The following is a 56,590-nucleotide window of genomic DNA, read 5'->3' as shown; positions in this document are numbered from 1 at the left end:
TGACAGCAAGAAGTACAAGGATCGCCTGGTTGGCGCCCAGAAGCAGACCGGCGAAAAAGATGCACTGATTGCCATGCGTGGCACGCTTGAGTCGATGCCTGTGGTGGCCTGTGCCTTCGAGTTCTCCTTTATGGGTGGCTCGATGGGTGCGGTTGTCGGTGAGCGTTTCGTGCGTGCGGCCAACGTGGCGCTGGAGCAGCGTTGTCCGTTCGTGTGTTTCTCCGCGTCGGGTGGTGCGCGCATGCAGGAAGCGCTGATTTCCCTGATGCAGATGGCCAAGACGTCTGCGGTGCTGGCGCGTTTGCGTGAAGAAGGTATTCCGTTTATCTCGGTATTGACCGACCCGGTTTATGGTGGCGTTTCCGCCAGCCTGGCCATGCTCGGTGATGTGATCGTCGCCGAGCCCAAGGCGCTGATCGGTTTTGCCGGTCCGCGGGTTATCGAGCAGACAGTGCGTGAAAAACTTCCGGAAGGATTCCAGCGTAGCGAGTTTCTGATCGAGCACGGCGCCATCGATATGATCATTCATCGCGAGGAGTTGCGTCCGCGCCTGGCCCGACTGCTTGCCCAGTTCATGGGGCTGCCATCGCCGGTTGTTGATGCGTTGCCGGTCACTGCATGACCGAGCGCTCTCTGGCCGATTGGCTGGCGTACCTGGAGCAGTTGCATCCAAGCGCCATTGACATGGGACTGGATCGTTCCAGGGCTGTGGCGCAGCGCATGGGTTTATCCAGGCCTGCGCCGCAGGTGATCACGGTCACGGGCACCAACGGCAAGGGCTCTACCTGTGCTTTTCTCGCTGCGTTGCTGCAAGAGCATGGGCTAAAGGTTGGGGTCTACAGTTCGCCCCACTTGATGCGCTATAACGAGCGTGTACAGGTTGCCGGTGTCGAGGCCAGCGATGCTGAGCTTTGCCAGGCCTTCACGGCGGTTGAGGCTGCGCGTGGTGAGATTTCCCTGACCTATTTCGAGATGGGCACTCTGGCGGCTTTCTGGCTGTTTCAGCATGCAGCCCTGGATGCCGTAGTGCTGGAAGTCGGGCTGGGCGGGCGATTGGATGCAGTCAATCTGATCGACGCCGATTTGGCTCTGGTGACCAGTATTGGCATTGATCACGCTGAATGGTTGGGCGATACCCGTGAGTCTGTGGCCTTCGAGAAGGCTGGTATCTTTCGTGCTGGCAAGCCGGCGCTGTGTGGTGATGTCGATCCACCGCAGTCTTTGCTGAGCCAGGCAGCGCGGTTGGCTGCGCCGTTATTTTTGCGCGGTCGCGATTACGACCTGAGTATCGAAGGGCAGTGCTGGTCCTGGTTTGGTGTGAATGCCAGGGGTGAAGCCTTGCGGCTGGAGTCCCTGCCGTTACTCGATTTGCCGATGGAAAACGCAGCCCTGGCGTTGCAAGCGTTTGCTCTGCTCGATCTGCCCTGGCAGGCCGAACAGATTGCTAGTGCCTTGGCGAGTACTCGGGTAACTGGTCGTCTGGATCGCCGAACCCTGAATTGGCAGGGCAAACCGCTCACTTTGCTGCTGGATGTTGGGCATAATCCCCACGCGGCTGAGTATTTGGCGCAACGCTTGTCTGGTCGGGCGCTTACGGGCAAGCGACTAGCGGTGTTTGGTCTGCTGGTCGACAAGGATTTGGCCGGGGTGGTTACGCCGCTGCTCGGTCAGGTTCAGGCTTGGGCCGTGGCGCCACTGCCGACTGTGCGCACGCGCCCTGCTAGCGAGTTACACGCGTATTTGTACGATTGTGGCGCGCAGGTTACGGCTCATGCCGATGTGCAGGCCGCTTTACAAGCGCAATGTGCGCGAGCGTCGGCAGGGGACGAAATACTGCTGTTTGGGTCTTTTTATTGCGTGGCCGAGGCTTTGGATTGGCTGGCCCGCCAAGCCTCGGGGGATCTGCGGGATGGCTTTGCTGGATAACGTATTGAAGCAGCGGATTGTCGGCGCCTTGGTGTTGGTGGCGTTGGCGGTGATTTTTCTGCCCATGCTGCTGTCGCGTGAAGACGAATTGCAGCGTGTTGTGGTCGATGCGCCAGCGATGCCGCAGGCGCCGGTTATGCCGCAGATTGAAATGCAGCCCGTAGTTGTGCCGGAACCTGAGGTACTGCCCGAAGAGTTGGAGCCCATTGCCGAGGCGCCAGCCCCGGCGGAAGTGGCGCCTGCTCCGGTTCCTGTGCCGGCGCCAGTGGTTGCGCCTTCGGTGCCAGTCAGTGCTGCGGTGCAGGCTCCTGCCAGTCGTCTGGATGCCAACAGCCTGCCGATCAGTTGGTCGGTGCAGCTGGCCAGTCTATCCAGTCGCACCGGTGCGCAAGCGTTGCAGGACACTCTGCGCAGACAAGGTTATGACGCCTATGTCCGCCACGTGGATGGGATGAACCGAGTGTTTGTAGGTCCGGTTATCGAGCGAGCTGAAGCCAATCGCTTGCGTGAGCAATTGAGCCGTCAGCACAAACTAAGCGGTTTCGTCGTGCGCTTTCAGCCAGAACGCAGTTAGCCGATTGTAAGCGTCGAACTGCTTCGTTCGTGTTGCGCAGCGCTGGCACTGGGTTTTTACCTACTCCAGTGCAGGTGTTGCTGCGTGGGGCAACTTTCCTGGCGCCTGATAATCCTTTTCTTACCCCATGCGAGGGGCTCTGCTAAAATGCAGCGCCTTTCCAGTCGGTAATCTGCATCGTGGCATTCACTTGGGTCGATTGGGCGATTATCGCCATCATCGCCGTATCGAGCTTGATCAGCTTGAGCCGTGGTTTCGTCAAGGAAGCCTTGTCCTTGCTGACCTGGATTATTGCCGGTGTGGTTGCCTGGATGTTTGGCGGGGCATTATCCGAACACCTCGCCGGGTGGATTGAAACGCCTTCTGCGCGGGTGATTGCAGCCTGTGCCTTACTCTTCATTGTTACCTTGCTGGTCGGTGCGCTGGTCAACTACCTGATCGGCGAGCTGGTCCGCGTTACCGGGCTTTCCGGCACTGACCGTTTTCTCGGTATGGTTTTCGGCGCCGCCCGTGGTGGCTTGCTGGTTGTCATACTGGTCGGGTTGCTCAGCCTGGCGCCGGTGCAGCAGGATCCGTGGTGGCAGCAATCAACGCTGTTGCCGCACTTTTTAATGGTCGCGGACTGGTCGAAGAACCTCATTCTCGGGGTGTCCAGCCAGTGGCTTGCCAGCGGCATCAGCACACCTGCTGAGCTGCCGTTCAAAGAAGCACTGATGCAGCATAAGTTGCCTTAGCGCATTCAGAATTAGCCTGTTTCACTTCAGTAGGGGTTGCGTCACATGTGTGGCATTGTCGGTATCGTCGGTAAATCGAACGTCAATCAGGCGCTGTATGACGGCCTAACCGTCCTGCAGCACCGCGGCCAGGATGCTGCCGGTATTGTTACCAGTCACGATGGACGGTTGTTCCTGCGCAAGGACAACGGCTTGGTTCGTGATGTATTTCATCAGCGCCATATGCAGCGCTTGGTCGGCCACATGGGCATTGGCCATGTGCGCTATCCGACTGCCGGCAGCTCCAGCTCGGCCGAGGCGCAACCGTTCTACGTCAACTCGCCCTACGGCATCACCCTGGCGCACAACGGTAACCTGACCAACGTCGAGCAGTTGGCCAAGGAAATCTACGAATCCGATCTGCGCCATGTGAACACCAACTCCGACTCGGAAGTACTGCTCAACGTATTCGCCCACGAGCTGGCCCAGCGCGGCAAGCTGCAGCCCACTGAAGAAGATGTCTTCGCCGCGGTCAGCCAGGTTCATCAGCGCTGCATCGGCGGTTATGCGGTGGTGGCGATGATCACCGGTTACGGTATCGTCGGTTTCCGCGACCCGAATGGTATTCGCCCGATCGTCTTCGGTCAGCGCCACACCGATGAGGGTGTGGAGTACATGATTGCCTCGGAAAGCGTGGCGCTGGACGTGCTTGGTTTCACCCTGATTCGCGATCTTGCGCCGGGTGAAGCGGTGTACATCACCGAGGACGGCAAGCTGTCGACCCGCCAGTGCGCGAGCAATCCGCATCTCTCACCGTGCATCTTCGAACATGTCTATCTGGCACGTCCGGATTCGATCATTGATGGCGTCTCGGTGTACAAGGCGCGCTTGCGCATGGGCGAGAAGCTGGCCGACAAGATCCTCCGCGAACGGCCGGAGCACGATATTGACGTGGTGATTCCGATTCCCGATACCAGTCGTACCTCGGCGCTGGAGTTGGCCAATCACCTGGGTGTGAAGTTCCGTGAAGGCTTCGTCAAGAACCGCTACATCGGTCGTACCTTCATCATGCCGGGTCAGGCTGCACGGAAGAAGTCGGTACGCCAGAAGCTCAACGCCATCGAGCTGGAGTTCCGCGGCAAGAACGTGATGCTGGTGGACGATTCCATCGTCCGTGGCACCACCTGCAAGCAGATTATCCAGATGGCTCGCGAAGCTGGGGCGAAGAACGTCTACTTCTGCTCGGCTGCGCCTGCCGTGCGTTATCCCAACGTGTATGGCATCGATATGCCGAGCGCTCACGAGCTGATCGCCCACAACCGCAGCACCGAGGAAGTGGCCGAGTTGATTGGCGCCGATTGGCTGGTTTATCAGGATTTGCCAGACCTGATCGAGGCCGTTGGTGGCGGCAAGATCAAGATCGAGCACTTCGACTGTGCGGTATTCGATGGCAAGTACATTACTGGCGATGTCGATGAGTGCTACCTGAACAAGATCGAGCAGGCGCGTAATGACGTCTCCAAGGTCAAGTCACAAGCAGTCAGCGCGATTATCGACCTGTATAACGACTGACGGCAGGCCGGGCGAACCTGTCCGGTATTTGGCTGGTGCGCTCGGCGCACCGTAAGCGGTAAGGCCGACACAGTCGGTCGTGATGAGGTTTGCAGCATGACCGAAGAATGGCAAGCAGGTCGCCTGGATAGCGATCTGGACGGTGTAGGTTTTGACACCCTGGCAGTGCGTGCCGGCCAGCACCGCTCGCCTGAAGGCGAGCACAGCGAGGCGATTTATCCGACCTCCAGTTATGTGTTTCGCACTGCTGCTGATGCTGCCGCGCGCTTTGCCGGGGAAGTCCCCGGGAATGTCTACTCGCGCTACACCAACCCCACGGTGCGCGCCTTCGAGGAGCGCATCGCTGCGCTGGAAGGTGCCGAGCAAGCCGTCGCGACTTCGTCCGGCATGTCGGCGATCCTGGCCATGGTCATGAGCCTGTGCAGTAGCGGCGACCATGTGCTGGTATCGCGCAGTGTGTTCGGTTCGACCATCAGTCTGTTCGAGAAGTACCTTAAGCGCTTTGGTGTGCAAGTCGATTATGTGCCGCTGGCCGACCTGCAAGCCTGGAGTGCTGCTTTCAAACCCAACACCAAACTGCTGTTCGTCGAGTCGCCATCCAACCCCCTGGCCGAGTTGGTCGATATCGCCGCACTTGCTGACCTTACCCACAGCAAGGGTGCTCTGCTGGCAGTAGATAACTGCTTTTGTACGCCAGCGCTGCAGCAGCCGCTCAAGCTTGGGGCGGATATCGTCATGCACTCAGCCACCAAGTATATCGACGGTCAAGGTCGTAGCATGGGCGGCGTAGTCGCCGGCAAGGCCGAGTTGATGAAGGAAGTGGTGGGTTTTCTGCGTACCGCAGGGCCGACCCTCAGCCCGTTCAACGCCTGGATCTTCCTCAAGGGCCTGGAAACGCTGCGGGTGCGCATGCAGGCGCATTGTGCCAGTGCCCAGCAGTTGGCCGAGTGGCTGGAGCAGCAGCCGGGTATTGAGCACGTCTACTATTCCGGGCTGCCCAGTCATCCGCAGCATGCCTTGGCCAAGCGCCAGCAGACTGGTTTCGGCGCGGTGGTCAGTTTCGAGGTCAGTGGTGGCAAGGAAGCGGCCTGGCGCTTTATCGATGCGACTCGGGTGATCTCGATCACCACTAATCTGGGCGATACCAAAACCACCATTGCCCACCCGGCGACCACTTCCCATGGTCGGCTGTCGCCGGCCGAGCGGGCCAACGCCGGTATTCGCGACAACCTGATTCGGGTGGCCGTGGGGCTGGAGGATATCGTTGATCTCAAGGCCGATCTGGCGCGCGGTTTGGCAGCGCTCTGAGGCAGTTGGTGCAGGCCTCATAGAAAAAGCCCTGCTCGCATGCAGGGCTTTTTTTTATGCGAGTTTTACTCGCGCAGGTCGATGGCCGGGGCGCTGTCGCGATCGAACAGTTTGCTGGGGTCGCGTGGCAGGATGCCGGGGCGGTAATCGCTGCGGATGTCGCCGAGTACGCGGATGTCGCTGTACTTCTTGCCTGAGAGCGCGGCCATACCCGCGGCATCACGGATCACGGTTGGGCGCAGGAAGACCATCAGGTTGCGTTTGATCCGGGTGTCCTTGGTCGAGCGGAACAAGCGGCCGAGTAGGGGGATGTCGCCGAGCAACGGCACTTTCGAGTCGGTCTGGGTCACGTCATCCTGGATCAATCCGCCCAGCACTATGACCTGGCCGTCTTCGGCGAGGATGGTGCTTTTGATCGAGCGCTTATTGGTGATCAGGTCCACTGCATTGACCCCCTGGGTGGTGGGGGCGATGGAGGAAATTTCCTGTTCGATTTCCAGGCGCAGGCTGGCGCCTTCGTTGATATGCGGCGTGACCTTGAGGGTCACGCCGATGTCTTGGCGTTCGATGGTGGTGAAGGGGTTGTCCGCCCCCGAGGCGCTGGTGGTGAAGGAGCCGGTCTGGAAGGGCACGTTCTGGCCGACTAGAATCTCGGCTTTCTGGTGGTCCAGGGTCAGCAGGCTGGGGGTCGACAACAGGTTACTCTTGGTGTTGGCCGACAGCGCGGTGATCAGCACGCCAAAGCTGCTGGAGCCGAGACCAATGATGGCGCCGTCGGGCAGGGTTGCCGGCAGCGTATCCTCCTGGATTGCATTCAGCACCGCGCCGACCGACAGTCCGGTGTTGCCGAAATTCACCCCGCCCAGGCCACCTGTGCTGCCGCGGGCATCCACCGCCCACTGCACGCCAAGGGCATCGCTGATGTCACCGGAAACTTCGACGATGGCCGCTTCCACCATTACTTGGGCGCGGGGCACATCGAGCTGGCGGACGATGTCTTCGAGGGTCGCCACCATGTCCGGATCGGCCAGCAATACCAGGGCATTGAGGCTTTCATCGGCACGGATCAGGACGTTCTGCGGTTTGCCGGCGGACTCACCGTCGCCCTGGTTTTTCAGACCCTCGGAGATCTCGCCGAGGGTTTCTGCCAGGGCCTTGGCGTCATTATGGCGCAGGCGAATCACCCGGGTATTGGCCGAGCGGCTGGTCGGGCTGTCCAGCGATTGCGCCAGCGCCACCAGTTTGGCGCGTGCGGCTGGCGGGCCGAGGATGATCAGGCGATTGGTGCGCGAGTCAGCGATCACCTGGATGCCGGCTGAACCTTTCGCCTGGCCTCGTTCCAGAGAGCTGTTGAGTAGTTCGGCGGCATCCATGACCCAGGCATGCTGCAGGTCGAGCACGCTGTAATCGCGATCGCCTGCCTGGTCGAGTTGCCGCAGCAAGTCTTCAATGCGGGCGATATTGGCACTGCGGTCGCTGATGATGATGGCGTTGGCCGATGTGACCGCTGCCAGGTGGCCATATTGCGGTACCAGTGGGCGGATCAATGGGATGAGTTCGATTGCCGAGCTGTGCTGCACTTGAATCAGGCGGGTTTCCAGGCGATCCGGCGCTGCCGGGCCTTGACCCGCATCGGCCTTGGCCTCGGCATTGGGCACGATACGCGCCTGCTTGCCCTGGGTGATGACGCTGAAGCCATGGGTGGTCATCACCGAGAGGAACAGTTGATAGATTTCGCTCAGGTTCAGTGGTGTGCTCGATACCACGCTGACCTGGCCTTTGACCCGTGGGTCGACGACGAAGGTTTCTCCGGTGATCTGCGCGATCTGCTCGATGAACTCGCGAATGTCGGCGCCTTTCAGGTTGATGGTCCAGCTTTCTTCCTGTTGGCTGGCACTGGGGGCGACCGGTTCGATGGCAGCATGCAGAGGCAGTGGGCCGAGGGCCAGGCCGGCGGCAAGCAGGGCGAAGGTGAGGCGCGAGAAAATCGGGGTCATCGGTTCAGTTGCTTTCCGTGGTCTGATCGCTGGGTTCGGTATCGCTCGGTACGCTGCCGGACGCCTGCATCTGCTGGCGCAGGGCGTCCATCCGTTCGCGCAGTTGCGTGAGGTCATGGTTCTCCAGCTCATCGAGCTGGCTCAGGCTGTCGGTTGCCGATTGCGCTGACGTTTGGATCGCTTGATCGGATTGGCTGCGGGGGAACGCCAGGGTCTCCCGGCGGCCACTGCGCAGCAGCTCGACGTGGTTGGCATGCACCGCATCGAGGTGCACGTCAGGAGTGATCTCGCTGCCGATAGAGAACCGCTGCGGCGGCTGCCCTGCGCTGCCGATGATCGCGCTGGAACGCGCAGGGTCGGCATGCACGAAACTGCCCAAAAGGGTCAGGCGCAGGCTGGTGGGCGGTGCGGGAGCGGTGCTGGCTGGGCTGCTGGTACCGAACAGGTTGGCGAGGGCTTGGCTGGGAGGCTTAACTGTCTCTTGTGCGTTTTGTACCGAAGGGGGCAGTGCGGGGGTGTGCAGCAGGCGTAACCAGTCGGCCGTCTGCCAGGCCAGGCTGATGCTTATGGCCAAGACCACCACGCTAGCGCTCAGGGAGGTGGCGTGCTGCTGTAGCCAGCGTCGAGTTGCCGAAAAAGGCAAGGGCGTCACTCCAGGGGGCCAGGGTTGGGCGGCATGCTTCGCGCGGCTATCATAGTCAGTCGACGAGGATTTTCCAGTCACCCGTCAGGGTGGTGTGCCGCTACGCATGATGTGCTAAAGATGGCCCCGCGCTTCAGTTCGGCGGCGCACAATCATATGCATAACCCCTACGAGCGTGGGCCAGCATTAGGCCTTGATGCTTACTGCAGGCCACAGATTCAAGGCATTTACAGGATGAACGCTCTACTCGTTGAAGAACCGTTGCGCCGTTTGCCCTTCGGTTTCGCCAAGCGTCACGGGGTGGTGCTGCTGGCCGTGGAGCCAACCCCCTGCCTGGCTTACAGGCCGACGGTTGAGTTGGTGGCGCTGGCCGAGGCGCAGCGTTTCCTTGGCCAGCGATTGCCGTTGCGGGCCTTGACTGGCGAAGCGTTCGAGCAGGCTCTGGCCAAGGCATATCAGCACGAATCAGGGGCCATGCAGCTAGCTGAAGGTCTTGGTGGTAGCCTCGATCTGGCTGCTCTGGCCGAGCAGGTGCCGCAAATCGAAGACTTGCTGGAGCAGGAAGACGACGCACCGATTATCCGTCTGATCAACGCCATTCTTGGTGAAGCAATCAAGGAAGATGCCTCGGATATCCACCTGGAGACCTTTGAGAAACGCCTGGTCGTGCGTTTTCGGGTGGATGGAATCCTGCGCGAGGTGCTCGAGCCCAAGCGCGAGTTGGCGGCGCTGCTGGTGTCGCGGGTCAAGGTCATGGCGCGCCTGGATATAGCCGAGAAGCGTATTCCGCAAGATGGGCGTATTTCCCTCAAGGTCGGTGGCCGTGAGGTGGATATCCGCGTCTCGACGCTGCCTTCGGCTAATGGCGAGCGGGTGGTGTTGCGCCTGCTCGACAAGCAGGCCGGTCGCCTCGATTTGCAGCGCCTGGGCATGAGTGCCCGGGATTGCCAGGCGATGGAGGCGGCGGTGCGCAAGCCCCACGGCATCCTGTTGGTCACTGGCCCAACCGGTTCGGGCAAGACCACTACGCTGTACGCCAGCCTGGTCAGCCTGAATGACCGCACGCGCAATATCCTCACAGTCGAAGACCCGATCGAGTACCACCTCGAAGGCATTGGCCAGACCCAGGTCAACACCAAGGTCGACATGACCTTCGCCCGCGGTCTGCGCGCGATTTTGCGCCAGGACCCGGATGTGGTGATGGTCGGCGAGATCCGTGACAAGGAAACCGCCGAAATCGCCGTGCAGGCGTCATTGACCGGCCATCTGGTGCTCTCCACCCTGCACACCAATAGCGCGATAGGCGCCATAACCCGCCTGGTGGACATGGGTATCGAGCCGTTTCTGTTGTCATCCTCCCTGCTTGGCGTGCTGGCCCAGCGCCTGGTCAGAGTGCTCTGTCCGCACTGCAAGGAGGCCTTTCAGGCCGATGCTGCCGAGTGTGCGTTGCTTGGTGTGGCTATCGAGCAGGCGCCGACCCTGTATCGCCCGCGCGGCTGTGACGAGTGTCATCAGCAGGGCTACCGTGGCCGCACCGGGATCTATGAATTGGTGGTGTTCGACGATCACTTGCGCACCCTGATCCATAGCGCTGCAGGGGAGCAGGAGATGATCCGCCATGCCCGTAGCCTTGGTCCAAACATCCGCGAAGACGGCCGGCGCAAAGTACTGGAAGGGCTGACCAGCCTGGAAGAAGTGCTGCGCGTAACCCAGGAAGAATAATGGCCGCATTCGAATACCACGCCCTCGATGACAAAGGTCGTCAGCATAAAGGTGTGCTGGAGGCCGACAGTGCGCGTCAGGTGCGGCAGATTCTGCGCGAGCGGCAACTGTCGCCGCTGGATGTCCAGGCTACCCGCACCCGCGAGCAGGCTCCTGGCGGAGGGCACTTCAGTCTGGTGCGCGGGCTGTCGGCGCGCGACCTGGCCTTGCTTACCCGTCAGTTGGCGACCCTGATCCAGGCCGCGCTGCCAATTGAGGAGGCGTTGCGTGCGGCGGCCGCCCAGGCCCGCGTGCCGCGTATCCAGAGCATGCTGCTGGCGGTACGGGCGCGGGTGCTGGAGGGCCATGGCCTGGCCAGCAGCCTGAAAGAGTTCCCTGCGGCCTTTCCCGAGTTGTACCGCGCTACCGTGGCGGCGGGTGAGCACGCCGGGCACCTGGGGCCGGTGCTGGAGCAACTGGCCGATTACACCGAGCAGCGCCAGCAATCGCGGCAGAAGATCCAGTTGGCACTGCTCTATCCGCTGATTCTGATGTGCGCCTCGCTGTTGATCGTCGGCTTTCTGCTTGGTTATGTGGTGCCGGATATCGTGCGGGTGTTCGTCGATTCCGGGCAGACCCTGCCGGCGCTGACCCGCGGGCTTATCGTGGCGAGTGAATGGGTCAAGGGCTGGGGCTGGCTGGCGGTCATTCTGCTGCTGTTGGGGTTTTTCGCCCTGCGCTGGGCGCTGCACGATGAGGCAGTGAAGCTGCGCTGGCACGGCGTGCTGCTGCGCGTGCCGCTGTTCGGCGGTCTTATTCGTGCCACCGATTGCGCGCGTTTCGCCTCGACCCTGGCGATTCTTACCCGCAGTGGTGTGCCCCTGGTGGAAGCCTTGGCCATTGGCGCCGAGGTAATAGTCAATCGGGTGATTCGGGCACAGGTGGTGGTCGCTGCGCAGAAAGTCCGTGAAGGCAGTAGCCTGACTCGCGCGCTGGAGGCCAGTGGGCAATTCCCGCCGATGATGCTGCACATGATTGCCAGCGGCGAGCGTTCCGGCGAGCTGGATCAGATGCTCGCACGCACGGCGCGCAATCAGGAAAACGACCTGGGCGCACAGGTGGCGTTGCTGGTCGGGTTGTTCGAGCCTTTCATGTTGGTGTTTATGGGCGCGGTGGTGCTGGTCATAGTGCTGGCCATCCTGCTGCCGATTTTGTCGCTCAATCAGTTGGTGGGGTAAGCAGGTGAATAGCAGGTCGTTGCAACACGCAGGTGTAACCATCAAAACAACGCAGGCCGCTTGGCGGCGGTCTGCCCGGCATCAGGCTGGTTTCACCCTGATCGAAATCATGGTGGTGGTGGTGATCCTCGGGATTCTCGCGGCCCTGGTGGTGCCACAGATCATGGGCCGTCCGGATCAGGCCAAGGTGACAGTCGCCAAAGGCGACATCAAGGCCATCTCTGCTGCCTTGGACATGTACAAGCTGGACAATCACGCCTACCCGAGCACTCAACAGGGGTTGGAGGCGCTGGTGGAGAAACCCTCCGGCAACCCGCCAGCGAAGAACTGGAGTCGCGATGGCTACCTCAAACGCTTGCCCATCGACCCGTGGGGCAATGTCTATCAATACCTGGCGCCCGGCACCAGGGGCGCCTTCGACCTCTATTCGCTGGGTGCCGATGGCAAACCGGGCGGCAGTGATCTGGATGCCGATATCGGTAGCTGGGACCTCTGATGAGGGTTGACTGAGCCATGCGTGCTGGTCGCGCTGGTGCGTCTGGCCCGGTCCGGGGGTTTACCCTGATCGAGCTGCTGGTGGTCATCGTGATTCTCGGTAGCCTGATCGGTCTCGCCGTACTCAGTACCGGTATCGCCGGTCCGGCCCGTGAGTTGCGTAACGAAGCCGAGCGGCTGGCCGGATTGATCGGCGTGCTGGCCGAGGAGGCGGTGCTGGATAATCGTGAGTACGGTTTACGGCTGAGCGCCGAGGGTTATCAGGTGCTGCAGTACCTGCCCGGTGCCGCGCGCTGGCAGCCTCTGGATGGCGAGCCTTATCGCTTGCCGGCCTGGGCCGAGTTGAGTGTCGAATTGGAGGGAGAAGCGCTGCAATTGCCGCAGGCGACAGCCGAGCGGCGGCGCGCGGCAGACACACCACAGTTGTTGATTCTCTCCAGTGGCGAGCTCAGCCCCTTTCGCGTGCACCTACGCGAGCGGCGCAAGGACGGTTTACGCTTGCAGCTGAGCAGCGATGGTTTCCGTTTGCCCCGGGTCGAGGTCGATGGCGCGACGGGGCGCTCGGAATGAAGCATTGCCGAGGCTTCACCCTGCTCGAAGTGCTGGTTGCCCTGGCCATCTTCGCGCTGGTCGCCGCCAGCGTATTAACCGCCAGCGCGCGCAGCCTGCAAACCGCCGCACGCCTGGAAGAAAAAACCTTGGCGATGTGGATTGCCGACAATCACCTGACCGAGTTGCAACTGGCCGAGACACCGGCCAGTGCCGGGCGCGATCAGGGGGAACTGGAGTTCGCTGGGCGGCGTTGGCAATGGCAGAGTGAAATCCAGGCGACCAGTGAGCCGAGCATGCGTCGGATCACCCTGTGGGTGGCGCCGCTACCGGCACGCGCTCACCCGGGTGGCGATCTGCGTGAGCGCTCAGTGGTCAGTCTCAGCGGCTTTCTGGGAGACCCGCAATGAGGCGTGCGCGTGGCTTCACCCTGCTCGAATTGCTGATCGCCATCGCGATCTTTGCCCTGCTCGGGCTGGCGACCTACCGCATGCTCACCAGCGTGCTGCGCACCGACAGCGTCACCCGTAACCATGAGGTGCAGCTGCGTGAGCTGGTGCGCGCCGTTGCCGCTTTCGAGCGAGACCTGTTGCAGGTGAGTGTGCGCCCGGTGCGCGACCCGTTCGGCGATCCGCGACCGGCCCTGCTGGGGGAGGAAGGTGCTGCCGCCGCAGTGGAGCTGAGCCGTGCCGGTTGGCGCAATCCGCTTGGCCTGGCGCGTGCCGAAGTGCAACGGGTGCGCTGGCAACTGAGCGGCGAGCAGTGGCAGCGCCGCTACTGGAATGTGCTCGATCAGGCACAGGACAGCCAGCCTCAGGTGCAGCAGGCGCTGGATGGGGTGACAGGCATGCGCATGCGTTACCTGGATGACGACGGTAGTTGGCTAGACCATTGGCCGCCAGCCGGAATCAGTGGCGAAGCCCAACTGAGCGCGTTGCCGCAGGCAGTCGAACTGGTGCTGGAGCATCGCCGCTATGGTGAGCTGCGCCGCTTGTTGCGTTTGCCCGATGTGCGGCCCGCAGGCGTGGCGCAGGCGTCAGAGGCGCAGTCGCCGGAAGAGGCGGAAGCGTTTGGCGAGGTGCTCGAGCCATGAGGGCGCAGCGCGGTGTGGCGCTTATCACCGTGATGCTGGTGGTGGCGGTGGCGACTGTGGTGAGCGCCGGGATTATCGCGCGTCAGCAATTGTCGATTCGCAGCAGCGCCAACCAGTTGCATGTGCGTCAGGCCTGGCATTACGCACTGGGTGGCGAAACCCTGGCCAAGGCGGTGTTGCGGCGTGATCTGCAGCAAGGCGACCCGCAGGCGCCTGTGGATCACCTGGGTGAGCCCTGGGCGCAGCCGCTGGTGCCGTTCGCCCTGGATGAAGGCGGTGAGTTGCGTGTGCGCATCCTCGATCCTACGGGCCGTTTCAACCTCAATAGCCTGGTGCGTCAGGGGCAGGCCAATGCGGCGGCGCTGGGGCAGTTTCGTCGTCTGCTGCTCGGCCTGCAAATCGAAGCACCCTATGCTGAGCGTCTGCTCGATTGGCTGGACGCGGATCAGGAGCCGAGCGGCGGCTATGGCGCCGAAGATAATCAATACGTGTTGGCACAGCCGGCCTATCGCGCCGCCAACCGGGCGCTGGCCGATGTGTCCGAACTGCGCCTGTTGCTGGAAATGAGCGAGACTGACTACCAACGCCTGCTGCCTTTTGTCACTAGCTTGCCAGCGGATGCGACCTTGAACGTCAACACCGCCAGTGCCCGGGTGCTGGCGAGCCTGGCTGAAGGGCTGCCGCTGAGTACGGCCGAGGCGCTGGTTGCTCGGCGCGCTGATCAGGGTTACCCCGATGTGCCGGGTTTCCTGGGGCAATTGCCGGGGTTGAGTGTGCAGGGTCAGGGTTTGGCCGTCGGCAGCCAGTATTTTCAGGTGATCAGTGAGGTCAGCGTGGGTGAGCGCCGTCAGGTTTTACGCAGTACCTTGCAGCGCGCCAGCGATGGCAAGCTGTACGTCCTATCCCGTGATCTAGGGCAGAGCGGGGCGCAGCCTGCACCTGTCGAGGAAGTCGAGCGATGAATCAGTTGTGTGTGTTTCTGCCGCCTGCAGCCGCTGTCGGCGCCTGGGCGGAGTTGCCGGTGCAACGCGTCCATGGCGACGACAGCCAGTGTCTGCCGTTTGCCGAGGCGCTGGCCGGTTTGACCGAGGCGTGGACCCTGGTTCTGCCGGTCGAGGCGGTAACGGCCTGCGCCGTGCGCTTGCCGACACAGAAAACGCGCTGGCTGCGTCAGGCTTTACCGTACGCGGTAGAGGAGTTGCTGGCCGAGGACATCGAGCAACTGCATCTGGCCTTGGGCGAGCGGCTCGCGGACGGCCGTCACCGGGTGTTTGCAGTGCGCCGCAGTTGGTTGGCGGGCTGGCTGGCGCTGTGCCCGGTAGCGCCACGGGCGATTGCCGTGGATGCCGATCTGTTGCCACGCCAGGGTACTCAGTTGCTGTACCTGGGTTCGCGCTGGCTGCTCGGCGGGGAAGGGGTGGCGCGCATGGCGCTGAATGGCGAGTCATGGCCGCCACTGGCGGAGCTTTGCCCGCATCCGCATATCGCCTATCGCTCTACGCAGCAGGCCGGGCTGGCGCCGCTGGATGAGTGTCTGGAGCTTGCCGATGCCTATGGCTGGTTAGCGCAGCAGGCGCCGAGCAATGATCTGGCTCAGGGAGAGTTCGCGCCACTAGAGAATGCTGGGCGGTGGCGGGGCTGGCGGCCTTTGCTCGGCTTGCTCGGTTTGTGGCTGGTCTTGCAGTGGGGCTTCAATCTGGCCCAAGGCTGGCATCTGCAGCGTCAGGCCGATACCTATGCGCAGGCCAGCGTGGTGCTCTACCAGGATCTGTTTCCCGAGGATCGCAAGCTGGTCGATCTGCGTGCGCAGTTGGATCAGCATCTAGCCGTGGGCGATAGCCGTGGTCAGGGGCGCTTGCTCGGGATGCTCGCTCAGGTGACTCAGGCCATCGAGGTCGAAGGCGAACATGTGCAGGTGCAACAAGTGGATTTCAGCGACATTCGCGGCGATCTGGCCATGCAGATTCAGGCGCGCGGTTTCGCTGAGCTGGAGCGCTTGCGCGAACGCTTGCAAGCGGCTGGCTTGCGGGTGCAACTGGGGTCGGCAAGCCGTGAGGCGGAAGGGCTCAGCGCCCGTTTGGTGATTGGAGGATGAACAACTTGAGCGAGTCGAAGAAGCCATTCGCGGCACACTTGCAAGGTTCGCTGGCGCTGCAGCGCTGGCGTGCTCTGCTGCCCCGTGAGCGCCTGGCGCTGGGGCTGTTGGCCCTGTTTGTGCTGCTAACGCTGGTGTATGTGTTGTTCTGGCAACCCGCGCGACAGGGTGTGACGGCGGCCCGCAGCGCCTTTGCGCAGGAGCAGGCTTTGTACGCCTACCTGCAGGCACAGGCGCCGTTGGCGCGCAGCCTGGCGAACCAGCCGCAGGTCAGTCTCGATCCGGCGCGCTTGCAAGGCCTGGTTACCGCCAGTGCAGCCGAGCAGGGTTTGCTTATAGAGCGGCTGGATAGCGACAGCGACGGTTCGCTACAGGTTAGCCTGCAGCCGGCGCCATTCGTCCAGCTCCTGCGTTGGTTCACTTGGCTGGAACAGCAGGGCGTGCGGATTGCCGGGGCGGGTCTGGATCGCGCTACGGACAATCGCGTGACGGCAACGCTCACCTTGAATGTGGCGCTGTAATCCGGCGTCAGACCGCCTGCACAGGATCTTTCGAACTCATCATGCTTTGGGTGACGCTCGTGATATTTCCCGTTTCTGAGAAAAACTTTAAGCAGGGTATTGACTTAGGTCCGTCCCACCCGTAAATTGCGCGCCTCACAAAGCGAAGGGTGATTAGCTCAGCTGGGAGAGCATCTGCCTTACAAGCAGAGGGTCGGCGGTTCGATCCCGTCATCACCCACCACTCTTTGTGAATTCGGACGCAAGTCCGACCGACGCGCAGCGGTAGTTCAGTCGGTTAGAATACCGGCCTGTCACGCCGGGGGTCGCGGGTTCGAGTCCCGTCCGCTGCGCCATATTTTCCATGTCAGGTTTGTCTGGCATGAGGTAGAACGGCTAGCACAGCGCTCTACCAGAGGAAGCAAGAGTTCTTTGGACGCAAGTCCATCCGACACGCAGCGGTAGTTCAGTCGGTTAGAATACCGGCCTGTCACGCCGGGGGTCGCGGGTTCGAGTCCCGTCCGCTGCGCCATATATGAAGCCCTCAGGTAGTGATACCTGGGGGTTTTTTATGTGCGCGTTGCCGGCGCTGCGGCGCGCACTTTGCCGCTATCTGTCGGAAATAGCGCCTTCTAGGTACGCCTCGGCCTGTTTACCAGCCCTCCCACAAAATCGCTCCGGCATCCACGCCGTTGAGGCCTTTCAATCCTATTTCCTCAGTGCCGCATCGCGCGGCTCGCGCTTGCCGCCTTCGTTGCCGGTCGAGGCGAATGCTTGGCTGGCCGCGGCGCCCTGCTGTGGCAGCCGAGACAGCCATCCCTATTTCCCGAGATTCCGGCAGTTGATCGTCAGCGGTAGATGCTGGCCCGCCGACTGAGCTCGGCATGGGCTCTGTGGCGCGCTTCTTACTCCGTCGGCTCGTCCTGTCTGAACTGGGCGAGGGTTCCAGCTGCATAAAAGGCTTGGTTTGCAGTAGTAATGTTAATTAGAATGAATCTCATTTGAATCATTCTAAGCGCAAGGCTTTTGACATGAGTGATACGGCGATGGCGACGGAGCAAACCCTCCACGATCTGTACCGCGACCATAGCGGTTGGCTGGAGGGTTGGTTGAGGCGGCGCCTGGGCAATGGCTGCGATGCCGCGGATCTCAGTCAGGATACCTTTGTGCGGTTACTCGCCAGCTCCCAGCGGATTGCCGACTTGCATGAGCCGCGGGCCTATCTGCTGACGGTGGGCAAACGGCTGCTGAGCAACTTCTACCAGCGCCGCAGCCTGGAGCAGGCTTACCTGGATGCGCTGGCGGCGCTGCCCGAGGTCAGTGTGCCGTCCCCCGAACAACGCTGGCTGCTGTTGGAAACCCTGCAGGCGTTGGATGAAATGCTCGACGGGCTGCCGGCGGCGATACGCCGGGCGTTTCTCTGGAGCCAATTGGAGGGCCTGGGTTATCAGCAGATCGCCGAGCGTTTGCAGGTATCGGAGCGCACGGTCAAACGCTACATGGCGCAAGCCTACGAGCATTGCCTGTTGGTGGAACTGTAATGGCTTCGCCGCCCTCGGCCGAGGCTCGCCAGGTGGCGCGGGCCGCCGCGCAGTGGCTGGCGTTGCTGGAGTCAGGTGCTGCCAGTGAGCAGGATCGGGCCGGCCTGCAATGTTGGCGCGACAGCTGCGCCAGTCACGAACAGGCCTGGCAGAAGGCTCAGGTCTTGCGCCAACGCCTCGCCGAACTCCCTTCGGCACTGGCCTTGGCCAGCCTGGATCGTCCGCAGCCGGGGCGGCGCGCGGTGCTCAAGTGCGCGTTGGGCGCGGCGGCGCTGGTGCCGACCGCCTGGCTGCTCGGTCGGCAGCTGCCTCTGGATGTCTGGCGGGCCGACCTGCACACCGCCACCGGAGAGCGCAAGCTGTTGCAACTAGCCGATGGCAGCTCGCTGCAGCTCAATACCGCCAGCGCCGTTGATGTGAATATGCAGAGCCGGAGCTTGACCCTCATTGAAGGCGAAATAGCCTTGAAGGTGCCGGGCACGTCGCCATTGACCATCCAGACCCGTCACGGGCAGGTTGTAGTCGCGCAGAGTGAGCTCTGCATCCGGCAAACTCTGCAGGGCTGTCAGGTCTCGGTGCTCAGTGGCTTGGTGGCGCTGCAGCCCTTGCGGGGGGCGGCACTGGATTTGCGCGCAGGTCAACGCGCGAACCTCCTGGCTGCCAGCGTCGGCACGGCGGAGCCATTCGATGTGTTCGAACTGGGCTGGCGCGATGGTGTGCTGATTGCCCAAGACCAGATGTTGGGCGATTTTCTGCGCGAGCTGAGCAAGCACCGCCCTGGGATGTTGCGTTGGGAGCCGGAGCTTGAGTCGTTACGTGTCACCGGCAGTTTCCGCCTGGATGACACCGGCCGCATCCTGGAATTGCTTGCCGCCAGCCTACCGCTGGAGGTGCATTCGCGCACCCGTTTCTGGGTCACCTTGCTGGCGCGTAAAAATATCGGTTGAAGCCTGTCCCTTTATTTCGGCTCGCCTGTCTTTACAGGTAAGTGAACAAATAAATGAGAGCTTCTCCAATGCCCGCAAGAATGCCATGCCGTTTGCGTCCAGCCTCGTCCACCCTTCGTCCGCTGTTGCGCCTGAGTCTGCTGCTGAGCCTAAGCGCCAGTCCGCTATTGATCTCCACCAGCTGGGCCGAAGATACGGCCCGACGCAGCTATGAGGTGCCTGCCGGTAGCCTGAGCGCAGCGCTGACCCGCTTCGCCGGCCTGGCCGGGGTCAACCTGTCGGTGGATCCGGCGTTGGTGAATGGCCTCAACAGCGCCGGCCTTTCCGGCGAATACCAGGTGGAGGATGGCTTTGCCCAGTTGCTGCAAGGCTCCGGACTGCGCTTGCAGCCTGTGGGTGAGCAGGCCTACACCCTCAATCCCGCGGCGGATCAGCCCGCTGACGTGTATCAACTGCCAGCGACTTCGATTATTGGCACACCTACCGAGGCTGCCGGGCAGGCGTATGCCGGCGGCCAGGTGGCCCGTGAAGGGGGATTGGGCATGTTGGGCAAGCGTGACTTCATGGAAACGCCGTTCAGCTTGATCACCTACACCAGCGAGATGGTGAAGAACCAGCAGGCGCGTACCCTGGGCGACCTGATCGCCAGCGACCCGTCGGTGCGCGCGACCAACCCGGCGGGCGGCCGCTTCGAGCAGTTCACCATCCGTGGGCTCAGCCTGTTCAACAGCGATGTTGCCTACAACGGCCTCTACGGCATCCTGCCGACCTACTCGATCGACATGGAAATGGCCGAGCGCGTGGACGTCATCAAGGGGCCGAGCCAGCTGATCAACGGTATCTCGCCGCGGGGCAGCGTGGGCGGCGGCATCAATGTGCTGCCCAAGCGTGCGGGCGACAAGCCGATCACCGAGTTCACCGGCAGCCACGCCGCGGACAGCCAGGTCGGCGGTGCGCTGGATATCGGCCGCCGTTTCGGTGACGAGAAGCAGTTCGGTCTGCGTTTCAACGGCGTGAAGCAGTCTGGTGACACCGAGTGGGACCAGCAGAGCGTCGACCGCGAGATGGCCGTGTTGGGCCTGGATTTTCACGGTGAGCGGCTGCGGCTTTCGGCGGATGTCGGGCATACCGAGCGCGCTACCGATGCCCCGCAGGAACGCGTACTGGTGGGGGCCAATGCCAAGGTGCCGGATGCCGATGACGTGCGCCGCAACTATGCGCAGGCCTGGAGCAAGGCGCGTACCCAGGATACCTTTGGCGCGCTGAATGGCGAGTTCGATCTCAGCGATTCGCTGATGGTCTATGGCGCTGTCGGCGCTCGCGAGAGCAACCATGATTTCCTCCGGCATAACGTCTCAATCACCAACGACGCGGGAGACTTCAGCGTCCAGCCCCGTGATTTTACCCGCGACGAGACGGTCAGGACCGCCATAGCGGGCCTGCGTAACTGGTTCGATACCGGCCCCGTGAGCCATGAGTTGAACCTGTCCGCCAGTTATTTCTACATGGACTTCACCAATGGTGGTGCCCGTTATGCTGCAGCGCCCAGCAACCTCTACAACCCGGTAGCGACGCCGACACCCGGCACGCCGACCCGCTTCGATTCCGAGGTCTACACCGAGAACCGCTTTACCGGCGTGGCACTGTCCGACACCCTCGGTCTCTTCGAGGATCGCTTGCTGCTGACCCTGGGCGCGCGCTGGCAGCGGGTCAAGGTCGATGACTGGAGCGATGACGTGAAAGGCGCCACGGCCTATGACGAGGAGAAGGTCTCGCCATCGGCCGGCATCCTGTACAAAGTCACCGATCAGCTGTCGCTTTACGCCAACTACATGGAAGGCTTGAGCCAGGGCAAGATCGCCCCGTCGACCTCGATCAACGAGGACCAGATATTCCCGCCGTTTACCAGCCGCCAGGTCGAGGTTGGCGCCAAGTATGACCTGGGCGCTTTCGCGCTCACCGCCAGCGCCTTCCGCATCAAGCAGCCGGCCTACGAGACCAACGCCACCTCGCGGGTATTCGGCCCCAACGGCAAGCGCGAGAACCAGGGCGTCGAGCTGAGCGTGTTCGGCGAACCGCTCAAGGGCTTTCGCCTGCTCGGTGGCGTGATGTACATGGGCAGCGAGCTGACCGATACAGTCGGCGGCATCTCCGACGGCAACCGTGCACCGGCCACGCCCGAGTACAACGTCAACCTCGGCGCCGAGTGGGATGTACCGGCCCTGCCGGGGGCGACCCTGACCGCACGCGGCATTCATTCCAGCTCGCAGTACCTGGACCAGGCCAACAGCAAGCAGATCGATGGCTGGGAGCGATTCGACCTCGGTGCGCGTTATGCCTTCAAGGTCGATGGCAAGGACGTCACCCTGCGCGCCAGTGTCGAGAACGTGCTGGATGACCGCTACTGGGCTTCGGCCGGCGCTTCGGATGACAGCGAGCCTGGGCTGACGATGTCGACGCCAAGAACCTGGCTATTGTCGACGACCGTCGGATTTTAACGGTGCCGCGAAAGTGAGAGTACGGGTATTGGCTGCCAGCGGATCGCCTTATGGCGATCCGTGGTGCAGGAATAGCCACGAATACCGTTGCCCGCTGGGCATTGGTGGAGGCGCCGGAATACAGGCCCTCACTCACTACTTCAGCCAGTTTATCGAAGAGGTCGAAAATGGTGCCTCCTTGCCGACGGAGGCCACGCTGTTCGATGAGGCGCCGCGCCACCTGGCGGCGATGGTGCGCAGCTACCCGGCGGAGCTGCTCGCGGATGCCGATTGTCGCCTGCTGCCCATGGCCGCCCTAGGCACGTCGCTGCCGGCAAGCGACCGGCATTTCTTCGATGACTGGATGAGCTACCGCGACCTGCCTGCGGATACGCCCTCGGTGCTGACGCTGTTCCGCGAGCTGTGCCACAGCTTCTTCGACATCAATCTGCGCCTGTTCCGCCTCGGCATGCTCGCTGAAGTACACGGGCAGAATGCAGTGCTGGTGTGGCAAGCCGGCCATGTGCAAGGTTTGCTACTGCGCGATCACGACTCTTTGCGCATCTTGGTGCCCTGGCTGGAGCGCAACGGCATGGCTGACCCGTGCTACCGGCTGAAACAAGGCCACGCCAACACGCTCTATCACGAACGTCCTGAAGACCTGTTGTTCTGGCTGCAGACGCTGGCCATCCAGGTCAATATCCGGGCGATCATCGATACCCTCGCGCAGGTCTATTCACTCCCAGTTACGATCTTGTGGGGCAGTCTGCGCGAGGTGCTGGATGAGCTGATCGAGACCATTGAATTCGACGATGACACCCGCGCCATGCTGAAACGCCAGCTTTTCGAATTGCCGCACTGGCCGCAGAAACTGCTGCTGACCCCCATGATCGCGCGGGCGGGCGGCCCGGGCAGTATGCCGTTCGGCAAGGGCCAGGTGGTCAACCCCTTCCACAGGTTGCAGCGTGAAGCCTGAGTCTCTCAAACAGGTGTCCAGGCGCACGCTGTTGCGCCTGTCCCTCGGCCTGCTGGCGCTCAGGCCATTCACCTCGGCCACGGCGCAAGCGTTGGCAACCCCGGCGCGGCTGGTGACCCTGTTCCAGGGCGCCACCGACAGCGCCGTAGCCCTTGGCGTGACACCCTGTGGCATCGTCGATTCCTGGAGCGAAAAACCGACCTATCGCTATTTGCGCGGGGCATTGGCGCAGGTGCCGCATGTCGGGCTGGAGACCCAGCCGAGCCTGGAAGATATCGTCCTGCTTAAGCCCGACTTGATCGTCGCCTCGCGCTTTCGCCATCAGCGCATTGCGCCCTTGCTCGAACGAATCGCCCCAGTGGTGATGCTCGATGAAGTCTCCGAGTTCAAGCAGACCCTGCTGCAAATGGGCGTTGCCCTGCACCGGCAGCAGATGGCCGTGGCGCTTCTGCAAAAATGGCAGCGCCGCGTGGCACAGCTGCGCGCGCAACTACAACGGGCGTTCGCCGGGCACTGGCCGCCCACGGTGTCGGTGCTGGAAGTTCGTGAAGACCATGTCCGCAGCCATCTGCCCGCCAGCTTTGCCGGCTCGGTGCTCAACGAGCTGGGCTTCAACTGGAGCGCGGCTAGCCAGGGGGCGCGTGGCGTATCCCTGAAACTCACCAGTAAAGAAAGCCTTCCGGTGGTCAATGCCGATATCTTTTTTGTCTTCATGCGTGCGGATAGCCAGGCCGTGCAGCAGAGTTATGACCGCTTGTTGCGGCACCCCCTGTGGCAGCAGATGCGGGCGCCGCGGCGGCAACAGGTGTGGCTGGTCGACGCTGTGCCCTGGAGCATGTCGGGCGGAATTATGGGCGCCAATCTGATGCTCGACGACATCGCCCGCTTGGCCAGGTCGGATGCCAGCCCATGAGTGTGTCGTGGAAATTGTCTCTGGCGCTGCTGCTGTTGCTGTTCTGCAGTGTTGCCAGCCTGGCGGTCGGCGCCATGTCGATTCCGTTCGGGCAGGTAGTGGCGGCTTTCGTGCAGCCCGACCCCGCGAGTGTCGAGCAGACCCTGGTAAGTAGTACCCGCCTGTCACGCACCTTGATAGCTGTCGCGGTGGGCGCCAGCCTGGCGGTAGCCGGCGCCCTGATGCAGGCGCTAACGCGCAATCCGCTGGCGTCTCCGGGGCTGTTCGGCATCAATGCCGGGGCGACCTTCTTCATTATTCTGGCGTCCTCGCTGTTTTCCCTGTCTTCGCCCGAACAGTGGCTGTGGTGCGCCTTTGCCGGCGCCGCGCTGGTCGGCTGCCTGGTGTGGCTGATCGGCAACATGGGCCAGGGCAGCCTCAACCCGCTGCGCATGGTGCTGGCGGGCGCGGCGATGGCAGCTCTGTTCTCTGCCTTCAGCCAGGCGTTGCTGGTGGTCAATCAGGAAGGCCTGGATAGCGTGTTGTTCTGGCTGGCTGGTTCACTCACCGAACGCAGCCTGGACGCCGCCGCACCGCTGTTGCTGTGTGCGCTGCTGGCGCTGTGCGGCGCGCTGCTGCTGGCCGGGCAGGTCAATGTACTGAGCGCGGGGGAGGCGATTGCCACCGGCCTTGGCCAGCGCACGGGGCTGATACGCCTGTTACTCAGCGTGCTGATCATCTGCCTGGCCGGAAGCGCCGTGGCCTTGGCCGGCAGCATTGGTTTCATCGGTCTGCTGGTGCCGCATATGGTGCGCAAAGGCCTGTCCATCGACCATCGCTGGCTGTTGCCGGGGTGTGCGCTGGCGGGGGCGATTCTCCTATTGCTGGCCGACATGCTCGCGCGGGTGGTGATACTCCCGCAGGAGGTACCGGTGGGGGTGATGACGGCGCTGTTCGGTGCGCCGTTCTTCATCCTGCTGGCGCGCCGTGGAGCTCGTCATGGATAAGCTGCTGACCCTGCGCACGCTCGGCTTTTCCCGCCAGATCAACCCCTCCACAGTGCTGCGGCTGTTACTGGCAGTGCTGATTAGCCTGTTGCTGATGCTGTGCTCGCTGTCCCTGGGCAAAGTGCTCCTGTCCCCTTTGGAGGTGCTGCGCATACTGTTCTCCAGCGAGGACAGCAGCCTGGTATTCATCGTCGAGCAACTGCGTCTGCCACGTATGCTACTGGCGGCGCTGGTCGGCGGCGCCTTGGCGGTATCCGGGGTGATCCTGCAAAGCATCATCCGCAATCCGCTGGCCTCGCCGGATTTGCTCGGTATCACCAGCGGCGCCAGTGCCGCTGCGGTGTTCTACCTGTCGTTTTGCGCCGGCGCGCTGGGCCAGCACTGGCTGCCCATGGCGGCGATGCTCGGTGCCGGATTAGCGGTCCTGGCCATTTACCTGCTGGCCTGGAAGCAGGGCGCCTCGCCGCTGCGTCTGGTGCTGATCGGCGTGGGCGTCTCGGCGCTGCTGAGCGCGGTGACCACCTTCATCCTGGTGTTCAGCCCGCTGACCACTACCTTGTCGGCGTATGTCTGGCTGACGGGCAGTGTCTATGGCGCGAGTTGGGCGCAACCCCGTGCGCTGGCGGGCTGGTTGTTGGTGATCCTGCCCGGCTTGCTGCTGGTAGCCCGGCATGTGCGGGTACAGCAGTTGGATGACAGTCTGGCGCAGGGGATTGGCGTGCGCGTCCAGTGGTTGCGGGTCGGCCTGCTGCTGGTCAGCGTGGCCCTGGCCGGTGCGGCGGTCGCCTGGGGCGGCGCCATGGCTTTTGTCGGCCTGATTGCGCCACACATCGCCAAGCGCCTGGTAGCTCCCGGTTTCGCCGGCCAGGCGGCGATGAGTGCCCTGGTCGGGGCGAATCTGCTGATGCTCGCGGATTTGGCCGGGCGCACGCTGTTCCTGCCGCTGGATTTACCGGCTGGCATCTTTGTCGCGGTCTTGGGCACGCCGTTCTTTCTCTACCTTTTGATCAAACAGCGTCACTGAGGAACCCTATTCATGGCCTCCATTGCCACACGCAGCCTGACCCTGGGCTACCAGCGCCAGGTGATTATCGACGGGCTGGACATGCAACTGCCGCAGGGCAAAGTCTCGGTGCTGATCGGCAGCAACGGCTGCGGCAAGAGCACGCTGCTGAAAGCCTTTGCCCGTCTGCTCAAGCCGCAACAGGGCGCGGTGCTGCTCAACGGCAGCGATATTCATTTGAAACCCACCGCGGTTGTCGCCCGGGAGTTGGCGATCCTGCCGCAGATGCCCACCGCGCCAGAGGGCATTAGCGTGCGCCAGTTAGTGGGCCTGGGCCGTTATCCCTACCAGAACTGGATGCAGCAATGGTCTGCCCAGGATGAGGCCATGGTCGAGCGTGCGCTGCTGCAAACCGGCGTACAGGACCTGGCGGATCGCCCGGTGGACACACTGTCCGGCGGGCAGCGACAACGGGCGTGGATCGCCATGACCCTGGCGCAGGACACCGATGTCGTACTGCTGGATGAGCCGACCACCTTCCTTGACCTGGCCCATCAGATCGAGATCCTCGACCTGCTGCGCGAACTCAACCGGCGCGAGAACAAGACCATCATCATGGTGCTGCACGACCTTAACCTGGCCTGCCGCTATGCCGATCACATAGTCGCGGTGCATCAACGGCGCGCCTTTGCCCAGGGCAAACCCGAGGAAATCCTGACTGAAGCCCTGGTCAAGCAGGTGTTCAACCTCAACTGCCGGATCATCCCCGATCCCTTCTTCGGTACGCCACTGTGCATCCCCTTTGGTCGGGAGCATCCGCAATGAACCTGGCCTGCACGTTCAGCGAGCAGGAGTGGGCGCTACTGGCCGGCGCACTGCGCCTGAAGTCCTTCGCGCAACGCGACTCGCAGCGTTCGCTGGCGGCAGCGGACCTGCTGGACGAGGCGGTCTGCGAACACTTGCTGCTCAACCTGACACCCATCATCGGCTCACCATCGATAGCGGTTACCGCCTCGCTGCTGGCCAAGCGGCTGGCCTTCCTGGCTACCGGGGCGTGCCTGTATGCCATGTCGGTGTATGACAAAGGGCTGTTGCTGTCACTGGATAACGCCGTGATCGAATATGGCCACGATGAGGGGCTGTGGACATCCTCGCTGCCCCTGCAGCAGCTCCAGCCCTGTGCCTACGCGCCGGGCGAACGCGAGGCCTGGCGGGCCATGATCGTCGAAACGCTGTTTGCGGGCTTGCTCAAACCGCTGTGGCAAACTTTTGCCCGGGTCAGCGGCGTTTCCGTACGTATCCTGTGGGACAACACCGCCGTGCGGGTCTATTCGCTGTACGAGAAACGCATGGCCAAACTTGAGGCGATAGAGCTACGCGAGCGCTGCGCAGCGGATTTCGCCTGGCTGCTGGAGGCAGCGCAGCCGCATCTGTTCGGCCTCGACTACAATCCGCTGCGGCATTTCCGCCGGCCATTAACCCCGGTTGACGACGGGCAGCGTAGCGTACGCTTCCGGCGCACCTGCTGTTTCTACTACCAGGCCTCCAATCCCGTTGAATACTGCTCGGCCTGCCCCTTGTTACGCCCGAAGAAAAACCGGTGAGTTATCAGATCGCAGCACGTCGGCAGGGCTTGAGTCACGAGATGCTGGACGCCTATCGCGGCATTGCCGCCTCGACCATCGGCCACCTGACCGACAGCGGCTACCTGCGCGGCATCAGGCCACTGTTCGACGACATCCACATGCTCGGTAACGTTGTCACCGCCAAAGTGTTCAGCCCTGACGGCAGCGTTATCCGTGAAGCCCTGTTGGCCAGCGAGCCGGGCGACGTTCTGGTGATCGAGTGCGTCGGCGATGCTGAGTGTGCCTGCTGGGGCGAGCTGCGCACTTTGGCCGGGTTGATCAAGGGGCTGGCCGGGGTGGTCGTAGCGGGGGCCGTTACCGATGTCGGTGCGCTGCGTCGGCACCGGCTGCCGGTGTTCTGCCAGGGCGCCAGCGCCTTCACCACGCGCAGCCTGGGATTGGCAGGAGAGGTCAATCTGCCGGTCAGCGTGGGCGGGGTCCGGGTGCAGCCGGGTGACCTGGCCATCGGTGACGATGACGGTGTGTTCATCCTTGGGGCGCAGCAAGCGCAGCTATTATTGCCTGACCTTCTGGCCAAGGAGCGCGCTGACCAGGTGCGTCGGCAAGAACTCCTGCACAAGCTGGCCGCGCGCCGGCTGGCGCAATCGATCTAATGTCCTGAATCAGACGTTGTCTGTTTGATTTTGGCGGCGCCTGTCGTCATGCGGCGTTGCCGCTCCTCGCCATAGCCCTGCTAGGCAAACGCCGATCAACGTCGTCCCCGCTGTAACGATGCCCGAGAATTTTCTGCTGTCCGCGACAAACCGTCATCTTGTGTTCATATGCCTGCTCTAGCTTGATTGGCATGCTCCTTGTCGAGGTTTGGAGCAGCCGTCATGCAATCAAGCGAGAGGAACAAGCAATGGATGACTATCAAGAAGAGCTGCTCGATTCTCGCGCCTTTGACCAGGACGATGCGGAGCCGGTTGAAGACGCCACCGAAATTTGACTCACGCTGTCTGTAATAGGCCGTTAGCTGGCCTGGCGTTGGGTGCGGCGGAATTCGCCCGGAGTTTGCTGGTTCCAGCGTTTGAAGGCGCGCTGGAACGCCTCGGCTGAGGCGAAGCCGAGCAGGTAGGCGATTTCGCCGAAGGCCAGTTCGGTGTCGCGTATATAAGCCATGGCCAGGTCGCGGCGGGTTTCGTTGAGAATGCTGCGGAACTGCGTGCCTTCTTCGGCCAGCTTGCGTCGCAGGGTCCAGCTAGGCAGTTGCAGGCGCGCGGCGACTTCTTGCAGGTCGGGTTCGCGGCCGTGCAGCAGCGGGCCGAGCATGCGGGTGATGCGCTCGCGCAGGCTGCGGGTGCGGGTCAGTTGCTCAAGTTCCTGTTCGCAGACTTCCACTAGATGATGCCAGGTGCTCGGGCAATGTTCGGGGTTGCGCAGGTTGAGCGTCGCTTGATGCAGCCTCAACTGGTTGTGCTCTGCAGCAAACTCGACAGGGCAGTCGAACAGCTCGCTGTGCTGCGCGGCGTAACCAGGCGCAGGGAACTCGATGTGCACCTTTGCCACGCTTAGGCGCTGGTTGGCCACGCTGCCCAGCTGCTGGGCCCAGCCGGCGAGTACCGAGTCGACGACGAAGCGGTTATAGGCGTTGTACGGGCTGATCGAGTAGAAGCGTAGCCAGGCTCCCTGGGCGTCTTCGTGCAGGCTGGACTGGCCGCGGTAATTGGATGCATACAGTGGCTCGAAACGAGTGAGTGCGCGTGCCGCCTCACGCACGGTAGGTGCTTGTGCTGCGCAGACGCCAGCCAACCCGGCCAGGCTGAGGCGGCTGAGGCGGCCCATCAGCAGGCCGAGGCCGGGCTCGCCAGTCAGTTGAATGGCCGCATGGCCCAGGCGCATGTAGCGTGGGATCGATAGGCGTGCCCGGGGTTCGCCCAGGCGTGCGGGGTCCAGGCCAAACTGCTCAAGCAGCGGCTGCAGATCCTGCCCTCGTTGGCGCACGGCATCGTCCAGGCTGTGAACGAAGCCAACCGAGAGGTCACCGAGGCGCACCCGTTGCGGTTTCACTCGCTACTTATCCAGACATTCAGCAGGTGGCTGCCCGGCGCCTGGCGAGCGTGTTCAGCTTCGTCAGGGATCAGTTGGATGTCTCGCGAGGCCCCGCCAATTGGCCAGTCCAGTCGGCCGCGCAGAAACAACGCCGGGCTGCTCATGTCGCTGCCCACCAGGTGCACGCTGCTCTGCGGGTAGCCGGGCCGCCAGTCGCGCTCGACGCGGTACTGCAGGGCGCCAACGTTCAGGTGTTGTGCTGGCGTGGCGTCGGCTCTCCAGGGCCAGGCTTCGAGGTGCGGGCTACCCTGGATTGTGCCTTGTGGCGAAAATACCAGGCTGAGGTTGCGCAGCGGGCCCTCGCCGCTGCGCAGTTGGCCGTCTTCCACGCGCGGTTCGGGGAGCAGGATGGAGCCGGCCAGCAAGGTGATCTGGTACTCGCGGGCGAGTCCGCCGAACAGCTGCTGGTAATCCTCGGCCATCTGCTCGGCTTTCATCCTTAGCAGGGCTTCGTCCAGGCGCTTGGCATCCAGATTCAGCAGCAGTGCCTCGATAGCCAGCAGCGGGTTGCCGAGCAGCAGCCAGTCGCGCACTTCCCGGCGGCTGCGAGCCTGATAGAACTCAACCTTCTCGCCGCGTGCCAGCAGCCAGGTGCCGATATGTTCAGGCAGCGCTACCAGGGTGTCAGGACCGAGCATGCCTGCATGCTGGGCGTTATCCAGGGCGGCGGCGAGCTTCAGGCGCAGGTGGGCCGGACTCTGGTAATCCATGGGGTAGAGTTGCGGACGGATTAACAGCAGGTTGCCGCGCGATTGCGCCGGGACTGGCTCGCTGCTGATCACACTGCGCAGGTCGGACAGGTAGTGAGCGGGCGGGCGCCGTTCGGCCCAGATCAGGAATGCCAGCAGGCAGCCACCGATGGCCAGTGAGACAAGAAGTATCGAAAGTTTTCGGGTCATGGCTACAGGGTAGGTCGATGAGTGTCAGTCTGCCAAGCGGTGGAGTTCATTTTGATCATCAAGTTGTAACTTTCAGTCATTGAGGCGTCTGCTACTGATCTTTATGGTCTAGCTCATACCGACCGAGGTCCAGTTGAGGCCTCGGCATTCCGTGAATTGCACACGCTCGATGTGGAGACTTCCATGACTGCTCAGTACCCGCACCTGCTCGCCCCGCTGGATTTGGGCTTCACCACCCTGCGCAACCGCACCCTGATGGGCTCGATGCACACGGGGTTGGAGGAGAAGCCGGGCGGTTTCGAGCGCATGGCCGCCTATTTTGCCGAGCGCGCCCGTGGCGGCGTTGGCCTGATGGTGACCGGCGGGATCGGGCCGAACGAGGAGGGCGGTGTGTATTCCGGCGCGGCCAAGTTGACTACCGTCGAAGAGGCAGAGAAACACAAGGTCGTCACCCAGGCCGTTCACGCAGCGGGTGGCAAGATCTGCATGCAGATCCTGCATGCAGGGCGCTATGCCTACAGCCCCAAGTCGGTGGCGCCGAGCGCGATCCAGGCGCCGATCAATCCGTTCAAGCCGCGCGAGCTGGACGAAGACGGTATCGAGAAACAGATTCAGGACTTTGTCACCTGTTCGCTGCTGGCCCAGCAGGCCGAGTATGACGGCGTCGAGGTCATGGGTTCCGAAGGCTACTTCATCAATCAGTTCCTCGCGGTTCACACCAACCACCGCAGCGACCGCTGGGGCGGCAGCTACGAAAACCGTATGCGCCTGCCGGTGGAGATCGTTCGCCGGGTGCGCGAGGCCGTGGGGCCGAATTTCATCATCATCTATCGCCTGTCGATGCTCGATCTGGTCGAGGGTGGCAGCAGCTGGGACGAGATTGTGCTGTTGGCCAAGGCCGTCGAGCAGGCTGGCGCAACCCTGATAAACACCGGCATCGGCTGGCACGAAGCGCGGATTCCGACTATCGCCACCAAAGTGCCGCGCGCGGCGTTTACCAAGGTCACTGCCAAGCTGCGCGGCGAAGTGCAGATCCCGCTGATCACCACTAACCGCATCAATACCCCGGAAATCGCCGAGCAAGTACTGGCCGAAGGCGACGCCGACATGGTGTCCATGGCGCGTCCCTTCCTTGCTGACCCGGAATTCGTCAACAAGGCCGCTGCCGGGCGCAGTGATGAGATCAACACCTGCATCGGCTGCAACCAGGCTTGCCTGGATCACACCTTTGGCGGCAAGTTGACCAGTTGCCTGGTCAACCCGCGTGCCTGTCACGAGACCGAGCTCAATTACATCCCCACCACCCAGGTGAAAAAAATCGCCGTGGTCGGTGCCGGTCCGGCCGGGCTGGCTGCTGCTACCGTGGCCGCCGAACGTGGCCACATTGTGACCCTGTTCGACTCGGCCAGTGAGATCGGCGGTCAGTTCAACGTGGCCAAACGGGTGCCGGGCAAGGAAGAATTCTTCGAAACCCTGCGCTATTTCAAGCGCAAGCTGGAAACCACAGGCGTCGACCTGCACTTGAATACCCGGGTATCGGTCAGCGAATTGACCGCGGGCGGTTTCGATGAGGTGATCATGGCCACCGGTATTGCGCCGCGCACCCCGGCGATCAGCGGGGTCGATCACCCCATGGTAATCAGCTATCTGGATGCCATTCTTGAGCGCAAGCCAGTTGGTCAGCGGGTCGCCGTGGTCGGGGCTGGCGGTATCGGCTTTGACGTATCCGAATTTATCACTCACCAGGGTGAGGCCAGCAGCCTCAATCGCGAGGCGTTCTGGAAGGAATGGGGCATCGACGGCACGCTGGAGGCCCGTGGTGGCGTTGCTGGTATCCAGGCTCAGCCGCACCCTGCGGCGCGTCAGGTGTTCCTGCTGCAGCGCAAGAAATCCAAGGTCGGCGATGGCCTGGGCAAGACTACCGGCTGGATCCACCGTGCTGGCCTGAAGAACAAGAACGTACAGATGCTCAATTCGGTCGAATACCTCAAGGTCGATGATCAGGGTTTGCACATCCGTATTGGCGAGGGTGAGCCGCAGGTGCTGGCGGTGGACACCGTAATTCTCTGTGCCGGCCAGGATCCGCTGCGCGAGTTGCAGGACGGGCTGGTCGCAGCCGGGCAAAGCGTGCACCTGATCGGCGGTGCCGATGTGGCCAGCGAATTGGATGCCAAGCGAGCGATTGACCAGGGGTCGCGTCTGGCTGCGCAGCTGTGACGGGCGAGCCAGAGGCTATAGCCGCGCTGGCCGTGCAGCCAGCGGTGGCTGAGGCATTGAATAAATGGCATGCGATGATTGCTGCTGGCGATCTGGGTGCGTTGCCAGCGTTATTGCACCCGCAGGTGGTGTTTCGCTCGCCTATGGCCTTCAAACCCTATGCCGGCGCGCCGCTGGTGGCCTTGATTCTTAGCACTGTGACCAAGGTGTTTGAGGATTTCGCTTATCACCGTGAGCTGGTTGGCCGTGATGGCCTCGATGTGGTGCTGGAATTCAGCGCGAAAGTCGGCGAGCGCGAGCTCAAGGGTATCGATATGATCCGTTTCGATGAGCAGGGGGCAATTGTCGAGTTCGAGGTGATGATCCGGCCAATGAGCGGTTTGCAGGCCTTGGGTGATGAAATGGCCCGGCGCTTGGCGCCGTTGTTGCCTGGCAAAACAGCCTGACCGAATGCACCAAACCCATCACAGTTCCGCTCTGTCGTCGGCTTGTTCGAGTATGGCGGCGGAGCGACTGCCAACCGAGTCACATTGCTGCTGTCGGCTTTTCCCCTAGACTGGCTGGAATATATAGGAATAGCGGTCGTATCTCGGGCCAGGTCTTACCCATAAGACCTCTCGTCTGGCCGTGGCGAACGGCTACGAGTGGAGTGTTTGTGCTCCAGCTTGTTATCCACGTTGGCTGATTCCATCGTCTTGGCCTAGAGGGAACCCGATGAGCATGCAGAACAAGCCGCAGATGGTTGAGGCCGTGATGTTCTTCAGCGAGCGCGGCGGCATCTGCAAACAGATGTTCTTTACCGAGTTCGAGGCCTTGCTCGACGGCGTGGTCAACATGCCGGAATTCGCCGATCAGCAGATGCGCATTGCCTATGTGGCAATTAATCCGCGCCTGTTGATCCGTTCTGCAGTGTTCTTCTATCTGGATTTCGATGAGAAGGGTGCGCCGGATACCGGTTGGAATCTCCCCCTGCAGCACCTGTCCGAGCGTGCCGGTCGTGGTCCCGATCTTGGTGCCGGGCCGATTCGCCTAGCCTGTCGCAGCCAGTGCCCGGTGTCCTGGCACCAAATGCACCTGTGGGATCCGAATCTGACCCCTGGGCACAATGACCTGGTATTGCTGCGTGACGCTGCCAAGCGCAACACCCTGGGTCTGCTGATCGAGGATGACAGCACTCAGGCTGTAGCTCCCGAGCGTTTGCACATGGCATCGGAAGACCAGTGGTATGCGCCCGATGCCGCCGCGGAGGTGGCCGAAAAAGTCGCCGAGACGATGGGGCAGGAGCACCGCCTGAAGACGGCGCAGCTGATCAAGCAGCAGCGGTTGCGCATCAGCAGCCTGAGTCAGCAACACGAAGAGGAAGTGGCCAAGCTCAAGTTGGCGACTGATCAGCAGGACAAGCGTTTTCAGGCGCAGACGAGCGAGCTGCGTCAGGCATTGCGCCAACAGCAGGAGCTGAACGTCAGTCTCAAGGCGCAATTGGCTGCTCAGGCGGCCGGCATGCAGTCTTTTCGCGAAGAAGTGACCGCGCAGATGCGTGAGTTGGAGCACCACGCCCGAACCAAAAGCGAGATTTTGCGCGCTCAGTTCGAGAATGAGCTGCACGCCAAGATCGCCTCTGCGGTGGCCGACTACCAGGAGCAAGTCGCTATTCGCGATGTCGAGCTGGCCTACCGCAATGAGCAGGACACGCAGTTGAGTGGGGAAGTCGAGCGACTCAGGCGTGAGCGCGATGAACTGGCCAGCCAGGGGGGGGAGCAGACCCTCGAGCGTTTAGCGTCGCTTGGGGTGGTTTTTGTGGTTTATCACCCAGGTGCGGGGCACCTGACCATTCCCCTGCAGGAGATTGGCAGTTATCGGGCCAGTCCCATGGCTTATGCGGCAGCCAAGTGCTTCGTTTCCGAAGAGCAGTATCGCCAGTGGTTGGCCCACTATCAGCAACCGCGTTGCGAGGCAGCGTTGCCCAGCGGGCAACGCTGCGCCATCCCGATCGATCGCGTCGACACCCCGAGTCGCTTCAGTGTCGGTGATTCCAACTGCTGCGAACGGCACAAAGCCGCTAGCCGTTTACGCCCCGTAGGCTAGACCTTGCCACTCGTTGACCCCCACTGGGCACCCAAGGCGCCGCTGCAGCGCTTGCGGCTGGATTGGCTGGTGGCTGCCGAAGTCGAGTTGGCGGTGTTGCGTCTGGATCTGATCGATCCGCTGATCAGCGGCAACAAATGGTTCAAGTTGGCGCCCTACCTGCAAGTGGCCTGCACGGCCGGCGCCGAGGGGCTGATCAGTCTCGGCGGTGCACATTCCAATCATCTGCATGCGCTGGCTGCCGCAGGCAAGCGCTTCGATTTTGCCACCGTTGGTTTGCTCCGCGGCACGCCGCAGGACACGCCTACCGTGCGTGATCTACAGCGCTTCGGCATGCAGCTGCACTGGCTCGGTTATGGCGGTTATCGTGCCCGCCATCAGCCGGGTTTCTGGGCGCCGTGGCGTGAGCGCTACTGCAACCTGCATCCGGTGCCTGAAGGTGGTGGCGGGTTGCCGGGAGCCATGGGCTGCAGCGTATTAGTGAGTCAGGTGCAGGAGCAGCTGAGCGTGCTCGGTTGGCCGGATTATCACGGCTGGTGGTTGGCGGCCGGAACCGGAACGACGCTGGCCGGGTTGGTGCTGGGCGAGGCCGGTGCTCATCCGGTCTATGGCGCGGTGGCGGTGCCGGACGATCATGGCGTGGCGCAAAACGTGCGGGCGATTCTTGACGAGGCGCAGGCGGCTGATTGTGCCTATCAGTTGCTGGATGCCAGTCGCGGCGGTTTCGCCAAGGTCGATGCGGCGCTGCTGGAGTTTCTTCTGGCGAGTGAGGCGGCCAGTGGGCTGGCGTTAGAGCCGCTGTACACCGCCAAGGCGTTAATGGCGTTGCGCCAGCGCGTCGAGGCCGGTTACTTTGAGCGCGGCACTCGCCTGGTGTTCGTGCACACCGGCGGCTTGCAAGGACGTGCCGCAGCGTTACGCCAGCATGCGGCGGAGCATCAATAGTTGTGAATATAAGGCTCGCAATGGTCTTCGCTATTTGCGCATCCTCCGAGTCTTCACCAGCGGAGCCTGGATACCCATGAGTGCCCCCCTGAACCCCGAGCAGTTGCGCAGTTTTACGCCACTCAACGTTCTGTCCGAGCAGCAATGGCGGGCGTTGCGCCATCAGTTGGTGCCGCAGCCATTGCTGGCTGGGCAGCTGCTCTTTAGCCACGGCGAGCAGGTGAGGTTGACCTATTACCTGCTTGCTGGAGAGTTGTTGCTGCAAGGGGCAGATGGCCGGCAGCAGCGCTTGATCGCCGGCACTGAGGCCAGTTGCCTTGCCGTGCCGCGCATGCGTGAAGCGCGTGCGGCGACTGATGTGAGCCTGTTGGCGGTGGACACGGCAACCCTTGAGCGGCTGCTGACCTGGCGTCTGGCCTACCAGGATTTGCTCCTGGATCTTGGCCAGCACCACGCCGATGTGGCTTGGCTGGAGCACCTTCTAGAAAATCCGCTATTCGCCAAGGTACCGCCAAGCAATGTACGCACCATGCTTGAGCGTCTACAGCGTATCGAGCTGCCATCGGGCTCGATTCTGCTGCGTGAAGGGGAGTCTGGTGATTGCTGTTATTTCCTCGAAAGTGGCCGTGCCGAAGTGATTCGCGGTGCCGGTGGCGAACAGCAGGTATTGGCCGAACTGGACGTAGGCGCCTGTTTCGGAGAAGAGGCCTTGCTCGCCGATCGGCCGCGCAATGCCACGGTGACCTTGCTCGATGATGGCGTGGTGTTGCGCCTCGCTCGTCAGGATTTCCTCTCGTTGCTCAAGGCGCCGGTGGTTGACGACGTTTCTCTGGGCGAGGCGGCTCGTCTGCTGGGGGCAGGCGCGCAATGGCTGGACGTGCGACTGCAAGAGGAATACCAGCAAGCGCATGCCCTGGAGTCTCTGCATATGCCCTTGCAGCTCCTGCGCCTGAAGGCACGGCTGCTGGATAAGACGCGCACCTACCTGTGCTATTGCGACAGCGGCAAACGTAGCGCCAGTGCGGTGTTCTTGCTCGCGCAGCTGGGCTTCAGTGCCTACGCCCTGCGTGATGGTGTGGATGGATTGCCGGCCGTGCAGCGCGATGCCTTGTTGTGCGAAAGCGGTTCGGGTTACCTGGCGCGGTCCGGCGGACGTACCGAGCGCAGCGGCTAGCAGCCTGTCGGACTTGACCGTCCGTAGCGAGGGAAAGTCCGGGTTGAGGCAGTTTTTGTGTGCTTTTGAGGCGAATAGTCGCTCTATTTAACGAAAAAGCGCGCAGAAAATGACCAGTCCTGGCTTTTCCGCAGTAGGGCAGTGTTAAGTCCGACAGGCTGCTAGGCATTCTTGGGCGCCAGGCAACCTGACCTGGCGGCTAGGTCTCGGTGGCGTCCGGCATCTGGGTCGGCCAGTCATCGCTGACTAAAAACACCCGTTCCACCTCCTGCCAGTCGTCCTGCCGGCTGGGTTGCAGCCTCACCAGCAACTGCGCCTTGGCTTGCGGCAGCAAGGTCTGCAGCCAGGCTTGCAGACTCTCGCCGGACCACAGTTGGTGCCGGCTAATGCGTGCCGGCGCCAGCCAGGCCGCGCGTGGTAAAGGTTGCCAGCAGCCGTCGCTGTTCTGGGCGGCGAAAGCTGGCCAGTCTCGCCGATGCAGCCAGCGCCCAGTCAAATGCTGCGGGTTGGCGCCGGGAGGAGGTTCGCAAGGTTTCGGCCAGGGGTAGAACAGGTAACCGCCGAGCCAGAGTGCGGCCTGTGCGCTGGCCAGGTCGAGCTCAGCCAGCGCCGGGCGTGCTTCGCCGCGTGCCGACATGGGCAGCTGGTGCTGGCTGAGATGATCGAGCTTGATATCCAGACGGTCGCGGCTGCCCGGGCCGATCCAGTGGGCGAGTTCGGCACCGCTTTGCTGCTGCGGGCCAAGGTAGAGCTTGATCGCCAGTTCCAGGTGGTGCACGCCTTCTTCGTCGCGCAGCAGCAAGTCGAGCTCGCCGAGGGTCTGGCCGTTTTGGCGGATCGGCAGGTTGGCCGCCAGCAGTTCGATGCCGGGGGCGGCGTGCAGGGCGAATTGCCAGAGACGTTCGTAATACAGGCCCAGACGCCGCACCGAATGTTGTGCCAGCCAGTTCAGCAAGCTGCTTGGGTCTTGGTCGAGCCGCAGCAGCCAGTCGGCCAGCATGCCCGGCGTGCGGCACCATTGGCTGGCGCTGAGCGGGTGACGTTGTGGCCACGGCAGGTCACTCAGCAGCGGCGGTGAAAGCAGCACCCAGGCCAAATCGCGCACCACGGGTTGGCGCAGTTGCTGCTGCAGGTCGGTAAACATAGGAAAACTCGTCATTGTTCGAGCATAGCGGCAAATCCCTGCGCAGAAGTGAGTGGCCATGCGCGGCCTGGTTTGGCATAAATATCGCGAGTTTGCCGCTGCTGCAGGCTTTCGCCCATAATCGGGCCTCTCTAGATCCAGAGCCTGCGGGAAGACCATGGACCAATTTCGTAATATCGGCATCATCGGCCGTCTGGGCAGTACCCAGGTGCTGGATACCATCCGCCGGCTGAAGAAGTTTCTGATCGATCGTCACCTGCATGTGATTCTCGAAGACACGATTGCCGAAGTACTCCCGGGCCATGGCTTGCAGACCTCATCACGGAAGATTCTCGGTGAAGTCTGCGACCTGGTCATCGTTGTCGGTGGCGACGGCAGTATGCTCGGCGCGGCCCGCGCACTGGCGCGGCACAAGGTGCCGGTGCTGGGGGTGAATCGCGGCAGCCTGGGTTTTCTCACCGATATCCGCCCGGACGAGCTGGAACTCAAGGTTGCCCAGGTGCTGGAAGGCAACTACCTGACCGAGAACCGTTTCCTGCTGGAGGCTGAAGTGCGCCGGCATGGCGAGGCGATCGGTCAAGGCGATGCGCTCAATGATGTGGTGCTGCACCCGGGTAAATCGACGCGGATGATCGAGTTCGAGTTGTTCATCGATGGCCAGTTCGTCTGCAGCCAGAAGGCCGACGGCCTGATTGTCGCCACGCCAACCGGCTCCACGGCCTATGCGCTGTCTGCTGGCGGACCGATCATGCACCCCAAGCTGGACGCCATGGTCATCGTGCCGATGTACCCGCATACGCTGTCCAGCCGGCCGATCGTGGTGGATGGTAATAGCGAGTTGAAGATCGTCGTATCCAAGGACCTGCAGATTTACCCGCAGGTTTCCTGCGATGGGCAGAACCATTTCACCTGCGCGCCGGGCGATACCGTTACGGTCAGCAAGAGGCCGCAGAAGCTGTGCCTGATCCACCCGCTTGATCATAACTACTACGAGGTCTGCCGCAACAAGCTGGGTTGGGGCAGTCGGCTCGGTGGTGGGGGAGGCTGAATGCACCTCGATCCCGCGCGTGGCTACGACCTGATCGGTGACATTCACGGTTGTGCACTGACCCTCGAGCGCCTGCTTGATACCCTCGGTTATCGGCGTCAGGGCGGTGTGTGGCGGCATCCGCGGCGCATGGCGATTTTCCTCGGCGATCTAGTTGATCGTGGTCCGCGCATCCGTGAGGCCTTGCATCTGGTGCGTGACATGGTTCAAGCCGGCGAGGCGCTGTGCATCATGGGCAATCACGAATTCTACGCCCTCGGCTGGACTACGCTGGCTGCGCCCGGCAGCGGTCAGCACTTCGTGCGTGAACACACGCCGCGGCATGCACGGCTGATCAAAGAGACCCTGGAACAGTTCGAGGCTTATCCTGCGGAATGGTCGGAGTTCCTGGCCTGGTTCTACGAGTTGCCGTTGTGCATCGATGCCGGGCATTTTCGCGTGGTGCATGCCTGTTGGGATGCGGGCCTGATCGAACCGTTGCGGGCGCAGTATCCGGACGCTTGTATCGACGAGCATTTCCTCCAGGCCTCGGCGGTGCCGGGGAGCTTTGCCAATACCGCCCTGGATCGTCTGCTGCGTGGCACCGACATGCGTCTGCCGCATGGCTTGACCTTGACCAGTGCCCAGGGCTTCACCAGGGCGCATTTTCGCACCAAGTTCTGGGAGGAAGACCCGCAAACCTATGGCGATATCGTCTTCCAACCGGATGCCTTGCCGGCATTGGCCGCACAAACGCCGCTGACCGAGTTGCAGAAGACCGAGTTGCTGAAGTACGGCGCCGATCAGCCACCGCTCTTCGTTGGTCACTATTGGCGCAGTGGCAAGCCAGCACCGATCCGGCCCAACCTGGCTTGCCTGGATTACAGCGCGGTGTTGAACGGCAAGCTGGTGGCTTATCGGCTGGATCAGGAAACGCGCCTGGATCCGCGCAAGTTTGTCTGGGTCGAGGTGCAGCCATGAGTCCGGTGGCTGCCATGCGCCTTCCGGTGCAGACTGATCTCAGTGGTTTTATAGCCTTGCTGGAGCGCTTGCAGGTGCCTCATCGCGTCGCCGAGGAGGCTGGCGAGCAGGTGCTCTGGGTGCCGAGTGAGCGGGTCGAGCAGGTGCGCGATTTGTACCTGCGCTACCCGCAGGGCGATGCAGCGCTGCAGCCGGCTGCATCTGCGCCGGCCACCACAGGGTTTGTCCAGCAGTTGCGGGGCAGTCCGCTGACGGCCGGCATGCTCGGGCTGACCCTGCTGGTGGCTGCGCTGACCGCGCTGGGCGACAACTTTGCGGCGATCCGCTGGCTGAGCTTTGTCGACTTTCGCATTCAGGGCGATTACATCTATTTCAGTTACCTGGCCGAGATGCTCGAAACAGGGCAGTGGTGGCGCCTGGTTACGCCGATGCTGATTCATTTCGGCCTGCTGCACCTGACGATGAATGCACTCTGGTACTGGGTGCTGGGGCGGCGTATCGAGGCGCGTCAGGGGCCGTGGATGCTGCTCGGGCTGACGTTGTTGTTTAGCCTGGCTTCCAATTTTGCCCAGTACAGTTTTTCCGGGCCAGCCTTGTTTGGCGGCTTGTCCGGCGTGCTCTATGGCCTGTTGGGGCACTGCTGGCTGTTTCAGCGCCTGGCCCCCACTGCCGAGTATCAGCTGCCGCGCGGCGTGCTGGTGATGATGCTGGCCTGGCTGCTGATCTGTATGACCGGCATTTTCGAACTGCTGCAGTTCGGCGCGATTGCCAATGCCGCGCATGTCGGCGGATTACTTGCCGGCTGTGTGACCGGTACGTTGGGTGGGCTGCTGGCACGCCAGCGTGGTGACAGATGATTACACTGGCTTGCGCCAAGCGCTCGCGAGTGCCCGGCGCAGCCGGTAAACTGCGGCTTTGTATTCGGAGGTATCTATGTCGTCCTTTCTCCAAGCAATCGAAAATATCACCCCGGAAATTCACCAGAGCTTGAAACTGGCTCTGGAAATCGGCAAGTGGCCCGACGGCCGCAAGCTGACCCGGGAGCAAAAGGAACTGACCCTGCAGGCGCTGATTGCCTGGGAAGCCCTTAATCTTCCCGAGGATCAGCGTATCGGCTACATGGGCGAGCAGGCTTGCGCTTCGAAGTCCGCGCCGCTGCCTAACCTGCTGTTCACCTCCTCGGACAGCCTGCACTGATGGCCGAGTTGGCACGCGGTGCCCTGAGCAAGATGGCGGTGCGTCTGGATGCACCTGTGCAGTACGCCTTTCGCCTGGACGAACAGGAAATAGCGGTCAATCCGTTGATCGGCAAGACTTTGCGCCTCGAGTACCTCGGCGCCATTCATTGCAGCCACTGCGGGCGCAAGACCAAGACCAGTTTCAGCCAAGGCTACTGTTATCCCTGCATGCAGAAACTGGCACAGTGCGATATCTGCATCATGAGCCCGGAGCGCTGCCACTACGACGCCGGCACCTGCCGCGAACCGAGCTGGGGCGAGCAGTTCTGCATGACTGACCATGTGGTTTACCTGGCCAATTCCTCGGGCGTTAAGGTCGGCATCACCCGTGCGACGCAGATTCCGACGCGCTGGATGGATCAGGGCGCGACCCAGGCGCTGCCGATTCTGCGGGTCGCCACTCGCCAGCAGTCCGGCTTTGTCGAAGACCTGCTGCGTAGTCAGGTGGCGGACAAGACCAACTGGCGCGCGCTGCTCAAGGGCGATGCCGCGCCGGTTGATCTGCTCGCCGTGCGCGAACAGCTGTTTGCCAGTTGCGGCAGCGGGCTCACCGAGTTGCAGCAGCGCTTTGGCATTCAGGCCATCCAGCCGCTCAGCGATCAAGCCGTGGTGCAGATTGCCTACCCGATTGAGGCTTATCCGGCCAAGATCAGCAGTTTCAATCTGGACAAGAATCCACTGGCCGAGGGCACGCTGCTGGGCATCAAGGGCCAGTACCTGATGTTCGACACCGGCGTGATCAATATCCGCAAATACACCGCTTATCAGCTGGCCGTTCACGAACTGGCCGCCTGAGTTACCTATTCGCGAACCCGGCGCCCGCGCGCCGCAGACAAAGGGCCACAAGCCATGCGCACCGAACAGCCGAAGATGATCTACCTCAAGGACTACCAGGTACCGGATTATCTGATCGATGAAACGCACCTGACTTTCGAGTTGTTCGATGACCACAGCCTGGTCCATGCGCAACTGGTGATGCGCCGCAACCCGGCTGCCGACAGCGGCCTGTCGGAAGCCCGCATGCCGCCGCTGGTGCTGGACGGTCAGCAGCTGGAGCTGCTCAGCGTGGCGCTCGACGACCGCGAACTTAGTGCCGGCGATTACCAGCTGAGCGACAGCCATCTGACCTTGCAGCCCACGAGCGCCAGCTTCGTGATCGACAGCAGCGTGCGTATCCACCCGGAAAGCAATACCGCGCTGGAAGGCCTGTACAAGTCCGGCAGCATGTTCTGCACCCAGTGCGAGGCTGAGGGCTTTCGCAAGATCACCTACTACCTCGACCGCCCGGACGTGATGAGCAAGTTCACCACCACCCTGAGCGCCGAGCAGCACAGCTATCCGGTGCTGCTGTCCAACGGCAACCCGATTGCCAGCGGCACTGAAGAGACTGCCCCTGGAAAGAGTGTTCGTCACTGGGCGACCTGGGAAGACCCCTTTATGAAGCCGGCCTACCTGTTTGCCCTGGTCGCCGGTGACCTCTGGTGCGTGGAAGACAGCTTCACCACCATGAGCCAGCGTGAAGTGGCGCTGCGCATCTATGTCGAGCCGGAGAATATCGACAAATGCCAGCACGCCATGGACAGCTTGAAGAAGTCGATGAAGTGGGACGAAGAGGTCTATGGCCGCGAGTACGACCTGGACATCTTCATGATCGTTGCGGTCAACGACTTCAACATGGGCGCCATGGAAAACAAGGGCCTGAATATCTTCAACTCCAGCTGTGTGCTGGCCCGCGCCGAGACCGCTACCGATGCCGCCCACCAGCGGGTCGAAGCAGTGGTTGCCCACGAGTACTTCCACAATTGGTCGGGCAACCGGGTGACCTGCCGCGACTGGTTCCAGCTGTCGCTGAAAGAAGGCTTCACCGTGTTTCGCGATTCCCAGTTCTCGGCGGATATGAACTCGGCCACGGTCAAGCGCATCGAGGATGTGGCCTACCTGCGCACCCATCAGTTCGCCGAAGATGCCGGCCCGATGGCTCATCCGGTGCGCCCCGAGTCCTTTATGGAGATTTCCAACTTCTACACCCTGACCGTCTATGAGAAGGGTTCGGAAGTGGTGCGCATGATCCGCACCCTGGTCGGTGACGCGGGTTTCCGTCAGGGCAGTGACCTGTACTTCGAGCGTCACGATGGGCAAGCGGTTACCTGCGACGATTTCATCAAGGCCATGGAAGACGCCAACGGCGTCGACCTGACCCAGTTCAAGCGTTGGTACAGTCAGGGCGGCACACCGCGCCTGGTCGTCAGCGAGGCTTACGATGCCGCCGCCAAGACCTACAGCCTGACCTTCCGCCAGAGCTGCCCGGCCACGCCAGGGCAGCTCGACAAGCAGCCCTTCGTGATTCCCGTGGAGCTGGGCCTGCTCGGCGCGCAGGGCCAGGCCCTGCCGCTGCGGCTGGTCGGTGAAGCCGCTGCAGGCGCGACGTCGCGGGTGATTTCGATCACCGAAGCCGAGCAGCTGGTGACCTTTGTCGATGTCGCCGAACAGCCATTGCCCTCGTTGCTGCGCGGCTTCTCTGCCCCGGTCAAGCTGAGCTTTCCCTACAGCCGCGATCAGTTGATGTTCCTCATGCAGCACGACGCCGACGGCTTCAACCGTTGGGAAGCCGGCCAGCAGTTGTCCGTGCAGGTGTTGCAGGAGTTGATCGGCCAGCATCAGCGTGGCGAGACCCTGCAACTGGACCAGCGTCTGGTCAGTGCACTGCGCAGCGTGCTGGAGAATGCGTCGCTGGATCAGGCCATGGTCGCCGAGCTGCTGTCGTTGCCGGGCGAGGCTTACCTCAGCGAGATCAGCGACGTGGCTGATGTCGAGGCCATCCATACGGCCCGCGAGTTCGCCCGCAAGCAACTGGCCGATGCGCTGTTCGATCTGCTCTGGCAGCGTTACCAGGCCAATCGCGAGCTTTCGCGCAGCACCGCCTATGTCGCCGAGGCCGAGCACTTCGCCCGCCGCAGCCTGCAGAACATTGCGCTGTCCTACCTGATGCTCAGTGGCAAACCCGAGGTGCTGGCGGCGTGTCTGGAGCAGTTCGAGGTGTGCGACAACATGACCGAGCGCTTGGCGTCGCTGGCGGTGTTGGTTAATTCGACATTCGATGAGGAAAAAGCCAAGGCCTTGGCCAGCTTTGCCGACTTCTTCAAGGACAACCCATTGGTCATGGATCAGTGGTTCAGTGTCCAGGCAGCTTGCAGCCTGCCGGGCGCCCTGGCGCGCGTGCAGGAACTGATGACGCACCCGGCCTTCACCCTGAAAAACCCGAACAAGGTGCGAGCCCTGATCGGCGCATTCACTGGGCAGAATCCGGTCAACTTCCATCAGGCTGATGGCAGCGGCTACCGCTTCCTGGCCGATCAGGTGATTATCCTGAATGCCCTCAACCCGCAGATCGCCTCGCGCCTGCTCGGGCCGTTAACCCGCTGGGGTAAATACAGCGACGCGCGTCAGGCCTTGATGAAGGCCGAGCTGGAGCGGGTCCTCGCTTCTGGCGAACTGTCCAGCGATGTGTTTGAGGTGGTCAGCAAAAGCCTCGCCTGACCGCCTCGGCGCGGGTCTGAACGTGTTATCGGTCACCGACCGGTAACACGTTTGGGGTACTAAGGTGCAGATACAAAAAGCGCCTTATGCGTGAGTAGCTACGTGGCTGTAAGTGTTTGCGTTTGTTTTGCATGCGCGCGGGGCTGATGGCGGCACTAGACCGCACAAGCACAATAATCTGTCCACGCGGTGGTGAAGTCTCGATGGAAGTTGAATTTTGTAAAACGCGCCGGCGAGCTGTCTCGGCCAAGGTGGCGTGTGGCTTCGCCACTGTTCTGCCGTTGTTGCTTGCGCAGGCCCAGGCAGTGGAGTTCAGCTTTGCCGACAAGCAAGTGAGCGGTTCGATCGACAGCACGCTGTCCTTTGGCCAGCTCTGGCGAGTGCAGGGGCGCGACAAGAGTAACGACGACATTAATGCCAATGATGGCAATCGCAACTTCGATACCGGCCTGGTTTCCGAGGTGTTGAAAATCACCTCTGACCTGGAGGCGAACTACCGTCATTACGGAGTTTTCGTCCGCGGTACGGCGTTTTATGACAGCCAGATCATGGACAAGCGTAACGATTACCTCAGCGCCAACGATCCGCGGCAGCCGAGCCAGAACTTCCCGAACGATGACCGCTTCACCTCGGCCACGCGGCACAAGGCAGGGCGTGGCGCGCAGATTCTCGACGCCTATGTGTATGGCAACTGGGATGTCGCGGATATGCCACTGACCGCCCGCGTTGGACGTCAGGTCTTCAATTGGGGGGAGGGCCTGTTCTACCGTGGCGCGATCAACACCACCAACCCGGTCGATGCGGCCAAGTTCCGTTTACCGGGTGCCGAGGTCAGGGAGGTGCTGGTGCCGGTTGCGGCTCTCAGTTTCAATATCGGCCTGAGCGATAACCTGTCGATGGAAACCTTCTACCAGTGGAACTGGCAGGAAACCGCGATCGACCCGGTGGGTACTTACTTTTCCGAGACGGATCTGTTCGCCGAGGGGGGCAATACGGCCTATACCCAGAGCGACAACTTTGCCATCCCGCAGATCGCAACGCCGACCCTCGGTTTGTATGACCAATTGGTCGGTGGTGGTCTTCTGCAAGGGCAGGGTTTCTATGATCGAAGCCGTGGCGTGATCAAGGTTGCCAATATCCAGTCGGATCTGAATGCCAGGGACGATGGCCAGTTTGGTGTGGCCCTGCGCTATATCGCCGAACAGCTTAATGCCACCGAGTTCGGTTTCTTCCTGGTCAATTACCACGCCAAGGAGCCGACCATTTACGCCGACCTGAATGCTGACTATGCCGGGGTGAATGCCGATGCGCTGTGCGCTGCAATTGGTGGTGCCAGTTGTGCCGACCTGACTCTGGCGGCCGGCATGGGCAATGCGGGCGCCGCGCAAGCCCTGGCCGGGGCTGCCGGGGTTGCCGCCATCGATGTGGCGAACCAGGTCAATGGGCGTCGCGAGTACGCTGAAGATATTCGCATGTACGGCATGAGCTTCAATACCACCCTGGGTGAGGCGTCGGTGTTTGGTGAGTTGGCCTACCGGCCCAACCTGCCCATCGGCATCGCCGCCAGCAACGATCTGCTGGGTGATTTGCTCAGCCAGGCGTTGCCCCTGGCTAATGGCGATGTGGTCAATGTCGGTGGGCAGTTGGTCACGCGAAACCAGCAGATCCACAGCTACGAACGGGTCGAGGCCTTTAACGGCTCGCTGGGCAGTATTTACAGCTTTGGCCCCAGACTCGGCTTCGACGCGTTGCTGGGTGTGGTCGAGCTGGCATCCGAGCACATCCGCGGCAGCGACCTGCAGTACCGTTCACGCAACGGCACGCGCTATTACGTCGGGCGTGGTGATGGTTCCTATATCTCCGGTTACGAACGCGACGATCAGATCAACAAGAACGCCTACGGCTACACCCTGTTGCTGTCCGGCACCTGGAACGATGTCTATGCCGGGATCAATCTGTCGCCCTTCGCGGTGTTCAAGCATGACTTCGAGGGCAATGCGCACCAGACCGGCAACTTCATCGAGGGTCGCAAGGCTCATACCCTTGGTCTGCGGGCCAGCTACCTGAACAGCCTGCAAGCCGAGCTGCAGTACACCGAGTTCTATGGTGCCGGGCAGAACAACGCAGGGCGTGACCGCGACAGTGTCGGTGCCAACGTCAAGTATTCCTTCTGATGTGCATCGCTGGCCATGCCCCAGGCGTGCAGCAGGTACGTGCTCGATGAGTTATCACGGAGAGTCACCATGCTGAACATGCATTCGCTGGTCGCGGCCATCATGCTGTCGCTGTGCGCAGGTTCCCTGCTGGCAGCGGTTAGCGCAGATGAAGCGGCCAGTCTGGGCACGACGCTAACGCCGTTCGGTGCCCAACGTGCGGGCAATGCCGCCGGCACTATTCCAGCGTGGACCGGCGGGATCACCCAGGCGCCTGCGCAATACCAAGCTGCTGGCCAGCACCATCCGGATCCATTTGCTGCCGACCGGCCGCTGTTCACCATCACCAGCGCCAACCTGCAGCAGTACCAAAGCAACCTGACAGCAGGCCAGCTCGCGCTGTTCGAGAGCTACCCGGACAGCTACCAGATGCCGGTCTATCAATCTCGCCGCTCGGGGTCGGCGCCGCAGTGGGTCTACGACAACATTCAGAAAAACGCTACCAGCGCCAGGCTGCTGGACGGTGGCAATGGCTTTGCCGATGCCTATGGGGCTATTCCATTCCCGATCCCGCGCAGCGGTGTTGAAGCCTTGTGGAACCACATTGCCCGCTACCGTGGCCACTATATTGTGCGCCGCGCTTCGGAAGTGGCGGTGCAGCGCAACGGTGCCTACTCGCTGGTGACCTCGCAGCAGGAGGCGCTGTTCAAATACTACGACCCGCAAGGCTCCTACCGCGATCTGGACAACAACCTGTTCTATTACCTGTCATTTACCAAAAGTCCGGCGCGTCTGGCCGGTGGTGCGGTGCTGGTTCACGAGAAGCTCGATCAGGTCAAGGAGGCGCGCCAGGCCTGGGGTTACAGCCCTGGTCAGCGCCGTGTGCGGCGTGCACCGAATCTGGCGTATGACACGCCGATTGACGTTGCCGATGGCTTACGCACCGCCGACGACACCGACATGTTCAACGGTGCTCCGGATCGCTATGACTGGCAGCTGCTGGGCAAGCAGGAAATCTACATTCCCTACAACAACTATCAAGTGACCAGCCCTGCGGTCAGCTACAAGGAGCTGCTGCAGGTCGGTCATTTGAACCCGGCGTTCACCCGTCACGAGTTGCACCGGGTGTGGGTTGTCGAAGGCACACTGAAATCTACTGCCCGGCACATCTACTCCAGGCGCACCCTGTATCTCGATGAGGACAGCTGGCAAGCGGCGGTGGTCGATCAGTACGACGGTCGTGGCCAGTTGTGGCGCGTATCAATCGCCTACCTGAAGAACTACTACGAGTTACCCACCACCTGGTCGGCGCTGGACGTTTTCCACGATCTGCAGGCGCGTCGTTACCACGTACAGAACCTGGATAACCAAGAGTCAGGCACCATCGACTTCAGTCAGCCGGTTCCAGATGACGGCTACTTCAAGCCGGCGGCCTTGCGCCGTCGCGGCACCCGCTGATGTTCGTGTAGTGTTGGCAAAAGGCCGCTACAGTGGCGGCCAGCTTTGCCTATCAATAAATCGAATAAGCGCTCAATCATGCGGGCTGGCTTTAACAAAACATAACGTCACGCTGATTGTCAGGTCTTTCAAAAGCTCGCTAGCATAGGCGGTCTGCTAAAAAGCAGGACCACCGATAAAAATAAGGGGAAGGTATATGAGTGAGCCCATCATGCGGCGCACCCGGGCCGGTCTGTTCAACGTACCGGCGTTGAGTGTCTACTCGTCGTTGGTCAAAGCGCTTTCGCTCTGCAGTGTGCTGTCGATTGTGCTGTTCGCTGCCGCGCCGTTGCAGGCGCAAACCGCCGCTGATTCAGCCGTCCGTTACTCGATCGAATCGCCGAAAGCAGTTGAGAAGCTGTTGTTGGATGTCACGCGTGCTGGCCAGCGCTTGGTGGCTTTGGGTGATCGCGGGCATATCCTCTACTCCGATGACAACGCCGCCAGCTGGGTCCAGGCCAAGGTGCCAACCCGGCAGATGCTTACCGCGCTGTTCTTTGTTGATGATCAACACGGCTGGGCGGTAGGCCACGATGCACAGATTCTCGCCAGTAACGATGGCGGCGTCACCTGGGTCAAACAGTTCGAGGACCTGCAGCGCGAGGAAGGCTCGCCTTTCCTGGATGTCTGGTTCCAGGATGTAAACACTGGTTTTGTCGTCGGCGCCTACGGTGCGCTGTTCACGACAAACGATGGCGGCAAGCGCTGGGAAGATGTCAGCGATCGTCTCGATAGCGAAGACGGTTACCACCTGAACGCCATCGTCGCGGTCAAGGATGCAGGGTTGTTCGTCGTCGGCGAACTGGGCGGCATGTTCCGCTCGGCCGATCTGGGGCAAACCTGGGAAACCATCCAGGGGCCCTATGAGGGTTCACTGTTTGGTGCGCTGGGCACCGGCGAGTCTGGCAGCCTGCTGGTCTATGGCCTGCGTGGCCACCTGTTCCGCTCCGCCGACTTCGGTGACAGCTGGCAGCAGATCGCGCTGAATACCCCGAATAATGGCCCGCTGGAATTCGGTTTAGCCGATGGCAATCGATTTGCCGACGGCTCGATCGTGGTGGTTGGGCATGGCGGCAGCGTGCTGAAAAGCGGCGATGATGGTCGCAGCTTCAGCTTGCTCAATCGCACCGACCGGCTCTCGCTGGCGGGTGTCACTGCACTGGATAACGGCAACCTGATTCTGGTGGGGCAGGGCGGCGTCCATGTCGCTTCGCCGACTGGCGCTGATCTGGGCCAACAATAATAAGCCGGGAGAGTTTGCATGAGTAAGCATCAACAACAACCTGCGTCTGTCCTCGAACGGTTGATCTTCAACAATCGTCCGGCTGTGATTGTGCTGTGCCTGCTGATCAGCGTGTTTCTGTTCTATCAAGCTGCGCAGGTGCGTCCACAAACCAGCTTCGAAAAGATGATCCCGCTGGGCCATCCCTACATCCAGAAGATGATCGAGCATCGCAACGATCTGGCGAACCTGGGCAATACCGTGCGCATCTCGGTGGAGGCGCTCGACGGTGACATCTTCTCCAAGGAGTACATGGAGACGCTGCGGCTGATCAACGATGAAGTGTTCTACATTTCCGGTGTCGATCGCTCCGGTCTGAAATCGCTGTGGAGCCCGAGCGTTCGCTGGACCGAGGTGACCGAAGAGGGTTTCGCTGGCGGCGAAGTGATTCCGCAGACCTATGATGGCTCCTCCGACAGCCTGGAGGAGTTGCGCAGCAATATTCTCAAATCCGGGCAGGTCGGCCGGCTGGTGGCCAACAACTTCAAGTCGAGCATCGTCGATGTGCCGTTGCTTGAGTCTTATCCGGACCCTAACGACCAGAGCAAGCTGATTCCGCTCGACTACCAGGCGTTCTCCCACGAGCTGGAAGATAAGATTCGCGAGAAGTTCCAGACGCAAAACCCCAATGTGAAGGTACACATCATCGGCTTCGCCAAGAAAGTCGGCGATTTGATCGATGGTCTGGTTGGCGTGGCGATGTTTTTTGCCGTGGCCATTGGCATCACCTTCGTGTTGCTGCTGTGGTTCACCAACTGTTTCAAAAGCACCATTGTGGTCATCAGCACAACCTTGATCGCCGTGATCTGGCAGCTAGGCCTGTTGCATACCCTGGGTTTCGGTCTTGACCCTTATTCGATGCTGGTGCCGTTCCTGGTATTCGCCATTGGTATTTCCCATGGCGTACAGAAGATCAACGGTATTGCCATGGCCTCGGGCGAGGCAACGACCCCGTTGGCTGCCGCGCGTATGGCGTTCCGTCAATTGTTCATACCCGGCTTGGTCGCCTTGCTGTCTGATGCGGTCGGCTTTATCACCCTGCTGCTGATCGATATTGGTGTGATTCGCGAGCTGGCTATCGGCGCATCGTTGGGTGTGGCGGTGATCATTCTGACCAACCTGATCCTGCTGCCAGTGATGATTTCCTACATTGGCATCAGCAAGAAGGCGGTCAAGGTCAGCCGTGAAGAGGCGGCCAAAGACCATCCGGTCTGGCGTATGATTTCCAACTGCGCCCACCCGATGGTTGCGCCGGTGTCTGTGCTGATTGCCGTGGTGGCTTTGGCCGGTGGTGCCTGGTATGGCCAGAATCTGAAGATTGGCGATCTCGATCAGGGCGCGCCCGAACTGCACCCTGATTCGCGCTACAACCTGGATAACGATTTCGTCATCCGCAACTACTCGACCAGCTCCGATGTGCTGGTGGTGATGGTCAAGACCGGATCGGAAGGCTGCTCGACCCACCAGACCTTGTCAGCCATGGACGAGCTGATGTGGACCATGGAAAACACCGAGGGCGTGCAGTCGGCCATCTCCATGGTCACGGTGTCGCGCCAGGTGATCAAGGGCATGAACGAAGGCAACCTGAAATGGGAAACCCTGTCGCGTAACCAGGACGTGCTGAACAACTCCATCGCCCGCGCCGACGGCTTGTATAACGCTGATTGTTCGGTGGCGCCGGTACTGGTGTTCCTCAACGACCACAAGGCCGAAACCCTTGAGCGTGCGGTTGCGGTGGTCGAAGACTTCGCCAAGGAAACCAACAAGGAAGGCCTGGAGTTCATCCTGGCGGCCGGTAACGCCGGTATCGAAGCGGCCACCAACGAGGTGATCGCAGCGTCCGAGACCACCATGCTGCTGGCGGTCTATGCCGCAGTGAGCATCATGTGCTTGCTGACATTCCGCTCGATTGCCGCCACCTTGTGTGTGATTTTGCCGCTGGTGTTGACCTCGGTGTTGGGTAACGCGCTGATGGCTTACATGGGTATCGGGGTCAAGGTGGCAACCCTGCCGGTGATTGCCCTGGGTGTGGGTATCGGTGTCGACTACGGCATCTATATCTACAGTCGCCTGGAAACCTTCCTGCGCCAAGGGCTGTCGTTGCAGGAGGCTTACTACGAGACCCTCAAGTCGACCGGTAAGGCCGTGCTGTTCACCGGCGTGTGCCTGGCGATCGGTGTGGCGACCTGGATGTTCTCGGCGATCAAGTTCCAGGCCGACATGGGCCTGATGCTGACTTTCATGTTCCTCTGGAACATGATCGGCGCGATCTGGCTGCTGCCGGCACTGGCGCGCTTCCTGATCAATCCGGAGAAGCTGCGTAACAAGGGCTGATAGGTAGGCGCAGCACTAAAAAACCGCGGCCTCAGGGTCGCGGTTTTTTTATGTCGGCCCTACAGGCGCTGAGCCGGTAGCTGTCGCCTGATGCTCGCCACGGGGTTATCGTGGGTTAGCTTCAACCTACTCAAGGTGGAATAACGCCATGCTCCTGAGTCTGGCTGCCGATGCTGTGCTGCTTGTGCATCTGTTGTTCATTGTTTTTGCGCTGCTGGGTGGCGTGCTGGTGTTGCGCTGGCGTTGGCTGGCCTGGCTGCACCTGCCTGCCGTGCTCTGGGCTGCGACAGTCGAAGCACAGCAGTGGCTGTGCCCACTGACACCACTGGAAAATGCCTTGCGTCAGGCTGCCGGAGAAGCGGGCTACGGCGCTGGTTTTGTTGAGCACTACCTGCTGCCGATCATCTACCCGGCCGGGCTTACGCCCGGTATCCAGCTGTGGCTGGCGGTCTTGGTCGTGTTGCCGAACCTGCTGGTGTACGGCCTTTTGCTCTGGCGTTGGCGCGGCCGCTAGCCGGCTTGCCAGTGGCTGCAGTTTGCTCTGGTCATTCAGCAACATGATGGTGCGTGGGGCTGATTATTTCCTTGGCTACACTGCGCCCTGTCTTCCATCGCACAACAAGGCGACTTCCATATGCAAAATCGCATGATGATTACCGGCGCGGGTTCCGGGTTGGGTCGTGAAATCGCCCTGCGCTGGGCGCGCGAGGGCTGGCGTCTGGCGCTCGCCGATGTCAACGAGGCGGGCCTCGCCGAAACCCTGGAGTTGGTCCGTGCAGCCGGTGGTGATGGCTTCACCCAGCGCTGCGACGTGCGCGACTACAGTCAACTGACTGCTCTGGCGCAGGCCTGCGAAGAAAAGTTCGACGGTATCGATGTGATCGTCAACAACGCCGGCGTGGCCTCGGGCGGGTTCTTCGGCGAGCTGTCGCTGGAGGACTGGGACTGGCAGATCGCGATCAACTTGATGGGGGTGGTCAAGGGCTGCAAAGCGTTCTTGCCGTTGATCGAGCGCAGCAAGGGCAAAATCGTCAACATCGCGTCGATGGCAGCCTTGATGCAAGGCCCGGCGATGAGCAACTACAACGTGGCCAAGGCTGGTGTGGTGGCGCTGTCGGAAAGCCTGTTGATCGAGTTGAAGATGCAGGAAGTCGGTGTGCATGTGGTGTGCCCGTCATTCTTCCAGACCAACCTGCTCGATTCCTTCCGCGGGCCGACGCCGGCGATGAAGGCCCAGGTCGGCAAGTTGCTGGAAAGCTCGCCGATCAGCGCCGCGGACATCGCCGACTATATCTACCAGGAGATAGCCAAGGGTGCGTTCATGATCCTGCCCCATGAGCAGGGGCGGATGGCCTGGGCGTTGAAGCAGAAGAACCCGCAGTTGCTGTATGACGAAATGACCAGCATGGCCGACAAGATGCGCGCCAAAGGTAAGCCAGCCTAGTTGAGGCGTGGCCTGGCTGGCGTGGGTTTACCCCTCGCCAGCCAGGTGGTCAACGTGCCATGCGCGCCGAGAAGAAAATCGCCAGGATGATCAGCGTGCCGCCGAGCAGCATGCGCACGGTGGGAATTTCGCTGAACAGCCACCAGGCGAAGGTGATGCCATAGACCGGCTCCAGGGCAAAGATCACCGCAGCGCTGCGCGCCTTGATCACGCGCAGGCTGGCCACAAATAGGCTGTGCGCCAGGCCGGTACAGAATATCCCGAGCATTGCCAGCCAGAACCAGTCGAGCAGCGCCAGGCTTGGCAGCAACGGCCAGGCGAACGGCATGAAGCACAGCAGCACCGTGAGGTTCTGGCCGAGTGCGGCCTGCACCGGGTCCAGGCCGCGGGTGCTGGCGCGATTGAGCAGCGACAGCAGGGCGAACAGCAAGCCCGACAGTACTGCCCAGAGCAGTCCGATGGTGGCCTCGCTGGCGATGTCGAAATTCGGCGTGACCAGAACCAACCCCAGACAGACGACCCCGACCATGGCGAACTCGCTGGGCCGCGTGCGCTCTCGAAACAGCAGGCCTTCCAGTAGCACGGTAAACGCCGGGAAGCTAGCGAAGCCAAGGGTGGCGATGGCCACGCCGGAAACCTTGACCGCCTCGAAGAAGGTCAGCCAGTGGCTGCCGAGCAATAAGCCGCCGAGTGCCAGCATGGCCAGTTGGCGGGCGCTGGGACGTTGGCTGTGCGCCTGGCTAAGGAGGCGGGCGAACAAGGCCAGCGCGATGACGGCGAAAATCGCCCGACCGCCGACGATGGCCATGGGTGTGGTATTCGCCAATTTGCCGAAGATCCCCGACAGGCCGAACAACAGCGCCCCCAGGTGAATCGCCAGCAGTGCCTTGCGCTCGGTCATGCCAGGCACGCGCCATTGGGCCGCGGTTTGTCGAAGCGGGTGTCGTGCGGGTCATACATGCTGGCCACCATCACCTCGGAGTGCGCCCCGAGTTCAACCCTTAGTCCGTAGGCCGGCTTGCAGGCGTGGTCGTTCGGCTCGACGGACAGCCCGGTGCCGACGCGCAATTGCACCTGTTGAAAGTCGGCCCATTCGATGTGCTGCATAACGCGTCCTTGGCTAGCTGATGCTGCATGCAGTCTAAGGAGAGACACGGGCCTTGTCTGTCGCAGGAGTCGCGGGTTTTGTCGCGTCACTCGTGGCGCTGGCGCAACGCGCGCGGGGTGCAGCCAAATTGCCGCAGCAGAGCCGCAGTAAAAGCGCTCTGCGAACTGTAGCCGACGCGAGCAGCGATCTCGCCGACCGCCAGTTGGCTAGTACACAGCAGCTGGTGGGCCAGGTGCAGGCGCCTGCTTCGCACGTAGGCCATGGGGGTCTGGCCGGTTTCGTCGAGAAAGCGCGTATGAAAACGCGCTGCCGATAAACCGGCCAGCCGGGCCAGGTCGCCAACCTGCAGCGGGTAGGCGGCATGTCGGTCGATGTGTGCGTCCAGGGCGGCCAGCGGTAAGCCTCGCACCCTCGCCAACTCGATACCCTCGCTTGCCAGGCTGGCGAGCAGCAGGGCGGCGCCTTGTTGGGCGATCACCGGGTCATTGATCGGGCTGGCCGCGAGCCAACTGACCAGCTGGCTTTGCGCCGGGTTGAGGCAGCGAGCGCCGGGGCGGTCGAGCAGGCGCCGGCTGGCATCTGCGTGGATGCCCAGGTGCTGATGCAGCCAATACTCCGAGGGCACATCGAGCACCAGGCACTGGCTGCCGCTGCTGCTGCCACAAGCGTGTTGCGCCGCCGCCGGCACCACGGCGAGGGACTGGCGGATCACCTGGCTGCCCAGCCCAGCCACTTCGAAGTCCAGTTGGCCGCTAAGGCCGAAGACCAACTGCGCATGGGCATGGCTGTGGTTGAGCAGTTCATGGCTGTAGTGACGCAAAGAGAGCAGCGACGGCATGGCAAGGTCCTCGTGGCAGGACGGCCAGTTTAGCAGGCTGTTGAAAAACTACCTGCGTTGGCAATCCGGCGTTAAAAACGGCCTCGGAATGCTCATTTACAGCCAGTAAACTCCGCTTCCTCGGCCGTTTTTGCCTTGTCTTGCCTGCCTCGCCTACATTTTTCAACGGCCTGCTAGCAGGCAGCTGGCCGTGGACGGGGTGGGTCGCTGTCATTGAACTGCCATGGCTTCGTCACAGAGCTTTCACCGCAGGCATGCAGGCTTGTAAAAACCCAGCCGGAGGCCGCCCATGACCAGCGCCCAGCTCGCCAAGCCGAGTCGCAAGCAACGCGTTCGCACCCTGTGGATTTCCGATGTTCATCTAGGTACCCGGGATTGTCAGGCCGAACACCTGGCGGCGTTCCTCAAGCGCTATCAGGTCGACCGGATTTACCTGGTGGGCGACATCATCGACGGCTGGCGATTGCGCAGCGGGGTGTACTGGCCACAGAGCCATAGCAACGTGATCCGGCGCCTGCTGACCATGAGCAAGCGCGGCACCGAGGTGATCTATGTCACTGGCAATCATGACGAGTTTCTGCGCCGTTATTCGTCGCTGATGCTGGGTAATATCCAGTTGGTCGACGAGGCCGAACACATCACCGCCGATGGTCGTCGTTTACTGGTGATCCATGGCGACCAGTTCGATGTGATCACCCGTTACCACCGCTGGTTGGCCTTTCTCGGCGACTCGGCCTACGAGATCACCCTCACGCTCAACCGCTGGCTCAATCATTGGCGCAGTCGTTACGGCTACGGTTATTGGTCGCTGTCGGCCTACCTCAAGCACAAGGTCAAGGGCGCGGTGAACTTCATCAGCGACTTTGAGCAGGCGATCGTCCATGAATGCGTCAAGCGCGGCTTCAATGGTGTGGTCTGCGGGCACATTCACCATGCCGAGATTCGCCCGATGGGTGATGTGGAATACATGAATTGCGGCGACTGGGTCGAGTCCTGCACGGCCTTGATTGAGCACCTGGATGGCCATATTGAACTGTATCGGCTGGCCGATGACCAGGCTCGTCAAGCCTTGGTACTGGGCGACCAGCTGGTAGCAGTCGAGCCGGCTGCATGAGAATACTGATCGTCTCGGACGCCTGGCTACCTCAGGTCAACGGCGTGGTCACCAGCTTGCAGGCTCTGGTCGGCGAACTGCGCAGCCTTGGTCATCAGGTCAAACTGCTGTCGCCGCAGGACTTTCGCAGCTGGCCGTGCCCGACGTATCCGGAGATTCCGCTGGCGTGGAACCTCTGGCGGGTCGGCCCGGCAATTCGCCAGTTTCAGCCCGACTGTGTGCATCTGGCCACCGAAGGACCACTCGGCTGGGCCGCCAGACGCTGGCTGTGCAAGCGCGGCCTGGCGTTTTCCAGTGCTATCCATACGCGCTTTCCCGAGTACATCCAGGGCCGTTGGCCCTGGGTGCCGCTGCGCTGGGGTTATGCCTACCTGCGCGTTTTCCATCGCCCGAGCGAGGCCGTGCTGGTAACCACTGAACGCATGCGCACGGAGTTTGCCGGCTGGGGCCTGCAGCGCCTGCTGCTGTGGCGCAAGGGCGTCGATACGCGCTTGTTTAAGCCGCAGGCACAGCAGTTCGGGGCGCTCAAACCGGTGTTCCTGTGTGTCGGGCGGGTCGCCACGGAAAAGAACCTGGAGGCCTTTCTCGACCTTGACCTGCCCGGCGAGAAGCGGGTGGTCGGCGACGGTCCGCTGCGTGAAGCCTTGCA

Annotated in this window: 52 protein-coding genes, 3 tRNA genes and 1 pseudogene (2 of these 56 only partly in view); 48 read left to right on the top strand and 8 right to left on the bottom strand. The window is 61.8% G+C overall.

All coding sequences use genetic code 11. From position 1 onward, the window contains the following. The 6 genes from accD to Q8K09_RS08315 all read left to right on the top strand — a co-directional run. A protein-coding gene (gene accD, locus Q8K09_RS08340; RefSeq protein WP_305254505.1) for an acetyl-CoA carboxylase, carboxyltransferase subunit beta crosses the window boundary here: on the top strand, positions 1 to 622 show its 3' portion. Its footprint begins 269 nt before the window's first position; 622 of the gene's 891 nt are visible here — the last part of the coding sequence; its start codon lies beyond the left edge, outside the window; the stop codon is at positions 620 to 622. Further along, positions 619 to 1,926 (top strand): bifunctional tetrahydrofolate synthase/dihydrofolate synthase, encoded by a 1,308-nt coding sequence (gene folC, locus Q8K09_RS08335; protein WP_305254504.1) that lies wholly within the window; start codon positions 619 to 621, stop codon positions 1,924 to 1,926. Before accD ends, folC begins: the two co-directional genes overlap by 4 nt. Next, on the top strand, positions 1,910 to 2,500 hold the full coding sequence (locus tag Q8K09_RS08330) for an SPOR domain-containing protein (protein ID WP_305254503.1): 591 nt from the start codon (positions 1,910 to 1,912) through the stop codon (positions 2,498 to 2,500). The genes folC and Q8K09_RS08330 overlap by 17 nt, the downstream gene beginning before the upstream one ends. 179 nt (positions 2,501 to 2,679) lie before the next feature. Beyond that, positions 2,680 to 3,234 (top strand): CvpA family protein, encoded by a 555-nt coding sequence (locus tag Q8K09_RS08325; RefSeq protein ID WP_305254502.1) that lies wholly within the window; start codon positions 2,680 to 2,682, stop codon positions 3,232 to 3,234. A 45-nt stretch (positions 3,235 to 3,279) separates the two neighbouring features. Then, positions 3,280 to 4,785, top strand: coding sequence for an amidophosphoribosyltransferase (gene purF / locus Q8K09_RS08320; protein ID WP_305254501.1), 1,506 nt, complete (start codon positions 3,280 to 3,282; stop codon positions 4,783 to 4,785). 96 nt (positions 4,786 to 4,881) lie between these two features. Next, positions 4,882 to 6,093, top strand: a complete 1,212-nt coding sequence (locus Q8K09_RS08315) for an O-succinylhomoserine sulfhydrylase (protein ID WP_305254500.1) — start codon at positions 4,882 to 4,884, stop codon at positions 6,091 to 6,093. Positions 6,094 to 6,158: 65 nt separating this feature from the next. Here Q8K09_RS08315 and gspD read toward each other — a convergent pair whose 3' ends face one another. Both gspD and Q8K09_RS08305 read right to left on the bottom strand, forming a co-directional pair. Then, the gene (gene gspD / locus Q8K09_RS08310) at positions 6,159 to 8,090 is read right to left on the bottom strand and encodes a type II secretion system secretin GspD (RefSeq protein ID WP_305254499.1); all 1,932 of its coding nucleotides are present in this window, start codon (positions 8,088 to 8,090) and stop codon (positions 6,159 to 6,161) included. 4 nt (positions 8,091 to 8,094) lie between these two features. Beyond that, on the bottom strand, positions 8,095 to 8,742 hold the full coding sequence (locus tag Q8K09_RS08305; protein WP_370869496.1) for a type II secretion system protein N: 648 nt from the start codon (positions 8,740 to 8,742) through the stop codon (positions 8,095 to 8,097). Positions 8,743 to 8,967: 225 nt separating this feature from the next. Here Q8K09_RS08305 and gspE point away from each other — a divergent pair, with 225 nt between their 5' ends. The 23 genes and pseudogenes from gspE (at position 8,968) to Q8K09_RS08190 (ending at position 27,821) form a co-directional block, all read left to right on the top strand. Then, a complete protein-coding gene (gene gspE / locus Q8K09_RS08300) occupies positions 8,968 to 10,455 on the top strand; it encodes a type II secretion system ATPase GspE (RefSeq protein WP_305254497.1) in 1,488 nt (495 codons plus the stop codon). Then, a complete protein-coding gene (xcpS, locus tag Q8K09_RS08295) occupies positions 10,455 to 11,672 on the top strand; it encodes a GspF family T2SS innner membrane protein variant XcpS (protein ID WP_305254496.1) in 1,218 nt (405 codons plus the stop codon). Before gspE ends, xcpS begins: the two co-directional genes overlap by 1 nt. A 40-nt stretch (positions 11,673 to 11,712) precedes the next feature. Further along, entirely contained in the window at positions 11,713 to 12,168 is a 456-nt protein-coding gene (gene gspG / locus Q8K09_RS08290; protein WP_305254658.1) for a type II secretion system major pseudopilin GspG, read from the top strand. 17 nt (positions 12,169 to 12,185) lie between these two features. Beyond that, the gene (gspH, locus tag Q8K09_RS08285; protein WP_305254495.1) at positions 12,186 to 12,737 is read left to right on the top strand and encodes a type II secretion system minor pseudopilin GspH; all 552 of its coding nucleotides are present in this window, start codon (positions 12,186 to 12,188) and stop codon (positions 12,735 to 12,737) included. Further along, positions 12,734 to 13,126, top strand: a complete 393-nt coding sequence (gene gspI / locus Q8K09_RS08280; RefSeq protein WP_305254494.1) for a type II secretion system minor pseudopilin GspI — start codon at positions 12,734 to 12,736, stop codon at positions 13,124 to 13,126. The genes gspH and gspI overlap by 4 nt, the downstream gene beginning before the upstream one ends. Then, positions 13,123 to 13,809 (top strand): type II secretion system minor pseudopilin GspJ, encoded by a 687-nt coding sequence (gspJ, locus tag Q8K09_RS08275; protein WP_305254493.1) that lies wholly within the window; start codon positions 13,123 to 13,125, stop codon positions 13,807 to 13,809. The genes gspI and gspJ overlap by 4 nt, the downstream gene beginning before the upstream one ends. Beyond that, positions 13,806 to 14,771, top strand: a complete 966-nt coding sequence (gene gspK / locus Q8K09_RS08270) for a type II secretion system minor pseudopilin GspK (RefSeq protein ID WP_305254492.1) — start codon at positions 13,806 to 13,808, stop codon at positions 14,769 to 14,771. The genes gspJ and gspK overlap by 4 nt, the downstream gene beginning before the upstream one ends. Continuing rightward, the gene (gene gspL, locus Q8K09_RS08265) at positions 14,768 to 15,904 is read left to right on the top strand and encodes a type II secretion system protein GspL (RefSeq protein ID WP_305254491.1); all 1,137 of its coding nucleotides are present in this window, start codon (positions 14,768 to 14,770) and stop codon (positions 15,902 to 15,904) included. Before gspK ends, gspL begins: the two co-directional genes overlap by 4 nt. Then, positions 15,901 to 16,425 (top strand): type II secretion system protein M, encoded by a 525-nt coding sequence (locus Q8K09_RS08260; RefSeq protein ID WP_305254490.1) that lies wholly within the window; start codon positions 15,901 to 15,903, stop codon positions 16,423 to 16,425. The genes gspL and Q8K09_RS08260 overlap by 4 nt, the downstream gene beginning before the upstream one ends. A gap of 147 nt (positions 16,426 to 16,572) precedes the next feature. Next, positions 16,573 to 16,648 (top strand) — tRNA-Val (locus Q8K09_RS08255). A 35-nt stretch (positions 16,649 to 16,683) separates the two neighbouring features. Further along, positions 16,684 to 16,760 (top strand) — tRNA-Asp (locus Q8K09_RS08250). A 99-nt stretch (positions 16,761 to 16,859) separates the two neighbouring features. Then, positions 16,860 to 16,936 (top strand) — tRNA-Asp (locus Q8K09_RS08245). A 499-nt stretch (positions 16,937 to 17,435) separates the two neighbouring features. Further along, positions 17,436 to 17,945, top strand: a complete 510-nt coding sequence (locus tag Q8K09_RS08240; RefSeq protein WP_305254489.1) for a sigma-70 family RNA polymerase sigma factor — start codon at positions 17,436 to 17,438, stop codon at positions 17,943 to 17,945. Then, positions 17,945 to 18,892 (top strand): FecR domain-containing protein, encoded by a 948-nt coding sequence (locus tag Q8K09_RS08235; RefSeq protein ID WP_305254488.1) that lies wholly within the window; start codon positions 17,945 to 17,947, stop codon positions 18,890 to 18,892. Before Q8K09_RS08240 ends, Q8K09_RS08235 begins: the two co-directional genes overlap by 1 nt. Before the next feature lie 68 nt (positions 18,893 to 18,960). Next, entirely contained in the window at positions 18,961 to 21,390 is a 2,430-nt protein-coding gene (locus Q8K09_RS08230; protein ID WP_305254487.1) for a TonB-dependent receptor, read from the top strand. Between the two features lie 172 nt (positions 21,391 to 21,562). Further along, a pseudogene (locus tag Q8K09_RS08225) lies at positions 21,563 to 22,345 on the top strand (IucA/IucC family C-terminal-domain containing protein); the annotation flags it as partial. Continuing rightward, positions 22,335 to 23,258 (top strand): ABC transporter substrate-binding protein, encoded by a 924-nt coding sequence (locus Q8K09_RS08220; protein ID WP_305254486.1) that lies wholly within the window; start codon positions 22,335 to 22,337, stop codon positions 23,256 to 23,258. The pseudogene Q8K09_RS08225 and the gene Q8K09_RS08220, both read left to right, overlap by 11 nt. Continuing rightward, on the top strand, positions 23,255 to 24,244 hold the full coding sequence (locus Q8K09_RS08215) for an iron ABC transporter permease (RefSeq protein WP_305254485.1): 990 nt from the start codon (positions 23,255 to 23,257) through the stop codon (positions 24,242 to 24,244). Before Q8K09_RS08220 ends, Q8K09_RS08215 begins: the two co-directional genes overlap by 4 nt. Beyond that, positions 24,237 to 25,268, top strand: a complete 1,032-nt coding sequence (locus Q8K09_RS08210) for an iron ABC transporter permease (protein WP_305254484.1) — start codon at positions 24,237 to 24,239, stop codon at positions 25,266 to 25,268. Before Q8K09_RS08215 ends, Q8K09_RS08210 begins: the two co-directional genes overlap by 8 nt. A 12-nt stretch (positions 25,269 to 25,280) precedes the next feature. Then, positions 25,281 to 26,072: an ABC transporter ATP-binding protein gene (locus Q8K09_RS08205; RefSeq protein ID WP_305254483.1), complete on the top strand. Its 792-nt coding sequence runs from the start codon at positions 25,281 to 25,283 to the stop codon at positions 26,070 to 26,072. Further along, positions 26,069 to 26,851, top strand: coding sequence for an IucA/IucC family C-terminal-domain containing protein (locus Q8K09_RS08200; RefSeq protein ID WP_305254482.1), 783 nt, complete (start codon positions 26,069 to 26,071; stop codon positions 26,849 to 26,851). Before Q8K09_RS08205 ends, Q8K09_RS08200 begins: the two co-directional genes overlap by 4 nt. After that, the gene (locus Q8K09_RS08195) at positions 26,848 to 27,486 is read left to right on the top strand and encodes an RraA family protein (protein WP_305254481.1); all 639 of its coding nucleotides are present in this window, start codon (positions 26,848 to 26,850) and stop codon (positions 27,484 to 27,486) included. The genes Q8K09_RS08200 and Q8K09_RS08195 overlap by 4 nt, the downstream gene beginning before the upstream one ends. Positions 27,487 to 27,677: 191 nt before the next feature. Next, complete coding sequence (locus Q8K09_RS08190; RefSeq protein WP_305254480.1) at positions 27,678 to 27,821, top strand: hypothetical protein; 144 nt, start codon at positions 27,678 to 27,680, stop codon at positions 27,819 to 27,821. A gap of 23 nt (positions 27,822 to 27,844) precedes the next feature. On the opposite strand, the gene Q8K09_RS08185 is transcribed toward Q8K09_RS08190, so the two are convergent. Further along, positions 27,845 to 28,882 (bottom strand): AraC family transcriptional regulator, encoded by a 1,038-nt coding sequence (locus tag Q8K09_RS08185; RefSeq protein WP_305254479.1) that lies wholly within the window; start codon positions 28,880 to 28,882, stop codon positions 27,845 to 27,847. Then, entirely contained in the window at positions 28,879 to 29,823 is a 945-nt protein-coding gene (locus Q8K09_RS08180; RefSeq protein WP_305254478.1) for a hydrolase, read from the bottom strand. The genes Q8K09_RS08185 and Q8K09_RS08180 overlap by 4 nt, the downstream gene beginning before the upstream one ends. 183 nt (positions 29,824 to 30,006) lie before the next feature. Here Q8K09_RS08180 and Q8K09_RS08175 point away from each other — a divergent pair, with 183 nt between their 5' ends. The 5 genes from Q8K09_RS08175 to Q8K09_RS08155 all read left to right on the top strand — a co-directional run bounded on the left by Q8K09_RS08175 (position 30,007) and on the right by Q8K09_RS08155 (position 36,244). Then, positions 30,007 to 32,040, top strand: a complete 2,034-nt coding sequence (locus Q8K09_RS08175; protein ID WP_305254477.1) for an NADPH-dependent 2,4-dienoyl-CoA reductase — start codon at positions 30,007 to 30,009, stop codon at positions 32,038 to 32,040. A gap of 74 nt (positions 32,041 to 32,114) precedes the next feature. Further along, entirely contained in the window at positions 32,115 to 32,486 is a 372-nt protein-coding gene (locus tag Q8K09_RS08170) for a nuclear transport factor 2 family protein (RefSeq protein ID WP_305254657.1), read from the top strand. 268 nt (positions 32,487 to 32,754) lie between these two features. After that, a complete protein-coding gene (locus Q8K09_RS08165) occupies positions 32,755 to 34,125 on the top strand; it encodes a chromosome partitioning protein ParA (RefSeq protein WP_305254476.1) in 1,371 nt (456 codons plus the stop codon). Positions 34,126 to 34,128: 3 nt separating this feature from the next. Next, positions 34,129 to 35,070: a 1-aminocyclopropane-1-carboxylate deaminase/D-cysteine desulfhydrase gene (locus tag Q8K09_RS08160; protein WP_305254475.1), complete on the top strand. Its 942-nt coding sequence runs from the start codon at positions 34,129 to 34,131 to the stop codon at positions 35,068 to 35,070. A gap of 76 nt (positions 35,071 to 35,146) precedes the next feature. Beyond that, a complete protein-coding gene (locus Q8K09_RS08155) occupies positions 35,147 to 36,244 on the top strand; it encodes a cyclic nucleotide-binding domain-containing protein (protein ID WP_305254474.1) in 1,098 nt (365 codons plus the stop codon). Between the two features lie 199 nt (positions 36,245 to 36,443). On the opposite strand, the gene Q8K09_RS08150 is transcribed toward Q8K09_RS08155, so the two are convergent. After that, positions 36,444 to 37,403, bottom strand: coding sequence for a DUF1853 family protein (locus Q8K09_RS08150; protein ID WP_305254473.1), 960 nt, complete (start codon positions 37,401 to 37,403; stop codon positions 36,444 to 36,446). Between the two features lie 142 nt (positions 37,404 to 37,545). Between Q8K09_RS08150 and Q8K09_RS08145 the strand changes: the two genes are divergently transcribed. The 12 genes from Q8K09_RS08145 (at position 37,546) to Q8K09_RS08090 (ending at position 52,881) form a co-directional block, all read left to right on the top strand. Then, positions 37,546 to 38,436 (top strand): NAD(+) kinase, encoded by an 891-nt coding sequence (locus Q8K09_RS08145; protein WP_305254472.1) that lies wholly within the window; start codon positions 37,546 to 37,548, stop codon positions 38,434 to 38,436. Next, entirely contained in the window at positions 38,437 to 39,396 is a 960-nt protein-coding gene (locus tag Q8K09_RS08140; protein ID WP_305254471.1) for a metallophosphoesterase, read from the top strand. Then, on the top strand, positions 39,393 to 40,253 hold the full coding sequence (locus Q8K09_RS08135; protein ID WP_305254470.1) for a rhomboid family intramembrane serine protease: 861 nt from the start codon (positions 39,393 to 39,395) through the stop codon (positions 40,251 to 40,253). Before Q8K09_RS08140 ends, Q8K09_RS08135 begins: the two co-directional genes overlap by 4 nt. Before the next feature lie 76 nt (positions 40,254 to 40,329). Continuing rightward, a complete protein-coding gene (locus tag Q8K09_RS08130; protein ID WP_305254469.1) occupies positions 40,330 to 40,593 on the top strand; it encodes a YeaC family protein in 264 nt (87 codons plus the stop codon). Beyond that, a complete protein-coding gene (locus tag Q8K09_RS08125) occupies positions 40,593 to 41,429 on the top strand; it encodes a DUF2797 domain-containing protein (RefSeq protein WP_305254468.1) in 837 nt (278 codons plus the stop codon). The genes Q8K09_RS08130 and Q8K09_RS08125 overlap by 1 nt, the downstream gene beginning before the upstream one ends. A gap of 54 nt (positions 41,430 to 41,483) precedes the next feature. Beyond that, a complete protein-coding gene (pepN, locus tag Q8K09_RS08120; protein ID WP_305254467.1) occupies positions 41,484 to 44,171 on the top strand; it encodes an aminopeptidase N in 2,688 nt (895 codons plus the stop codon). 203 nt (positions 44,172 to 44,374) lie between these two features. Then, on the top strand, positions 44,375 to 46,345 hold the full coding sequence (locus Q8K09_RS08115) for a DUF1302 domain-containing protein (RefSeq protein ID WP_305254466.1): 1,971 nt from the start codon (positions 44,375 to 44,377) through the stop codon (positions 46,343 to 46,345). A 69-nt stretch (positions 46,346 to 46,414) separates the two neighbouring features. Next, entirely contained in the window at positions 46,415 to 47,782 is a 1,368-nt protein-coding gene (locus Q8K09_RS08110) for a DUF1329 domain-containing protein (protein ID WP_305254465.1), read from the top strand. 196 nt (positions 47,783 to 47,978) lie between these two features. Beyond that, entirely contained in the window at positions 47,979 to 49,064 is a 1,086-nt protein-coding gene (locus Q8K09_RS08105) for a YCF48-related protein (RefSeq protein ID WP_305254464.1), read from the top strand. Positions 49,065 to 49,082: 18 nt separating this feature from the next. After that, positions 49,083 to 51,437 carry an RND family transporter gene (locus tag Q8K09_RS08100; protein WP_305254463.1) on the top strand — a complete coding sequence of 785 codons (2,355 nt, stop codon included), beginning with the start codon at positions 49,083 to 49,085 and terminating at the stop codon, positions 51,435 to 51,437. A 148-nt stretch (positions 51,438 to 51,585) separates the two neighbouring features. Next, a complete protein-coding gene (locus Q8K09_RS08095; protein WP_305254462.1) occupies positions 51,586 to 51,951 on the top strand; it encodes a DUF2784 domain-containing protein in 366 nt (121 codons plus the stop codon). A 120-nt stretch (positions 51,952 to 52,071) separates the two neighbouring features. Next, positions 52,072 to 52,881: an SDR family oxidoreductase gene (locus Q8K09_RS08090; protein ID WP_305254461.1), complete on the top strand. Its 810-nt coding sequence runs from the start codon at positions 52,072 to 52,074 to the stop codon at positions 52,879 to 52,881. A gap of 49 nt (positions 52,882 to 52,930) precedes the next feature. Here the strand turns inward: Q8K09_RS08090 and Q8K09_RS08085 are convergent, their stop codons facing one another. From Q8K09_RS08085 to Q8K09_RS08075, 3 genes are all read right to left on the bottom strand, one after another. Next, entirely contained in the window at positions 52,931 to 53,782 is an 852-nt protein-coding gene (locus Q8K09_RS08085; protein ID WP_305254460.1) for a DMT family transporter, read from the bottom strand. Beyond that, positions 53,779 to 53,988 (bottom strand): hypothetical protein, encoded by a 210-nt coding sequence (locus Q8K09_RS08080; protein ID WP_305254459.1) that lies wholly within the window; start codon positions 53,986 to 53,988, stop codon positions 53,779 to 53,781. Before Q8K09_RS08080 ends, Q8K09_RS08085 begins: the two co-directional genes overlap by 4 nt. 86 nt (positions 53,989 to 54,074) lie before the next feature. Beyond that, complete coding sequence (locus Q8K09_RS08075; protein WP_305254458.1) at positions 54,075 to 54,827, bottom strand: AraC family transcriptional regulator; 753 nt, start codon at positions 54,825 to 54,827, stop codon at positions 54,075 to 54,077. Positions 54,828 to 55,116: 289 nt separating this feature from the next. Here Q8K09_RS08075 and Q8K09_RS08070 point away from each other — a divergent pair, with 289 nt between their 5' ends. After that, on the top strand, positions 55,117 to 55,941 hold the full coding sequence (locus tag Q8K09_RS08070; RefSeq protein ID WP_305254457.1) for a UDP-2,3-diacylglucosamine diphosphatase: 825 nt from the start codon (positions 55,117 to 55,119) through the stop codon (positions 55,939 to 55,941). Then, positions 55,938 to 56,590 carry the 5' portion of a glycosyltransferase family 1 protein gene (locus Q8K09_RS08065; RefSeq protein WP_305254456.1) on the top strand. It continues 382 nt past the right edge of the window, so only the first 653 of its 1,035 coding nucleotides appear in the window; it begins with the start codon at positions 55,938 to 55,940; its stop codon lies off the right edge, out of view. The genes Q8K09_RS08070 and Q8K09_RS08065 overlap by 4 nt, the downstream gene beginning before the upstream one ends.

Source organism: Pseudomonas sp. (genome assembly GCF_030683065.1).
Taxonomy (GTDB): Bacteria; Pseudomonadota; Gammaproteobacteria; order Pseudomonadales; family Pseudomonadaceae; genus Aquipseudomonas.
Note: the sequence above shows the minus strand (reverse complement) of the source record. Positions and strands in the feature narration are given on the sequence as shown.

Excerpts from the sequence above, each read along its gene's own strand:
- Q8K09_RS08115 (WP_305254466.1), top strand. The coding sequence starts at position 44,375 with ATGGAAGTTGAATTTTGTAAAACGCGCCGGCGAGCTGTCTCGGCCAAG.
- Q8K09_RS08070 (WP_305254457.1), top strand. The coding sequence starts at position 55,117 with ATGACCAGCGCCCAGCTCGCCAAGCCGAGTCGCAAGCAACGCGTTCGC.
- Q8K09_RS08165 (WP_305254476.1), top strand. The coding sequence starts at position 32,755 with ATGAGCATGCAGAACAAGCCGCAGATGGTTGAGGCCGTGATGTTCTTC.
- Q8K09_RS08125 (WP_305254468.1), top strand. The coding sequence starts at position 40,593 with ATGGCCGAGTTGGCACGCGGTGCCCTGAGCAAGATGGCGGTGCGTCTG.
- Q8K09_RS08110 (WP_305254465.1), top strand. The coding sequence starts at position 46,415 with ATGCTGAACATGCATTCGCTGGTCGCGGCCATCATGCTGTCGCTGTGC.
- Q8K09_RS08330 (WP_305254503.1), top strand. The coding sequence starts at position 1,910 with ATGGCTTTGCTGGATAACGTATTGAAGCAGCGGATTGTCGGCGCCTTG.
- Q8K09_RS08205 (WP_305254483.1), top strand. The coding sequence starts at position 25,281 with ATGGCCTCCATTGCCACACGCAGCCTGACCCTGGGCTACCAGCGCCAG.
- Q8K09_RS08260 (WP_305254490.1), top strand. The coding sequence starts at position 15,901 with ATGAACAACTTGAGCGAGTCGAAGAAGCCATTCGCGGCACACTTGCAA.
- purF (WP_305254501.1), top strand. The coding sequence starts at position 3,280 with ATGTGTGGCATTGTCGGTATCGTCGGTAAATCGAACGTCAATCAGGCG.
- gspL (WP_305254491.1), top strand. The coding sequence starts at position 14,768 with ATGAATCAGTTGTGTGTGTTTCTGCCGCCTGCAGCCGCTGTCGGCGCC.
- Q8K09_RS08210 (WP_305254484.1), top strand. The coding sequence starts at position 24,237 with ATGGATAAGCTGCTGACCCTGCGCACGCTCGGCTTTTCCCGCCAGATC.
- Q8K09_RS08170 (WP_305254657.1), top strand. The coding sequence starts at position 32,115 with ATGATTGCTGCTGGCGATCTGGGTGCGTTGCCAGCGTTATTGCACCCG.
- Q8K09_RS08075 (WP_305254458.1), bottom strand. The coding sequence starts at position 54,827 with ATGCCGTCGCTGCTCTCTTTGCGTCACTACAGCCATGAACTGCTCAAC.
- Q8K09_RS08145 (WP_305254472.1), top strand. The coding sequence starts at position 37,546 with ATGGACCAATTTCGTAATATCGGCATCATCGGCCGTCTGGGCAGTACC.
- gspK (WP_305254492.1), top strand. The coding sequence starts at position 13,806 with ATGAGGGCGCAGCGCGGTGTGGCGCTTATCACCGTGATGCTGGTGGTG.
- gspD (WP_305254499.1), bottom strand. The coding sequence starts at position 8,090 with ATGACCCCGATTTTCTCGCGCCTCACCTTCGCCCTGCTTGCCGCCGGC.
- Q8K09_RS08190 (WP_305254480.1), top strand. The coding sequence starts at position 27,678 with ATGCTCCTTGTCGAGGTTTGGAGCAGCCGTCATGCAATCAAGCGAGAG.
- Q8K09_RS08100 (WP_305254463.1), top strand. The coding sequence starts at position 49,083 with ATGAGTAAGCATCAACAACAACCTGCGTCTGTCCTCGAACGGTTGATC.
- gspE (WP_305254497.1), top strand. The coding sequence starts at position 8,968 with ATGAACGCTCTACTCGTTGAAGAACCGTTGCGCCGTTTGCCCTTCGGT.
- pepN (WP_305254467.1), top strand. The coding sequence starts at position 41,484 with ATGCGCACCGAACAGCCGAAGATGATCTACCTCAAGGACTACCAGGTA.
- Q8K09_RS08095 (WP_305254462.1), top strand. The coding sequence starts at position 51,586 with ATGCTCCTGAGTCTGGCTGCCGATGCTGTGCTGCTTGTGCATCTGTTG.
- Q8K09_RS08215 (WP_305254485.1), top strand. The coding sequence starts at position 23,255 with ATGAGTGTGTCGTGGAAATTGTCTCTGGCGCTGCTGCTGTTGCTGTTC.
- Q8K09_RS08080 (WP_305254459.1), bottom strand. The coding sequence starts at position 53,988 with ATGCAGCACATCGAATGGGCCGACTTTCAACAGGTGCAATTGCGCGTC.
- Q8K09_RS08155 (WP_305254474.1), top strand. The coding sequence starts at position 35,147 with ATGAGTGCCCCCCTGAACCCCGAGCAGTTGCGCAGTTTTACGCCACTC.
- Q8K09_RS08230 (WP_305254487.1), top strand. The coding sequence starts at position 18,961 with ATGCCCGCAAGAATGCCATGCCGTTTGCGTCCAGCCTCGTCCACCCTT.
- Q8K09_RS08175 (WP_305254477.1), top strand. The coding sequence starts at position 30,007 with ATGACTGCTCAGTACCCGCACCTGCTCGCCCCGCTGGATTTGGGCTTC.
- Q8K09_RS08315 (WP_305254500.1), top strand. The coding sequence starts at position 4,882 with ATGACCGAAGAATGGCAAGCAGGTCGCCTGGATAGCGATCTGGACGGT.
- gspI (WP_305254494.1), top strand. The coding sequence starts at position 12,734 with ATGAAGCATTGCCGAGGCTTCACCCTGCTCGAAGTGCTGGTTGCCCTG.
- folC (WP_305254504.1), top strand. The coding sequence starts at position 619 with ATGACCGAGCGCTCTCTGGCCGATTGGCTGGCGTACCTGGAGCAGTTG.
- Q8K09_RS08150 (WP_305254473.1), bottom strand. The coding sequence starts at position 37,403 with ATGACGAGTTTTCCTATGTTTACCGACCTGCAGCAGCAACTGCGCCAA.
- Q8K09_RS08130 (WP_305254469.1), top strand. The coding sequence starts at position 40,330 with ATGTCGTCCTTTCTCCAAGCAATCGAAAATATCACCCCGGAAATTCAC.
- Q8K09_RS08235 (WP_305254488.1), top strand. The coding sequence starts at position 17,945 with ATGGCTTCGCCGCCCTCGGCCGAGGCTCGCCAGGTGGCGCGGGCCGCC.
- gspJ (WP_305254493.1), top strand. The coding sequence starts at position 13,123 with ATGAGGCGTGCGCGTGGCTTCACCCTGCTCGAATTGCTGATCGCCATC.
- Q8K09_RS08140 (WP_305254471.1), top strand. The coding sequence starts at position 38,437 with ATGCACCTCGATCCCGCGCGTGGCTACGACCTGATCGGTGACATTCAC.
- Q8K09_RS08085 (WP_305254460.1), bottom strand. The coding sequence starts at position 53,782 with ATGACCGAGCGCAAGGCACTGCTGGCGATTCACCTGGGGGCGCTGTTG.
- xcpS (WP_305254496.1), top strand. The coding sequence starts at position 10,455 with ATGGCCGCATTCGAATACCACGCCCTCGATGACAAAGGTCGTCAGCAT.
- Q8K09_RS08105 (WP_305254464.1), top strand. The coding sequence starts at position 47,979 with ATGAGTGAGCCCATCATGCGGCGCACCCGGGCCGGTCTGTTCAACGTA.
- Q8K09_RS08240 (WP_305254489.1), top strand. The coding sequence starts at position 17,436 with ATGAGTGATACGGCGATGGCGACGGAGCAAACCCTCCACGATCTGTAC.
- gspH (WP_305254495.1), top strand. The coding sequence starts at position 12,186 with ATGCGTGCTGGTCGCGCTGGTGCGTCTGGCCCGGTCCGGGGGTTTACC.
- Q8K09_RS08090 (WP_305254461.1), top strand. The coding sequence starts at position 52,072 with ATGCAAAATCGCATGATGATTACCGGCGCGGGTTCCGGGTTGGGTCGT.
- Q8K09_RS08200 (WP_305254482.1), top strand. The coding sequence starts at position 26,069 with ATGAACCTGGCCTGCACGTTCAGCGAGCAGGAGTGGGCGCTACTGGCC.
- Q8K09_RS08180 (WP_305254478.1), bottom strand. The coding sequence starts at position 29,823 with ATGACCCGAAAACTTTCGATACTTCTTGTCTCACTGGCCATCGGTGGC.
- Q8K09_RS08135 (WP_305254470.1), top strand. The coding sequence starts at position 39,393 with ATGAGTCCGGTGGCTGCCATGCGCCTTCCGGTGCAGACTGATCTCAGT.